The following is a 57,452-nucleotide window of genomic DNA, read 5'->3' as shown; positions in this document are numbered from 1 at the left end:
CCGGCGAGGTGGCGCAACTGGTCCGCATTGCCGCCGCCCACCGGCTCGCCGTGTATCCGCTCAGCACCGGCAAGAACTGGGGCTATGGCGACGCCTGCGCGGTCGGCGCCGGCCAGGTCATCCTCGATCTGTCGCGCATGAACCGCATCGTCCATGTCGACGCCGAACTGGCGTATGCCGTCATCGAACCCGGCGTGACCCAGCGCCAGCTGTCGGACTTCCTGCGCGACAACGGCTACCCGCTGTGGGCCGACTGTACCGGCGCTGGCCCGGATACCAGCTACGTCGGCAACATCATGGAGCGCGGCTTCGGCCATTCTCCTTACGGCAACCGGCTGCAGCACGTGGCCGGCATGCAGGTGGTGCTGGCCAGCGGCGAACTGCTCGACACCGGCTTCGGCCACTACCGCCAGGCGCGCGCCACCCATCTGTTCCCGTACGGCGTCGGGCCCTTCCTCGACGGCCTGTTCACGCAGTCGAACATGGGCATCGTCACGCGCCTGGGCATCTGGCTGATGCCCCAGGCCGCCTGCGTGAACCATTTCCTGTGCAGCGTGCCGGCCCATGGCGACATCGCCGCCGTGGTCGACGCCCTGCGTCCGCTGCGCCTGGACGGCACCTTGCGCAGCATCCTGCATATCGGGAACGACTTGCGGGTGCTGTCGGGCGGGCGGGTGTTTCCGCGCGGCGAGGGGGCGCCAGCGCCGGCTTCGCGGCTGGCGCCCGAGATGCGTACCCGGCTGTGCGCCGGCCTGGGCGCCTGGACGGTCTCCGGCGCCCTGTATGGCAGCAGGGCGCAAGTGGCGCTGGCGCGTGCGGCGGTGAAGCGCGCCTTGCGCGGCACCCGGGGCAAAGCGCGCTTCGTCAGCGAGCGTAGCTTGAAATGGGGGACACTGGCGGGCCGGCTGCTGGGCAACACCGGAGCCGGGCGGCGCCTGCGCACGAATGTGGCGCTGGGCGAATCGCTGTTCGAGATGAACCGGGGTATGCCGAACGGGCGCTTCCTGGCCGGCGCTTACTGGCGCCGGCGCGGCGGGCTGCCGGAAGGCTTTCCGGAAGGCGCCGATCCGGCACGCGACGGCTGCGGCCTGCTGTGGGTGTCGCCGGTGCTGCCGCTGCGCGGCGAAGACATGCTGGCGGTGTACGCCCTGGCCGAAGCCCAGTTCGAGCGCCACGGCTTCGATTTGTTCGCCACCTTCAGCATGATCAACGAGCGCACCCTGGGCGGCGTCCTGACCGTGGCCTACGACCGCGACGATCCCGAGGAAACGGCGCGCGCCCGGGCCTGCCACGACGCGGTGTTCGCGCAGATGCTCGAGGCCGGCTACATTCCCTACCGCGCCGGAAACCACTCGATGGCGGCGCTGGACCCGGATGGCGACAGTTACTGGCGCACGGTGGCGGCGCTGAAGGCGGCGCTCGATCCCCAGGGTATCCTGGCGCCCGGGAGGTACGAGCCGGGCTTGGCGGCGCGGCAGGGAACGCCCTGACGGCAAGCCTCGTCAGAAACCGGTCTTGCGCGCCGACAGGGTACGCATCACGCCACGGAAGTCGACCGTGTTCAGCGACACCGGCCGGCGCCAGATGCGGCCGACGTATTCCATCACGCGCTCGGCCTGCTGGAGGTCGAGCCCGCGCCCGTCGTGCTGGAAATCGTGGCGCAGCTCCAGGCTGCCGTCGGGCTTCAGCAGCGTGACCGCCACCGAGGGTGCGCCATTGTTGTACTTCGGCGCCAGGATCGCCTCGCGGATGGCGTGGATGTCGCGGTTGGCGATCCGTGTTTCGCCATCCGTGCGTGTCTCGTGCACGAACAAATCGAGTTCGCGCGCCAGGTCCGCGTCGAGGTAGTTGCGGACGAAGCCGAAATCGTCTTCCTCGCGCATGATGCGGCGCGCCGCGTCCAGGCCCTCGCGTTCGATGATGTGCTCCCACATCGCGAAGCCGAGGTGGTAGGGGTTCAGCGCCAGCGCCAGCTGCTGCCCGCCGGCATACGGGCGCACCACGTCCGAGTGCGACTTCAGCGCGGCCAGGTAGAGTTCGTGCGGCAGGAAGCCGGCTTCGCGCAGCAGGCGCGCATGCCAGTACGAGGCCCAGCCCTCGTTCATGATCTGGCAGGCGAAGATCGGGTGAAAGTAATAGGCCTCCTCGCGCACTGCCAGGAAGATGTCGCGTTCCCATTCCTCGAGTTCGGCGCCGTACTGGGCGATGAACCACAGCAGGTCGTGCTCGGGATGCGGCGGCAGGGGTGCGCGCTGGCGCCGCGTGTCGGGTGCGGGCGGCTCGCCCTCGCCCGGCAGGCGGGTGTAGCGGTCGCGGAAGGCGCGGTCCGGCGAACCGGAGGCCGGCGCCTTTAAATACTCCGGGTAGCGCAGCCGGTGCAGCGGCTGGCCGATGTCGATGTGGGCCTCGAGCGCCAGCGCTGCATCGAGCACGGCCTCGACCCGCTCCTGGCCATGCTCGGCCAGCGCCGCCTCCAGCCGGTGCGCGCGCGCCGCGCTCTGCTCCAGGATGTGGCCGCCGGCCATGCCCATGAAGCGCTGGAACAGCGCGTTGTTCCTGGCAAAGTCGGCATGCCCCAGCACGTGGGCCGTGACCAGGGTGTTCTCGGCCAGCGAATTATGTTCGAGCATGAAGGCGCGGCAGGGGTCGCCCGGGAACATCACCTCGAAGATGCGCGAATGCCCCATGTGCTGGCGCACCAGCTGGTGGATGTAGCGCACTCCGAACGACCAGTGGCGCATCCGCACCGGCAAGCCGTAGACCGCGATCTCCAGCATGAAGCGGTTCGGCACCATGTCGAAGTGCACGGGGTCGAATTCCAGGCCATGCTCGATCGCCAGCTGCTCGAGGCGGGCGGCGTAATCGGCCAGGCGGTCGCCGTGCAGGGCATCGCCGTGCAGGGCATCGCCGTGCAGGGGATCGCCGGACATGGGCTCATCGGGCAAGGGCGCACTCATGCCTGCACCTGCCGCGGGTTGGCCCGGTCCGCGCCGCGCGCCTCGATCGTCTCGCCAAAGAAACGGCGCAGGGTGCGCCAGACGTCGTCGGCATTCGACAGCATGCTGGCGCCGACCGCCAGGCCGCGCGCCTCGAGGTCGGTGAACAGGCGGCGCATCTCGGTATCGAGCGAACGGGTGACGCCGGGCAGGGTCTCGACGAAGCCCATGTAGTTGAGCATGCCGGCCAGTTCCTTCAGGCTGTGGTGAGTGGCGGCGCGGTCTTCGGTGAAGTTTTCGCCGTCGGAAGCGTAGAACAGGTAGAGGTTGGTCTGCCCGGCCAGCCGCTCGCGCCGGATGATGTCGAGCACCAGCCGGAAGCCGCTCGAGGCGATCGTGCCGCCGATGCCGCTCACCTGGAAGAAGTCGCCTTCGTTGAACTCCCAGGCCTGCGTGGTGTGGGCGACGAAGCGCGCCGCCACCTTGGAGTAGCGCCGGCGCAGGCCCTGCAGGGCAAAGAAGAAAAAGGACTTGGCCAGCTTGCGTTCGAGCTGGGTCATGCTGGCCGAGACGTCGATGACGAAGAAGATCAGCGCCGCCGTGGCGGGCCGTGGCCGGCTGACCAGCTGGCGAAAGCGCAGGTCCTCGTTCGTGAAGGGCAGCGGATCGTCCTGCACCGCGCGGCGCTTGATCGCTTCCTTCAGGGTGCGGCGCCGGTCCAGGCGCGAGCGCGCGCCGCGCCGGTCCCAGCCTTCGCGCACCAGTTCGGTGTCGGGAATGGCCGGGCTGGCCGCCGGCTTCAGGTCGGGCAGGTGCAGGTCTTCCCACAGCCAGTCCATGATCTCGTCGATCGAGAACTCGAGCAGCAGCGCCACTTCGCCGTCCTCGTTGCCGCCGCTGCCGTCGTCGCCGTCGTCATCGTCCTCGGCATGGCGCAGGATGTCGCCGGGTTCGCCGCGGCCCTGGCCGGCGCCGGTCTCGACCCGGCCTTCGGCCAGGCGGAAGCGCGCGTGTTCGAGCAGGCGCACCGGCACCTGCACGCTGCGCTGTTCCGGTCCGGTGATGAGGTCGGGGCCGGCGATCAGCTCGGGCAGGTGCTGGCGCACCGCTTCGCGCACCTTGTCGTTGTGGCGCAGCCAGTCGCGCGCCCCGCGCGAGAACAGCTCGTACCATTCGGTGCTGATGGTGAGCGCCACGGTCCGCTCCTCATTCCTGGGCCAGCAGCGTGGTGACGTAGTTCAGCGCTTCGCGCGCACTGTGCGCGTCGTAGCCGTACTCGTCGACCAGGCGTTTCTCGACGGCCGAGATCTTGGTGCGCACCTCGTCGTCGGGCCGCTTGCTCGAACTGACCAGGCGCAGCACATCGCGGCGCTGTTCGAACAGATACTGCTGGACCGCGTCGTTGAGCTGGATGTGGCTGTCGAGCCCGAACTTCGCCCCGCGCTTGTAGGCGCCCATGGCCTTGCGCACGACTTCCTGGCGGAAAGACTGCTTGCCCGACTCGGAAATGTGGATCTTTTCCTCGACCGCGCGCAGGAAACGCTCGTCGGGTCGCCGCTCCTCGTTGGTGATCGGGTCCTTGACGGTACGGTTGTCGAGCATGGCTTCCACCTCGTCGAGGTACTTGCTGAGCAGCTCGAGCGCTTCGCCCTCGAAGGAGACGAACAGCGCCTTGTGCACGTCCTGCTTCACCCAGCGGTTATAGAAGTCCTTGCGCGTCAGGACCAGGTAGTCGACCCACTTGCGCTTCTTGCGCGCCTCGATGCGGGCGTCGTTTTCGATGGCATCTTTCAGGGCCAGCAAGACGTCCATGGTCGACAGGCTCTTCTGGTTCGAACCGATGATGGCGTTCGACAGCGCGTTGATCACGAAGCGCGGCGAGACCCCGGCCAGGCCTTCGTCGGGCGCCTTTTCCTTTTCTTTGACACGGCGGATGTCGGCCCGGTTCACGCCATCGACTTCCTCGTCGGCATGGATGCGCACTTTCCTGACCAGCTCGGCCTCCTTGTCGTCGCCGTCCTGGATGCGCGACAGGATGGCGAACACGGCCGCCGCGTGCAGCACGTGCGGGTCGAGGTGGACGTCGCGGAAGGCCGGCGCCGCCGACGAGATCAGCTTGAGGTAGATGCGCGCTTCCTCGCGGTAGTTCAGGGTGTAGGGCACCTGGATGATCACCATGCGGTCGAGCAGGGCCTCGTTTTCGCTTTCCTGCAAAAACTTGCGAAATTCGGCGAGATTGGTGTGGGCCAGGATGGTCTCGTCGAGGTAGATCAGGGGAAAGCGCGCTACCTTGACGTTCTTTTCCTGGGTCAGCGTGAGCAGCAGGTAGAGGAACTCGCGCTTGACCTTCAGGATCTCGATCATTTCCAGCACGCCGCGGCTGGCCGCATACACGGCGCCGGACCAGGACCAGGCGTGCGGATCGCCTTCGTCGCCGTACTGCGCCACCTTCGACAAATCCACCGAGCCGACCAGGTCGGCCAGGTCAGCCGTGGTGGGGTCGTGCGGCGCATAGGTGCCGATGCCGCTGCGGCCGGCTTCGGAGACGAACACGCGCTCCACCGGCATGCGCATGAAGTCGCCGTCGAACTGATCTTCCAGCCGGGCCCGGCAATGCGGGCAGATGTCGCCGGTGATGTCGATGCCGTAGGTGTTGCGGCAGGCGGCGCGCATGGTGTGCGGCACCAGGTGCAGCGGCGACTCGCGCACCGGGCAGCCGGCAATCGCATACAGGGCGCCGTCGTCGGTGCGGCTGTACTCTTCCAGGCCGCGCTTGAGCAGGATGACCAGGGTCGACTTGCCCCCGGAAGGCGGACCGAGCAGGAGCAGCAGGCGCCGGCCGACTTCCGAACCGGCCGCCGCCGCCTTGAAATAGTCGACCACCCGCGCCAGGGCTTCGTCGATGCCGAACAGGTCGTCGGCAAAAAGGCTGCAGCGCAAGGTTCCGCCAGCATCGTCGAGGCAGGTGGCGCGCATCATGTCCCAGATGTACTGGTGCGAACTGCGCGCGACACGTTCTGGCGCGGCGGGCAGGATGGTGGCCAGGAAGTCGCCGAAGGTGCCGGCCCAGTGCCCGGCACGGTGCTGGCGGGCGAACAGGTCCAGGCTGTGTAGGAAGCCGTCGCGTCCGCCGGCATGCGCTGGGTCCTGCGCGGAGTCCTGCACCGAATCCTGCATGGCGTCCTGCATACCACACGCGTTGTCGCCCGGCTGCGTCACGTTTCCTCCGTCGGCTGAGGTGGATGCGGCCCGGCCGGCCGCGCGAAGCCACAGTATCGGTGCGCGCGGGGGGAGGTGGCTGAGGCGTATCAATGTGCGCGACCGAACCTCGCGGGCCCTGGCAGGCCTAATAACAAGGCACGGATGAGGAGATCGGCGGCGCATTGGGATGCCCATGCCGGGACCGCGCCGGCGCTCGTCTTGCGTTCGCCGCCGCACCGATGACGCCGGCGGGCACAGGCTAGGATGGTGCTTCAGACAACTTAGAAGGGTATGCCATGTCCACAACGAACGCTTCCGTCCAGGCCGCTGCACTGGCGGACAAGATTCGCTCGATGCGCTTTGCCATGTTTACGACCGTCGACGAACACGGCCACCTGATCAGCCATCCGATGACCAACCAGGATACCGACGCCGAGGGCGGGCTCTGGTTCTACACATCGATCCATACGCCGCTGTGGCAGAACATCGCGATGCAGCCCGAGGTCAACGTCAGCTTCGCCCAGCCCGACGACAGCCTGTACGTGTCGATCAGCGGCACCGCCGAGCGCGTGGTCGACCGCGAGCGCATCCGTGCGCTGTGGAACCCGATGGTCCAGGCCTGGTTCCCGCACGGCCCCGACGACGAGCACGTGGTGCTGGTGCGCGTGGCGCCGCACAGCGCCGAGTACTGGGATTCGAACGACAGCAAGATGGTGCGCCTGTTCCAGATGGCCAAGGCGGCCGTGACCGGCACCACGCCGGATGTCGATCCCGGCGAGCACGGCACCATCAGGCTGGATAACTGAAGCCGGCGCCGGACACGCCGCGCCGGCAGCCGGCTAGCGGTTCGTCGCGCCGGCCGGTGGCGCCAGATCGTCGGACGACTGGTTGGCGCCGCTTTCCGGCGAGCCGATCCCGGTGCCCGTACCGCCGGCCTGGGCGGAGCGGGTATCGAGGGCGCCACGGGCGCCGCTGTGCATGCTGGTCTCGCCGGGCTCGGCTGGGTTCGGCGGCACGCCGGGCGCGATGCCGGGTGCCGCTGCGGGCGCCACTGCGGGCGCCGCTGTAGACACGCCCCCCGGCTGCGGCGCGGCCTCAGCCTGCTGGCCATCCACCGCAGGCTCCTCGCCGTTGCCCTGGCTTGCGGTCAATTGCTCGCCGCCGCTACCGCCGGTTTCCTGCTGCGTCTCATGGCTCGGCGTCGCCCCCTCCTGGCCACTGGTCACACCACCCACGCCAATGGCGGCGCTGTCCGCAGTACCATCCTGGCCCGGCCCATTCGTCGTTCCTGCATTCATCTTCGTCCTCCGCATCCTGGTTGCATGATGGCCGATTATGCCAAGCGCAGCGGGAGGCGCCATCGGCATCCCGGCGGCGCATCTGTAGGACAGGACCCAAGCGTCAGCGGTAGCGCTTGTAGACGCCCGTCGTTCCATCCTTTTTCACCAGCAGCACCTCGTACGGATCGCTGTGCGCGCCTTCCATGCCTGGCGAACCCATCGGCATGCCCGGCACCGCCAGGCCGGCCGCCTGCGGGCGGGTGGCCAGCATGCGCTTGATGTCGGACGCCGGCACATGTCCCTCAATGGCGTAAGCTTGCACTTTGGCGCTATGGCAGGAGCCATGCTCGTCGGCGATGCCGAACTTCGCGCGGTAGTCGCCCGGATTCGCCACATCCTGGGCCTTGACGCTGAATCCGTTCGCTTCCAGATGCTTGATCCACTGCTTGCAGCAGCCGCAGGTAGCGGTCTTGTAGACCTCGACAACGGGCTGGGCAGCCGATGCCGCGAGCGGCTGGGCCAACAGGAGCGGCAGCAGGAATGACAGGGCGGTTCGGGACGGCATGGGGTTCTCCAGTTGGAACGGAAAGCGGCATCCTACACCAGGGCTCCGGCAAGCCGCCATGCCCGCATTCGTAGTATCTTTACGGAAACGTATCCAACGCGGCGCAGTGCTCACCTGGAGATCCCAGCATGACCTCGCATCCTCCCGCCGGCGGCCCGGCCGCCACCGGCATCTTCCAAGAATCAAGCATCCCGGAAACCACCCCGGCGGCACCAATCGACGCCATCGTCATCGGCGCCGGCTTCGGCGGCATCTGCATGGGCCGCGCCCTGCTGCGTGCCGGGGTCGAACGTTTCCTCATTCTCGAGCGGACCGACGACATCGGCGGCGTCTGGCGCGACAACCGCTATCCCGGCGCTGCCTGCGACGTGCCGTCGCACCTGTATTCGTTCTCCTTCGCACCGAACCCGGACTGGCCGCGCACCTTTGCCACCCAGGCCGAAATCCTGGCCTATTTGCGCGACTGCAGCGTCGGTTTCGGCCTGGCGCCACATCTGCGGCTCAAGCGACAGGTCAGCCGCGCCCGCTACGATGAAGCCAGCGCCACCTGGGAAGTGATGCTCGAGGACGGGGCCAGCCTGCACACCCGCATGCTGGTCAGCGCCATCGGCCTGCTGGGCCGACCGGCGCTGCCGCAGATCGACGGCATGCACAGCTTTGCCGGGGCCGCCTTCCACTCGTCGCGCTGGAACCATGCCGTGCCGCTGGCCGGCAAGCGGGTGGCGGTGATCGGCACCGGGGCCTCGGCCACCCAGTTCATCCCGTCCCTTGCCGGCCAGGTGAGGGAGCTGGTGGTGTTCCAGCGCTCGCCGGCCTGGCTCAAGCCGCGCGGCGACCGCGCCTACCCGGACTGGCGCAGGCGCCTGTTCCGGCATCTGCCGCTGGCGATGGGCCTGCACCGCGCCCTGATCTACGCAAAATACGAGTCGCGCGCGCTGGCCTTTACCCGCTTCAAGGGCATGATGGAATGGGCTGTCGGCCAGCCGTTCCGGCGCATGCTGGCGCGCGACGTGGCCGACCCGGTGCTGCGGGCGCGCCTCACACCAGGCTATCCGATCGGCTGCAAGCGGGTCCTGCTCTCGGACGACTACCTGGCCAGCCTGGCCCATCCGGAGGTGCGCCTGGTCACCGAGCCGATCCGCCGCATCGTTCCGCGCCGCGTGGAAACGGCTTCGGCCACGGTCGAGGTCGAGCCGGCGGTGCACCGGCGCTTCAACACCCGGCTGCAGCGGCATCTCGCCAGGACGGTCTGGAACGGCTGCCACAGCTGGTACCTCGACCGCCATGGCCGCAACACCACCAACTGGCCCGGCTTCAGTTTCACTTACCGCTGGCTGGCGCGGCATGCGAGCCTGTCTGCCTACCGCTTTGCCTCGCCCGTGGCCGCCGCGCCCTTGCTCACCGAATCCGGCAGCCTGCGCATTGCCGCGCCGCCCGGCCTGGCCGAACGCCTGCAGGCCGGCTTCCAGCGCCTGTTCCTGCGTACCTGCTTCCGGCCGTTGATCGGTCCGCCCGCCGGCCCGCGCCTGCAACGGGCCCTGGTCGCCTGCCTCGCGCCGCTGATGCCGGGCGTAGGCGGGGTCCGGCGGGTGCGCCGCACGCTGGGTGGCGTGCCCGCCGAGGCCGTCATCCCGAAGGCGCCGGCGCATGGGCAAGGCCCCAGCGGCGCCATCCTCTACCTGCACGGCGGCGCCTTTTGCCTCGGCAATCCCGCCTCCCACCGCAGCATCACCACGCGCCTGGCAAGCGACGCAGGCATCACCGTGTGGGCGCCGGACTACCGCCTGGCGCCCGAACACCCTTGTCCCGCGGCGCTCGACGACGCGCTGGCCTGCTACCAGGGCTTGCTCGACAGCGGCATTCCCGCGCACCGGATCGTGCTGGCCGGCGATTCGGCCGGCGGCGGGCTGGCGCTGGCGCTGGCCCTGAGCCTGCGCGACAAGGGACTGGCCTTGCCGGCCGGGCTGGCGCTGGTCTCCCCATTGACCGATCCGTCCCTGTCCAGCCCCTCGGTGACGGCCAACGCCCGCATCGACCCCATGGTGCGCCGTTCCTGGGTAGCGCAGGGCGTCGCCTGGTACGCTTGCCCGCTGGACGCCTGCGTCCATGCGCCGCTGAGCATGAACCTGGCAGGCCTGCCGCCGATACTGGTCCAGGTCGGGGAGCAGGAAATCCTGCGCGACGATGCCTTCCGCCTGGCTGCGCATGCGCGTGCATGCGGCGTACCATGCCAGCTGGAGGAATACGCGGGACGCTGGCATGTATTCCACTTGCAGGCCTTTTACCTGCGTTCGGCCGCGCACGCGATCGGGCGCCTGGCGGCCTTTGCCCGCGTCCGCGTGGCCGAGACGCAGGTCAAGTAATAAAGGGAAATCGATGGCCTTTTCCATTGCCGCTGGCGCCGTCCTGCTGCTGCACCTCGCCTTCGTGCTCTTCGTCGTGTTCGGCGCGCTGTTCCTGTACGGCTGGATAGTCCTGCGCCCGCTATGGCACAAGCGCGGTCGCACGTGAACCCAAGGTAACGTGCGGATGCTCGACGGGCAGGGTGCTATGCTCGTCCGCAGTGTAGCCGGCCCGCTGCCCGGGCCATGTCGCAAGCAATGTTGGGAGAGATTCATGACGATGACGGTAGGCGATTTCCTTTTGCAACGACTCGACGAATGGGGTGTGAACCGCATCTACGGCTACCCCGGCGACGGCATCAACGGCATCCTGGCCGCCATGCGGCGCCAGGACCGCATCGACTTCGTCCAGACCCGCCACGAGGAAATGGCCGCCTTCATGGCCTGCGCCCACGCCAAGTACACGGACGAGGTCGGCGTCTGCATGGCCACCTCGGGCCCGGGCGCGATCCACCTGCTGAATGGCCTGTATGACGCCAAGCTCGACCACCAGCCGGTGGTCGCCATCGTCGGCCAGCAAAAGCGTGCCTCGCTCGGCGGCCACTTCCAGCAGGAAGTCGACCTGGTCACCCTGTTCAAGGACGTGGCCGGCGCCTTCGTGCAGATGGCCACCACTGCCGGGCAGATCCGCCACCTGGTCGACCGCGCCTTCCGCATTGCACGCACCGAGCGCTGCGTCACCTGCATCATCATCCCGTCGGATTTGCAGGACGAAGACGCCGTTACCCAGCCGCCGCGCGAGCACGGCAGCATTGTCACGGGGATCGGCAGCATGGCGCGCGCCGGGGTGCCGCCGCAAACGGCATTGCAGCAGGCGGCCGATATCCTGAACGCCGGCAAGAAGGTGGCCATCCTGGCCGGCGCCGGCGCCCATGGGGCGGGCGACGAACTGGTCGAGGTGGCGCAGCTGCTGGGGGCGGGCATCGCCAAGGCCCTGCTCGGCAAGATGGTCGTGCCCGACGAGCTGCCGTTCGTGACCGGCTCGATCGGCATCATCGGTACCCAGGCCAGTTTCGACATGATGAACGAATGCGATACCTTGCTGATGGTCGGCTCGAGCTTCCCGTATTCGGAATTCCTGCCCGAGGAAGGCCAGGCGCGCGGCGTGCAGATCGACATCGACGGCAAGATGCTCAGCTTGCGCTACCCGATGGAGAGCAACCTGATCGGCGACGCCAAGGCCAGTTTGCAGGCCCTGGTCCCGCTCCTGCAGCGCAAGGGAGACCGCAGCTGGCAGGAGCGCATCGAGGAGAATGTGCGCAAGAGCTGGCAGCTGCTGGAACAAAAGGCGATGCTGGAAACACCCGAGCTGAACCCCCAGCGCGCCTTCTGGGAGCTGTCGCAGCGCCTGCCCGACGACGCCATCCTGGCCGGCGACTCGGGTTCCTCGACCTCGTGGTATGCGCTGGACATCCGCGCCCGCAAGGGGATGCTGGGGTCGCTGTCGGGCGGGCTGGCCACGATGGGCTCGGCGGTGCCGTATGCATTCGCCGCCAAGATGGCCTATCCCGAACGCCTGGTGGTGGCGCTGGTGGGCGACGGCGCCATGCAGATGAACGGCATGAACGGCCTGATCACGATTGCCCGCACCTGGCAGGAGTGGCGCGACCCGCGCCTGATCGTGCTGGTGCTGAACAACCGCGACCTGAACTTCGTCACCTGGGAGCAGCGCGGCATGGCGGGCGAGCCGAAGTTCGAGACTTCGCAGCAACTACCCGACGTGGCCTATGCCGACTATGCACGCCTGCTCGGGCTCGACGGCGCGCGCGTGGAACGTCCGGACCAGCTCGGCCCGGCCCTGGATGCGGCGTTTTCCGCCAATAAGCCCTTCGTGCTCGACATCGTCAGCGAGGCGAATATCCCGCCTTTGCCACCCCACATTACCCGTTCCCAGGCAAGGCAATACTACGAGGCCATCGAAAAAGGCGAGCCGGAAGCCGATGCCGTTCGCCGCGCGCTTGCTCAACAGGGGTTGACGGAGCAATAATGCGGATGTGCTGGCTTATTGTTATCGCTTTTCGCCGATGCGTGTAAAGACGCGACGCTGAACATGTGAACCGACTGGCGCCTGGCGGCTATGCAGGCGCTTTCCCCCGTTCCGATGATGACCGTATCCCGTGCTCCCGCGCATGCTGTTGCATGCACGGGCGGCCAGGGTGCGCATGCGTACAACACGAGTTGGCAAACGACAGCAGGTCTGCAGGGAAGCGAAGAGGGCACGCCAGCCACGGCGGCTGCCTTCCGGAAGGAGACGACAATGCATAACAGGAGAACACGTAGTGAGTATTTTTAGGACGAAGAACCTCGATACCATGGTGGCGGACGCCCGCACCCCAGGCGGGCTGAAGAAGGTCCTCGGACCGATGGACCTGATCCTGATGGGTATCGGGGCAATTGTCGGCACGGGCATCTTTGTGCTGACCGGTACCGGCGCAGTCACGGCCGGCCCGGCGCTGAGCCTTTCCTTCATCATCGCCGCGATCGCCTGCGGCTTTGCCGCGCTCTGTTATGCCGAGTTCGCTTCCAGCGTGCCGGTGGCCGGCTCGATCTACACCTATTCCTATGTGACCCTGGGCGAGATCGTCGCCTGGATGATCGGCTGGGACCTGCTGCTCGAATACGGCCTGGCGACTTCGACCGTTGCGGTCGGCTGGTCGGGTTATTTCCAGTCGCTGCTGAAAGGCATCGGCATCGTGCTGCCGGAAGCCTTGCGCGCCGCCCCCGGAGCGATTCCCGGCGTGAACACCCTGTTCAACCTGCCGGCCTTCCTGATCATGCTGGTCCTGACCTTCATGCTCTCGCTCGGCGTGCGCGAATCGGCGCGCGTGAACAACATCATGGTGCTGATCAAGACCGGCGTCGTGCTGCTGTTCATCTTCGTTGGCGTCAGCTACGTGAAGCCGGACAACTGGCAGCCCTTCATGCCGTTCGGCATGGGTAGCGTGATGAGCGCCGCCGCACTGGTGTTCTTCGCCTTCATCGGCTTCGACGCGGTGACCTCGGCGGCGGAAGAAGTCAAGAACCCGGCCAAGGATTTGCCGATCGGTATCATCGGTTCGCTGGTCATCTGCACCATCCTGTACGTGGTGGTCGCCGCCATCATGACCGGCATCGTCCCCTACATGAACTTCAAGGGCGTCGATCACCCGGTCTCGCTGGCGCTGCAGTACGCCGGCCAGGACTGGGTTGCCGGCTTCGTCGACCTGGCCGCCATCCTCGGCATGAGCACCGTGATCCTGGTCATGGCCTACGGCCAGACCCGCATCCTGTACGCCATGTCGCGCGATGGCCTGCTGCCGAAGAAACTGTCGGAAGTGCACCCGAAATACGGCACCCCGTACTTCGCCACCTGGATGGTCGGCATCATCTTCGGCCTGATCGCCGCCGTCGTGCCGCTGGGCGTGCTGGCCGAACTGGTCAACATCGGCACCCTGGCCGCTTTCTCGCTGGTGTCGCTGGCCGTCATCATCCTGCGCAAGAAGCGTCCGGACCTGCACCGCGCCTTCCGCTGCCCGGGCGTGCCTGTCGTGCCGGCCCTGGCCATCATCTTCTGCGTGGCCCTGATGTCCTTCCTCAGCTGGCATACCTGGGTGGCGTTTGCCGTCTGGCTGCTGCTGGGCCTGATCGTTTACTTCGGCTACGCCCGCCAGCGTTCGCTGCTGAACAACACCAAGGCTTGATCACCCCAGGCTGAAACGAAAACGGCGCCCGTCAATAAAGACGGGCGCCGTTTTACTTTGTAAACTCCGATGAACGATTCGGACGCGCTCAGGCCGCAGCGGCAATCTCGCCCAGCTCGGCCAGCGTGGCCGTACTGACGCCGGCCTCGCGCATTTGCGCGATCGCGCGTTCGCCATCCTGCGGCTGGACGTTCACGGCGCGCATCGCTTCGGGCAGGATCACGGTGTCGAAACCTTCGGTGCGGGCGTCGAGCGCCGTGTTCAGCACGCAGTAGTCGGTGGCCAGGCCGCACACGAACACGCGGGTCACGCCGTGCTGGCGCAGGTGGTCGGCCAGCGCGGTGCCGTTGAAGGCGGAATAGGCGTCGGCGTCGGCGCTGTCGGCTTTCGAGATGATCACCGTGTCGGCCGGCAGCGCCAGTTCGTCGGAAAACGCCGCGCCGCGGGTCTCGGCCACGCAGTGCGGAGGCCAGGGGCCACCGCGTTCGGCAAACGAAATATGGTTTTCCGGATGCCAGTCGCGCGAGGCATACACCGGCAGGCCGAGCGCGGCAAACCTGGCCATCGCCTCGTTGACCGGCGCCAGCACCTGGTCGCCCTCGGGCACGCCCAGGCTGCCGCCGGGCAGGAAATCGTATTGCATGTCGATGACGAGCAAGGCGTCGCTGTCTTGCAGACGGATCGGATTCATAAAAGCAGGCCTCCTGTTAAATACACATCAAGCGCACAGGGTAGCACGGCAGGCAAGGGGCTGTGCCTGCCGTTGGCTGAATGTTATACTGTATATGAATACAGTATTTCTGAGCCTCACCATGACAAAGTTCGCCCCCATCGACCTCGGCCCCGCCCACCTTGACACCGACACCGACGCGCCGGCAAGCGGCCCCAGCGGCCGGCTCGGCGTCAAGATGTTCCGGGTTGCGGACGACCCGATCACCGAAGCGCAAACCGACATCGAGATCGCGCGCGAGTTCATCGCCAATGGCGAGCTCACCCCGGCTTCGATCGCCAATTCCCAGAAAGAGTTGTTCCGCTTCCTCACCTGGTGCCGCGAAGAAGCGAAAAAGACCCTGTCCCAGCTGAACGTGGCCGACCTGAACGCCTACAAGGATTTCCTGCGCAACCCGCCGCCGGACTGGATCTCGACCACCAAATGGCCGCGCCGCGACCCGCGCTACCGTCCGTTCACCGGGCCGCTGTCCGACCCGAGCCGGCGCCAGGCCATGATCGCAGTCAAGGGCCTGCTCGCCTTTGCCGAGCAAACCGGCTACCTGCGCCGCAATCCCGGCGCCCTGGTGCGCAACGTACGCACGCCGATCGCCAGCCGCATCACACGCTACCTCACGCCGCAAGCCATCGCGCTGGCCCTGGACACGGTCACTAACCGCCTGGCCGATTCGCCGGCCGCCGAGCGCAGGCGCGAGCGCGACCGTTTCCTGCTGGTCGCGTTCGCCCATACCGGGGCGCGCCTGAACGAGATCGTCAGCGCCAACATGGGCGCCATCTATGCCGAAGGCGCGGGGCGCTGGTGGATCGACGTACTCGGCAAGGGCAACAAGCCGCGCCGCCTGCCGGTGCCCGACGACATGCTGGCCGCCTTCCGGCGCTACCGCGAAGCCTATGGCTTGCCGCCGCAGACGGCGCGCGTCGACCGCACGCCCCTGGTGCTGTCGAGCCGCAGCCGCGAAATCACGCGCCTGAGCGACGAAGCGGCGTCGGAGGCACTGAAAGGCATCTTTGCCGAAGCCGCCGCGCGCGCCGCCCGCGACGGCGACAGCGACACCGCCGCCACCTTGCGTCATGCCTCCGCGCACTGGCTGCGCCACAGCATGCTGACCAACCACGCCAACAACGGCGTGCAACTCAAAACCCTGCAGGACACCGCCGGCCACGCCAACATTGCCACCACCGCGGCCTACCTGCACAAGACCGACAACGAGCGCCACGACGAGATCATTGCTTCGGTCACCGGCAGCGGACGCGGCTGACAGGCCCGGCCGCACCATCGGCGTCATACCGCAAGCCAATCTGGGCCCGGATCTCGTCCAGCACGCCCATCCCGGCCAGCGTCTCCGCGTGGGTCATCAGGGAATGCTCCGGCAACCCTGCGCGCAGGGCATCGCCGGCGGCCATCGCCTCGTGCACATAGCCGTTGCCCAAAAAAGGCGTGGCGACGCGGCGCGTGCTGCCGTCGGCTGCCGTAACGCTGATCGCGCGCGCCATGTGGAACATGCTCTCCATCCGGATGCTGCCGAGTTCGCCTGAGATGCTGAGCTCGCACGGCGTGCGGGCGCGCAGCGAGCAGTTCGAGACCGACATGGTTCCGCCCCGGTGCAGCATCGTGAATCCGGTGCCGAGGTCGACGCCGGTTGGCCCCATGCTAGCCTGCGCGCGCACGCTTTCTACCGGCCCCAGCAGCGCCATGGCGATCGACAGCGGGTAGATGCCGAGGTCGAGCAGCGCGCCGCCGCCCAGCTCGCGCCGGTTGACCCGGTGTGCAGGGTCGCGCGTGGCGGCAAAGCCGAAATCGGCCTGCACCAGGGCGACTTCGCCAATCTCTCCCGCGTCGACAATGCGCCGCACCTCGGCCAGGGCCGGCATGAAGCGCGTCCACATCGCTTCCATCAGGAACAGTCCACGGCTACGCGCCAGGGCGACAACGGCCTCGGCCTCGCGCAGGTTCATGGCGAATGGCTTCTCGCACAGCACCGGCTTGCCGGCTTCGAGCGCAAGCAGGGCATTCTGCGCATGCACCGTGTGCGGCGTGGCCACGTACACGATGTCGACCTCGGGCATGGTCACCAGCGCTTCGTAGGACTGGCAGGCCGCTATGCCGGAGTCGCCTGCGAATCCGCCCGCGAACTCGTCTGCAAATGCGTGGGCGGATGCGAAGGTCCGCGAGCCGACCGCCACCAGCCGTGCATCCGGCGTGTCGCGCAATGCCTGGGCAAAGGCGCGCGCGATGCCGCCCGTGCCCAGGATGCCCCAACGTATGGTCCTTGCCATGTCCTCTCCGTGTCGAAGTCCTACAGTGCGCCGTTCACGCGGAGATAGTCCTGCAAGGCGCGCACCACCAGCGCATGGTCCTCGCCGCCGTCCGCCTTGACCCGGGCATGCATGTAGCAGGAGCTGTGCCCGGTGCGGTTCACGAGGTTGCTCTTGCGCCGGATCCAGTCCGCATGGTCGGGCGCCGTGCCGTCCATGCCGTGGGCAAACAGCAGCATGCCGTTGCGCCGGATCTCGACCGCTACCGCCTTGCCGTCGGCGCGCGCCAGTTCTACCAGCTTCAACCCGATGTCGAGCGCCGCCGCGCTGCCAAAGCTGTCGAACTGCAATTGGTCTTCCTGGCGCTGCAGCTGCGCCAGGCTGTAGTCGGTCGAATTCATGGACGGGTCTCCAGGTTTCACATCATCTCAGGGTGGACAGGGCGCCGAGCACGTACACCAGTGGCGCGTTCCAGTTGATCGCCACTTCGTTGCTGGCATAGCTGCAGGCATGGTCGAGGTAAGACAGGGCCGGCAAGCTGCCCGGATACGGCAGGCATTCGGCCCGGTCCTGCTGCAGCGGGTTCGGCCCGCCCGCCACGAAGCCCGGCACCGGCGCCGCCACCGCATCGCCCAGCGAGGGGCGGTGGTGCGGGTGTTGCGGCGTGCGCGCTCCGAAACCGGTGACAAACGACAGGCCGAGCGGATTGCGGCCGAGCACGAAGTCGAGATTCGACTGGGCGGCGTCGAGGTAGTCGCGCTTGCCGTTCAGGCGGTAGGCCTGGAGCAGCATCATGGCCTGGTTCAGCACCACCGCATTGCTGCCCCAGACGAAATCGGCGCCCTTCATGGCCACCCGGTAGCCGGAGGCACGCCACTCGGCGGCCAGGCGCGCCGCCAGGCCATCGACGCGGCTGGCGATCAGTGCGCGGTCGGCGCTTGGGCCCAGGCGCTCCCGGTGATGGGCCAGCGACATCCAGGCCAGGCCGCGCACGTCGTCCCAGGCCGGCACCGTGGCCGACACGGTTTCCGGCGCCAGCGCCGTGTAATAGCTGTCCTCCCCGGTGGTGATGTAGAGCTCGGCGGCCGCCCAGGCGAACTCGTCGTCCAGGCGGGCGTCGCCGTATTCCCCGGTCAGCACGTCGGGCGGATTCTTGAACGGCAGCGCCGGATGCTTCTGGGCCCAGGCCCAGGCGCGTTCGGCCGCCGCCAGGGTGCGCGCCGCCAGGCCCGGCCAGCGCTGCTCATGGCCCGCCAGTACGCGGCTGGCCGTGGCCATGGTCGCCGCAAAGCCGAGCGCCGCCGCCGTGCTTTTCGCCACCACGTAGCGCGGCTCGCGCATCGCCTGGTGCGGCAGCACCATGGCGTCGAAGCGCAGGTTGGTCAGCTTGTGGTAGACGCCGCCATCTTCCGGGTCCTGCATGGCCAGCATCCAGTCCAGGTTCCACATGGCCTCGTCGAGAATGTCGGGCACGGCGTCGCCGGATTCGGGGATATCGGTGTCCAGCCGCGCGAACCATTGCGGGAAGTGTTCATACGCAGCCAGCAAGGTATAGGTGGAAATGGCCGAACTGGCGATGTATTTGTTGTAGTCGCCGGCGTCGTACCAGCCGCGCGCAGCGGCGATGGCGGTGCCCGCCGGGCGCGTGCTGGAGGCCGCCGATGCGTGCACCAGCACCCAATCGTCGGGATGGCCGGCCGGGCGCGCATAGGGTCCGGCATGGCGCGCCGCCAGGGCGGTGCCGCTGCGGTTGAAGTAAAACGCCTTCAGCGCGGCGCCGTCGAGCGCGCGGTAGGCTTCGGCGCCGACCGTGAATACGTCGGATTCCGGCTGGCCGGCCACGCGCAGGCGGTAGCGGCCGGGCGTGCGCAGGGCGGAGAAATCGGCGACCCGCACCGTGTCGTTCGCCGGCGCCCAGCTTGTGGGGCGGCCGAGCTGGCCTTGCAGGACAACCCGCGCGTTGTCGGCGGACACCACGTCAAACGAGGCGCCGGCGCCAGGCGCGGCCGGGACCAGGGCCAGCTTGCTGGCCTGGGGCAAATAGCCGATCTGGTTGAGCTTGATGCGCGGCGCCGGGCCGGCCGCGGCGGCGCTGCCGGCCAGCAGCAAGCCCAGGGTCGAGCCCAAGCCCAAGCCCAAGCTCAGGCGAAAGCGCATGGACAGCGCCCTCATGCCGGCACCGCCTTGCCGACCGCTTGGCCGTTCCCCGCGGCGCCCGGCGCTCCCATCCCGTCGTCGTGGTAGAACGGCGCGAACCAGGTCGCCAGGAAGGAGGGGATGGTCGCCACCATCACGAACACGAAGTAATGCACATAGCCCAGCCACTCCTGCAGGTGGCCGCTAACGACGCCCGTCACCAGCCCGCACAGTCCCATTACGCCGGTACCGAAGGCGTAGTGGGTGGTCGTGTACTTGCCCGGCGCCAGCTGCTGCATCAGATAGATCATGAAGCCGACCGCGCCGAAGCCGAAGAAGAATTTCTCGATCACGACGCCGGCCGTGATCACGAGCAGCGAGCTGGGCAGATAAATGCTCATCAGCAGGAAGGTCAGGTTCGGAATGTTCACCGCGCAGCAGAGCACGAACAGGGTCGCCTTCAGCCCGCGCCGCGCCACATACCAGCCCCCTAACAGCGAGCCGACCAGCACCGCAGCCAGGCCATACGTGCCGTAGACCAAGCCCAGCATTTCGTTGGACAGCCCAAGTCCGCCCTTGCTCATCGGGTCGACCATGAAGAAGGGACCGATCTTTTCCAAAAAGCCTATGCTCAGGCGGAACAGGAAGGCAAAGGCCAGCATGCGCCAGATGCCGCGCTTCTGGAACAGGGTGACAAAGGCGTCGAACAGGATGCGCCCGGCATCGCGCACGTTGGCCGGGGTGTCGGCGGCGCGCGCGCCGTCGGGCATGCTACGCGCATGCCAGGCGGCCATGGCCAGCACCACGCCACCGACGAGCAGGAAGATCAGGCGCCAGGCCTCGATCCACTCCGGGCCGAAGCGCGCCGGGTCGTGCCCGAACACGTGGGTATGCAGGTAGCCGCTCAGGTAGACCATGCCGCCGGCAGCCACGATCGGCCCGACGTTCCACGACAGGCTCTGCAGCCCGCAATACAGCGACTGGGTACGGGTGTCGAGCGAGGTCACGTAGACGCCGTCGCTGGCAATGTCCTGGGTCGCGCCGATGAACGACAGCGCAAAGAACAGCGCCATCAGCAGCGTCATGTAGCCGGGCAGCGCCATTGCCAGCGCCACGCCGGCGAACCCGGCGCCGATCAGCGCCTGGGCCCAGAGCACAAAGAATTTCTTGGTGCGGTACATCTCGACGAAGGGCGCGAACAGCGGCTTGATGGTGTAAGCCAGGATCAGCAGGCTCGAATACTGGGCGGCCTTGCCGTTGTCCATGCCCAGGTTCTTGAACATGATGGCGGTGACGCTGGTCAGCATCACGTAGCCCAGGGCCATGGTGAAATAGCCGCTCGGCACCCAGAGCAGCGGCGAACGGGGGCGCTCAGCAATGGACATGTGCGCGCTCCTCTTGCGGGGCCGCTGCCGCTGCAGTCACCGGCGCCGGCGCCTGCGCCGCTTCCTCGCCCAAGTGGCCGGCCAGCATGCGCGCCGCGCCCAGCAATGCCGGGCAGGGCGCCGTGATCAGGAAGGTCGGGATCGCCGCCGTAAACGCGCTGAAGCGGCCCTTGCTCTCGAAGCGGGCGCGAAACGGCGATTGCGCGAACCAGGCGCCCAGGCGCGGCACCACGCCGCCGCCAATATAGATGCCGCCGCGCGCACCGAGGGTGACTGCCAGGTTCGCCGCCACCGTGCCCAGCATGCCCGCGAAGCACTCGAGCGTCTCCAGGCACAGGGCATCGCCCCCATCCAGCGCGCGCGCCACAATCTCGGAAGGGTCCAGGGTCTCGAACACCAGCCCCTGCTGCGCCGCCAGGGCTTCGCGCACCAGCACCAGGCCCGGCCCGGACACCAGGCGCTCGGCCGACACGTGTGCATAGCGCTGCCAGCAATGGCGCAGCACCGCCAGCTCGCGCTCGTCTGCGGGAGAAAACGCCACGTGGCCGCCTTCGCTGTGCAGCGGCGTCCAGCCGCCGCCCGGCGCCGGCACCAGGCCCGACACCCCCAAGCCGGTGCCGGCGCCGACCAGCCCGATGGCGCAGCCGGCCCGCGGCGCGCCACCGCCGATCTGCACCAGGTCTTCTTGCGGCAAGACCGGCAACGACATGGCCAGCGCCGTAAAATCGTTCACCACCAGCATGGTCGACAGCCCGAGCTCGCGCGCCGCGCGCGCCGTCGAGAAGGCCCAGCCGTGGTTGGTCATGCGCACGGCGTCGCCGTCGACCGGATTGGCGATGGCGATCGCCGCGTGCCGCACCCGGATGCCGGCGCCGGCCAGGTAGGCCGCCGCGGCGTCCTCGAAGCGCGGATAGTCGGCACAGGCCAGGGTGCGCACGGCGCCGATCTGGCCGGGCGCGCGTTCCAGCGCAAAGCGCGCATTGGTGCCGCCGATGTCGGCCAGCAGGCGCGGGCCATCCAGGTGAAAGGGGGTGTGCGGGGCGGGATGCATGGAAGTCTCCTCGGTTCAGCGCGCGCCGTGCGCCAGGAAATCGCGGTACCAGCGCGCGCTGTCCTTCAGCGTGCGGCGCTGGGTCTGGTAGTCGACATGGACGATGCCGAAGCGCTTGGCGTAGCCCGAATTCCACTCGAAGTTGTCCAGCAAGCTCCACAGGAAATAACCGCGCACGTCGACGCCTTCGCACATGGCGCGGTGCAGGGCTGCCAGGTGGGCCTGGACGAAGGCGATGCGCTCGGGGTCGCGCACGCTGCCGTTTTCGACCGCATCGGCGCGCGCCATGCCGTTTTCAGTGATGTAGAGCGGCGGCAGCGGGTACTCGGCCTTCAGCTTCAGCAAGAGTTCCGGCAAGCCTTCCGGATAGATCTCCCAATCCATGTCCGTGGTGCCCAGCGGGGCGGGAGCGGGGCGGGGCGGATCCTCGGCGCTGCACCAGGCGCGGAAGTAGTAATTACAGCCGAGGAAGTCGAGCGGCTGGGCGATGATGTCGAAGTCGCCCGCCTGCACCTGGGGCGCATCTGCGCCGTAACCCTGCAGGGCCAGTTCCGGGTAGCGCTTCTTGAAGATCGGATCCATGAACCATTGCACCGAGCGCGCGTACTCCCATTCGGCCAGGGCGCGGTCTGCCTCGGAATCGGTGGCCGGGTCGGCCGTCCACTGGTTGAGCACGATGCCCAGGCGCGCCGAGCCGGGGGCGGCGCGCATCGCCTGCATCGCCAGGCCGTGCGAGACCAGCAGGTGGTGCGACACCTGCACGCTCTGCTTCAGGTCGGCCACGCCCGGCGCGAACTGGGCATTGCCGTAGCCGAGATTGGCCGTGCACCAGGGCTCGTTGTGGGTGGCGATTGCCGCGATGCGGTCGCCGAAGCGGCGCTTGACCTCGTAGGCATAGTCGGCGAAGCGGTGCGCGGTGTCGCGGTTCAGCCAGCCGCCTTCGTCCTGCAGAGCCTGGGGCAAGTCCCAGTGGTACAGCGTCATGTGGGCGTCGATGCGCTTTTCGGCGAGCGCGTCGAGCAGGCGGTCGTAGAAGCCGAAGCCGGCCTCGTTCCAGGCGCCCTTGCCGCAGGGCTGCACGCGCGGCCAGGCCATCGAGAAACGGTAGGCATCCACATTCAGGTCGGACAGCAGGTCCACGTCTTCGCGGTAGCGGTGGTAATGGTCGCAGGCGACCTTGCCGTCGCTGCCGTCCTTGATGGCGCCGGGGCGGGTGCAGAAGCTGTCCCAGATCGACGGCCCCTTGCCGTCGGCGCTGGACGCGCCCTCGATCTGGAAGGCGCTGGTGGCGGTGCCCCAGACGAAGTCGCCCGGGAACTGTCGGGCAGATACTGAAATCGGTTTCATGCGCTTACTCTTCGTTATGCTCTTCGGTTTGCTTGAAGTGTGCGCCGCCCTGGCCGGTGAGCGGCCAAGGCGGTGCGGCGGTACGGGAATGCCGGCCTTGCCTAGAAATCGAAGCCGGTATTCAGGCCGATCGTGCGCGGTGGCTTGTACTGGGCCAGCCAGGGGCCGAAGCCGTTGAAGGCGCTGGTCTTGATGCGCTTGTCGTTGACGTTGCGGACCCAGGCGTCGATCCACCAGCCGCGGCCATTCTGGTAGCGCAGGCCGACGTCGGCCGTAGTGTAGGCGTCCTGGCGGTCTTCCGGCCCCAGGTTGAACACGCTCAGCTCGGCATCGGTCTCGTAGTGGGCCGTGATGCGCGGCGACAGGGTGCCGTCGCTGCCGATATGGAAGTTGTGCTGGTACTGCACCGTGGTCGAGAAGCGCGGCGCGTGCGGCATCTTGTTGCCGGTGACGTCGACGCAGGTTTCGATCGTGGTGTCGACCGTGCAGCGCGGCAGCGCGTAGTCGTTGGAACCGGCCACCAGGCGCCCGAGCTTGGCGTCGAGCAGGGCCAGCGTGACCTGCAGGCGCCCGTTGTCGCCGATGCGCGCCGCGATCTCGCTTTCGAATCCCTTGACCTTGGCGCCTTCGGCATTCTCGATCGCCAGGCCGCGGCCGCCGTCCGAGAAGTTCACCGGCGAATTGAACTGGAAGTCCTTGAAGTCCGAATAGAACAGCGCGTTGTTGATGCGCAGGCCGCCGTTCAGGAAAGTGCTCTTGGTGCCGATCTCATAGTTGGTCAGCGTTTCCGGCTGGTAGGGCAGCCCGCGGTCCTGCACGCCGCCCGACTTGTAGCCGGTGGCCACGCTGGCGTAGACCATGTTGTTGCGGTCGATGTCGAGGTTCGCACGCAGCAGGCCGGTGACCTTGCTGCCCTTGAACACGCCGTCGTTGCCCGGCACGCCGGCGACGAAACCCTGGCCCGGCACGCTGGGGTCGATCGACGGGTTCAGCGGAATCACCGCCAGGCCGGGGCCACCGACCCAGTTGAAGGCGCGGCCGCCCACGTTCTCGCGGCGGTCGTGGGTGTAGCGCACGCCGGCGGTCAGGTGCAGGGCGGGGTTGACGTTCCACGTGGCCTGGCCGAAGGCGGCCTTCGATTCCACCGTCTCCTCGGGCTGGATGAAGGAACCCTGCCAGTTCACGGTGCCGTCCTGGGTGCCGGCAAATGCCGGGATGTCGAAGCGGATGTCGTTCTTCTCGGCCGCGTAATACAGGCCAGCCTGCCAGTCGACGGTCTTGCTGCCGAGCGATTGCAGCTCCAGTTCGTGGCTGTGGCTGCGGTAGTTCGAGTCGACCGTCGTGTGCTCCTGCCAGACGCCGCCCGAGCGGATGCTGGTCGGCAGCACCGAGCCGCCGTCCTGGTCGAAGCGCATCGAACCGCGGTATTTCGAGAAGCCGGCAATGTAGTGGAAGGCGAGGTCGGGGTTCAGGTCCCAGCTGACGCGGCTGCGGATGTTGTGGCTGTCGCGGTCGATCCAGGGCGCGCTGTCGCTCAGCGTCGACCAGTGCTTCTGGCCCGGGCGCGGGTTCTGCATCAGGTTCGCGCTCGGCGTGCCGCGGTCGGCGAAGTTTTCGTAGGCGATGTTCCAGCGCAGGTCGGGATTGATCTGCCACAGCAGGCTGACGCGGGCGGCGGTCTGGTTCTGGGCGCTGTATTTCTGGTTGCCGACCACGTAGTTGTTCGGGTTGATCGGGCGGAAGGCGGCCAGGTTGCCGCCCGCCGCAACGAAGGCGGCCTGCTGGTCGGCCAGCGGCACGCCCGGGAATTTCTGGTAATCGACATAGCCGTCGTGCTGCTCGTGCACGATCGCGAAGCGCAGGGCTGCGTTATCGGACAGCGGCACGTTGAAGGCGCCGCGCGCCCCGTAGCGCTTGTAGTCGCCGATGCCGCCTTCGACATAGCCGGAGCGGCTGTTCAGGGTCGGCTTCACGGTCTGGATGTTCACCGCGCCGACCGTCGAGTTGCGGCCCCACAGGGTACCTTGCGGACCACGCAGCACCTCGATGCCCTCGACGTCGAACAGCAGGGCGGTCGCGCCCTCGGCACGTGGCGAATACACGTTGTCGACGAACGAGGCGACTTCCGGGTCGGCGTACTGGGTCTTGGCGCTGTCGTTGCCGATGCCGCGCAGGGTCATGGTGGTGACGCCGTGGTCGCCCTGGGCGGTAGCCTGGAAGCCCGGCACCAGGGCCACCACGTCGAGCATGGTCTGGACGTGGTTGTCGGCAAGGGTGGCGGCGGAGAGCGCGGTGACGGCGACCGGGGTCTTTTGCAGCGAGGTATTGCGCTTGGTTGCCGTGATGCGCACTTCGGGAATGACGTTGCTGTCGGCCGCGGTGGCGTTGGCAGCAGCCTGGGCCGGCACCGCGGCGGCGGCGTTTGCCTCCGGTGTCTGGTTGGCGGGAGCGGTCTGGGCGTGGGCGCTGGCGATACCGGCCAGCAGGGTCAGGATGGCGAGCTGGATCTGGGCGTTGGCGTGCCGCCCGCGTTGCGGTGCAAGGGTTTCCATGGTTGTCTCCAAATTGGAATTATTGATTTGCGCGTCTGCCGGCAGCTTTTATAAGAAATCGATTTCATCCGCCGTGAAAACGATTTCATGCTACATTTGGAGTTATTCGAAAGTCAAACAAAATTTGCAACAGTGTTGCGAGCCGTGTTTTCGCGGCTCGGACAGGGGTAGCATGAAAGCGTTTCATGGACGCGGCCAGCCGGCCGTATGCAAGAGCTGGCCGCCAACAGGCGTTGTAAAAAGGAAAAAAACCCGCGTGTTACACTTCAGTCAACCAGCCGGCGACGGCGCCACGATGCCTACACGATGAAGAACGACGACAGCAGTACCGCTACCCTGTACGAAGTCGCGAGTGCCGCAGGCGTGTCGCCGGCGACGGTGTCGCGCTTCCTGAACGGCACGGCCAAGGTGTCCGACGACAAGCGCAAGACCATCGAGCGCGTCATCGAGGAACTGAACTACAAGCCGAACCGCCTCGCTCAAAGTCTGAAAATGGGCAGCACGCGCACCATCGGCGTCCTGACCCAGTCGCTCGAGAGCGGCTACTTCAGCCAGGCCATGATCGGCATCGAGGATGCGGTCAAGGCGTCGGGCTATGCGCTTCTCATCATGAGCGGCCACTGGCACGCCGACGAGGAAGCCGAACGCGTCGAGCTCCTGATCGGGCGCCGCGTGGACGGCGTCGCCATCCTCACCGGCAAGCTCAGCGACGAGCAGATAGTCGGCTATTCCCAGCGCGTGCCGATCGTCGCCTTCGGCCGCCAGCTCGAAGGCGAGCGCCTGATGAGCCTACGCCTCGACAACTACCAGGGCGCCTGCGACGCGGTCGAGCACCTGGTAGAGCAGGGGCACCGCCGCATTGCCTTCATCACCGGCCCCGAGGACCACGAGGATGCGCGCGCGCGCCTGGCCGGCTACCTCGACACCCTGGCGCGCCACAAGATCGCGGCCGATCCGGCGCTGGTCGTGCCGGGCGATTTCCAGGAATCGGGCGGGCTGCTGGCCGTGAACCAGTTGCTGGCCGCGAAGCAGAGCTTTACGGCAATCTTTGCCAGTAATGACCTGAGCGCCTATGGGGCGAGGCTGGCTCTGTACCGGCGCAGCATCAGGGTGCCGGACGACATCTCGATCGTCGGTTTCGACGACCTGCACAGCTCGATGTACACGACGCCGCCCCTGACCACGGTGCGGCAGCCGCTGTATGAAGTGGGGAAGGGCATCGGGCGCATGATGCTCGCGATGCTGGGGCAGAAGCAGGTGGAAGTCGAGGCGCCGCAGCTGGGCTTGATGGTGAGGGAGTCGGTGCGCAGGATTGCGTAGGGCGGAGCGGGAGGTGGGTGCTGGGACGTGTAGGTCCTGGTCTGACGGTTTGCGCTTTGCGAGTGGGAGCGAAGCATCGCCTTGTGTAGCGGAGCGTTGACGGAGTACTGCGTCAGCGTGAACGAGCACCGTGTTAGGGAATGCTGTTTCGACACGGATTTCAGCTTCGCACCCCGGGGTCTGACTCTGCGTTAGGTCGGCACTGACTTCTTGCCGGCGTCGCGCTGACTACCGACCAACAGTTTTGAATTTCGTTCGAACGCACGCGAAAAGCGCGTATTTAGCACCCGATATGCAACTCGACATTACGCAAAATATTGTCGAGTTTGTTTCGTTTGCCGTTGTGGTCTGGCAGGCGAGGTAGTTTTCTGGACGTTCTCGCTCGTACTGATACGAGGCTATCGCCCACCCATGGATAATCACGGTTTCACTTGGCCGACCGGAAATCAATGTACAACGATGCCATTCACGATGTGCTTTATACACTCCATAAGGTACATCCCATTTCTGATGAGGCGCTCAGTAATGATTTTGAACGGAGATGCAAGCGTATCAGCGCCTGCTTGCGATGGGTCCTTGCGGCCTGTTTTGTAGCGATACTACTGATGTCTGCCTGGCCGCTTTTGCCATGGGCAGCACCGATTTTCCCGTTCAAGGCTGTGAACTGTCTCATGCTATTACTCGTCTTTAGCGGTGCATCCTATATTGTTGTCGATGCATGGCCCATGGCCAGAGACTTGAGCCGATTTGATACCCATGCCTACCAGCAGCGACAGCTTGTCGCCGCCCACGACCTCGCCAACGCCGCGACACTGGCACACTTCACGCTGCCAGGACTGACATTGACCGAAAAATGGCTCGGACTGAGGATAGAACGTTCCCGACTAAGGCTCGGTATCTTGCTCGGAGGTTCGGACAAGTTCGCGGTCCTTGCCGTAATCTCCGGCGCTTGGGCCATCTGGCACAATCTTCCCTCCGGTAGCAGCTTGATCGAACAGTCCTTGTACTGGTCGCTGGGAGCATTCATTGGCGCTTCGGGATTTGGCGGCATTCTGGCAAACGCGTCGATAGCACGCATGGCCTATCAACGGGACATCCTGTCGCTGGCTATCTGCCAGCACTCGCAGGTGGCAGGCGCTTCGTTGTAAGAATAATGGCCGATAATTCCGGAAGCGAACCCCGGCAAATCCCGCTGGAATGATCCAGGCTCGAGTCGGCCCCGTCAGGTAAAGGGGCTGTGGCGAACAGCTGCGGACTAGTCCTACACTGGGGTAGAGACGTCCATTTGGTCCAGTATCGACAGCGTATTTAACATAATATAGATTATGCGCACACCGTATCTACGTTATCGTCCTTGGAGGGTTCGATCCTCCGCCCTGAGAACCCGCCAGGTTTTGCCTTGTTTCGGTTAGCACAGGTGCCATGGCATGCTCGCGCTTCGGTTTGGCTGGGCGCTATCAAGTCTTGATCGACCCTACTTTTGCGGACTCGCCTGCTCGACCTCGTTCGAGCTTGCCTGGCAAACGGTCGCCGCCGGCTGCGCCCGGATGGAATGACGCTCCGCTTGTTCGCACCGACGTTCGTTCGTGCGCCTGTCGACTCCACCGTGTCGCGTCCCGATCAGCTGCAACGACACGTTGCGCGTTGCCTGAGGAGGATTGCGCACAGCATGTCTTCGCTCGTGAGCCAAAGCATCTACGCACCCATGGACTCCGAGGCGTCTGGTCACTCGTCTTTCGGGCCTGGCCAAGTGCGCCCGGCGGGGTCGGTCTCGCTGTCATAGCCTGGTTCACATGTCGGCGAACCTGCTTTAACTGTCCGTCGAGGCCGGCCTTCGCTGCGGCAAATACGCCATGTCGCATAGCCTCGTACCGACGTACGACATCTTCCCATCACGAACGCAAACTTTCCGCTTTTTCAGCCGTCGGGCAGCCCGGGATACTGCTGTCACTTGCTCCTCGACGCCGCGCCAATGATGGCCGGCCACCGCCCGGGCACCGTCCTCCTACCCGGCGCGGCGCCCTCGCCTTCATTCGCATCGCGCGCGCCGGCTGCCCATGCCCGTCATGAGCAGACGAAGGCTGATCCAATCTCGCACGGGCATTCGTTGCCGGGATACTGCTCGATTCGTAGTCCCAGCATGCATCACTGGCGCCCGCCAGCATCTACCCCCCCCATCACTCAAATTCATCAATTCAAGCTAGAACTGAGCACCAGAAATATCCTGCAAGCACCTAACAAAGCAAGAATCGTCAATTCGTTGTTTTTTGGCGAAGAAGAACACAACCGTGTTTACTTCGCGGGTTGTGTGGTTTTTAATGAGAATTGCCACTTAGCAATTGAAAAAATGATGACTGAACTAACAACGAAGAACGTACTTGATATTAACTACCACCGCGCCGACCGCCTGATGATGGGCATCCTGTGGGGCCTGTTCGGCATCGCGTTGGTATTGTCGTCCATGCACAACACGCTGCGCTGGGCGCTGTTGATCGGCTTGCCCGGCGCCGCCATACCCAGCATTCTCCTGCTGCTCGGCGGTGGCAGCCGGGTCGCGCGTGCATCGGTCGGCGTTGCCTTCATGGTGTTCTGCGGCCTGCACATCCACCAGGCGCTCGGGCGTACCGAAGCCCACTTCGGTATCTTCGTACTGCTCGCCTTCCTGCTTTGTTACCGCGACTGGGCGATCATCGTCGTGGCGGCTGCGACCGTCGCCCTGCACCACCTGAGCTTCAATTATCTGCAGGCGCTTGGTTTTCCAACCTATTGCCTGACCCAGTCCGGCCTGCCGACCGTGCTCGTCCACGCGGCCTATGTCGTCGCCGAAGCGAGCGTGCTCTGCTATCTTGCCCTGGTCCTGAAGCGCGAGGCGGTCCAGGCGGCGGAACTGCACATTGCCGTGCGCGCCATGACGGCGGAGCCAGGGAAGATCGACCTGCGCGCAGACCAGCTGCCGCAAACGACCGACAGTGCCAAGGCCCTCGCCAGGGTGGTCGCCCGGATTCGCCACGCCATGGAGAACGTCAAGCATAGCGCGGGTGAAACCGCAGCGGCATCGACGCTGATCGCAACCGGAAGCGTCGCCTTGTCCGACGAGACGACCCAGCAAAGCAAGGCTATTCATCAAGCCATGCGGTCGATGTCGGACCTGACGCTCACCATCGAGCAAAATGCCGAACACGCGCACAAGGCCGATACCCTGGCGAGCGAAGCCGCCGTTGTCGCTGCCCGGGGCGGCGAGGTCGTGCACCAGGTGGTGACGACGATGAATGCCATCGATACCGCGTCACGCAAGATCGTCGAGATCACGAGCGTGATCGACGGGATCGCCTTCCAGACCAATCTGCTGGCGCTGAATGCCGCGGTCGAAGCCGCCCGGGCCGGAGAACAGGGTCGCGGCTTTGCGGTCGTGGCAGGCGAAGTCCGCAGCCTCGCGCAGCGCGCAGCCGGTGCGGCCAAGGAAATCAAGGCGCTGATCGAGGATTCGGTCAGGCAGGTCCAGGCCGGCGGCGAGCTGGTGCACCAGGCCGGTACCACGATCGGCGCCGTCGTCACCAGCGTGCAGGAAGTATCCGGCATCATTGCCGACATCAGTACCGCAAGCACTGCCCAGGCCATCGAGGTATCGAGCATCGGACGGGCCATCGAGCAGATGGAAGGCGCGAGCCGCAACAGCGCGCAACGCGTCGGCAAGGCGGCCGATGCCGCCATCGGGCTGCAGTCGCAGGCCGATGAACTGGCCCGTGCGGTGGACATCTTCCGCGTGGAGTCTTCCGTCCCAGCCGATCGTCACAGTCCAGGCACGACGCGGTTGCGCCAGGATCCGCCGGCGCGGGATCCACGTTTCCAGATCGCGGCATAGGCGCCGGCACCCCCCGGGACATCACGGCCGCAGCGGCACGCTCCTGCAAGCTCATTTCGCGCGCCGCTTCACCGCGTAGCCGTACTGCAGCGGCCAGTCCGGCTCTTCCTCGAACGCGTGCTGCGCCTTCAGCGCCCAGTACGGTTCGCGCAGCAGTTCGCGCCCCAGCAAGACCAGGTCGGCATCGCCGCCGGTAACGATGTCGTCGGCCTCTTTCGGGTCCGTGATCAATCCGACGGTGCCGGTCGCGATGCCGGCGTCGTCCCGGATGCGGCGGCTGCATGGCACCTGGTAGCGCTTGGCCACGGGAATGCGCGCGGTTGGCAGGTTGCCGCCGGTGGACACGTCGACGAGATCGACGCCCAGGTCCTTCAGGCGCCGGCACAGTTCCACCGACTGCTCGATGTCCCAGCCGCCGGCCGCCCAGTCGGTGGCGGAGATGCGCACGAACAGCGGCAGCCCGGCGGGAACGACGGCGCGCACGCGCTCGGTCACGCGCAGCACGAAACGCATCCGGTTCTCCAGGCTGCCGCCGTAGCTGTCGGCGCGCTGGTTACTGTGCGGCGACAGGAACTGGTGCAGCAGGTAGCCGTGGGCGGCGTGGATCTCGATCACCTTGAAGCCGGCCGCCAGGGCGCGCCGCGCGGCCGATTCGAAGGCGTCGACAATGCGGTCGATGCCGGCTTCGTCGAGGGCGATCGGGATCGGGTCGTCCGGATGGAAGGGTATCGGACTGGGCGCCACCACCGGCCAGCCGCCCTCGTCGAGCGTGGTCAGCGTGGCGCCGCCCGTCCAGGGTGCGGCGGTGCTCGCCTTGCGGCCGGCGTGCGCGAGCTGGATGCCGGCCACGGCGCCCTGGCTGTGCACGAAGCGGGCGATGCGCGCCAGGGGTTCGGCGTGCTCGTCGCTCCAGATGCCCAGGTCGCCCGGGGTGATGCGGCCGTCCGGGGTGACGCCGGTGGCCTCGACGATTACCAGCCCGGTGCCGCCCACGGCCCGGCTGCCCAGGTGCACCAGGTGCCAGTCGTTGGCCATGCCGTCCTCGGCCGAATACTGACACATCGGCGCCATCGCAATGCGGTTGCGCAGGGTGAGGCTGCGCAGGGTCAGTGGACTGAGCAGGTCGACTTCCGGCACTTCCTGGTCGTGGGCGGCGCCGGCCATTGCGCCGTGTGCGCCCGGCTGCGGCGCCTGGGCGACCTGTCCCGGGCCTTGGGTGTGATGAGAGTTCATGACTGGCCTTTGCGTGAGAACGTGCATTCAGGTGGACGGCGGGTGCGGGCACGCGTTTGGCGCGGGCGACCGATCCCCCGGCGCCGGCAGCATGTTTTTGGCTGCGGCGCCGGGGCTCGCCGTTGAAGGCATTGCTGCGCTAGGTACCCGGATGCAGGATCACCTTGGTCCAGCCGTGGTCGCGCGCGTCGAAGTGCTGGTAGGCGTCCGGCGCCTGCTCCAGTTTCAGCTCGTGCGACACGATGAACGACGGCTTGGCGCGGCCGGCGTGGATCAGGTCGCGCAGCTGCCGGTTGTAGGCCTTGACGGGGCACTGGCCGGTCGCATGCCAGCCGGTCGGGAAGATGTCGGCGCACATCACGTAGTCCGACTGTTTTTCTTCCGCGTCCGGCGGCAGTTTCAGGCACATGAAGTCGGCCCAGGGTACGCGCAGGAATTCGGCCTGGTCGCCCTGCCAGGGGCCCATGTCGGCAAAGCCGAAGGCGCCGCCGGCCACGCCGGGTTCGTTGGCCTTCAGGCAGTAGTTGGTCAAACCACGCTCGCAGTTCTTTGCAGTGGCCGCAGCTGATATTGAAGGGCATGCAGACCCAGTCGCCGGGCTTGAGACGCTCGACTGCGGGGCCGACTTCCATCACCACGCCAAGGTTTTCGTGGCCAAAGACGCGGCCCTGCTCGAAATCGGTCCGGCCCTCGTACATGTGCAGGTCGGACCCGCAGATGTTGGTGCTGGTGATCTTGATGAGGGCGTCGGTGGGGCGTTCGATCTTCGGGTCTGGCACGTCTTCGACGGCGACCTGGTTGGGACCTCGATACACAACAGCTTTCATGGTCAACTCCTGGAGCTGCTTGAAACGAACGTCCCCTTCCCCGGGTATCGCAGGACGCGGCAATCCGTTTCGGCAGTTGTTGGTAAAACCCGCGGACAACCGCGGGACCGTCTGCCCGCCGCGCAAGCCTCGACAACCGCAGGGGAAGGCACAGGTTAGGCACGGGTTCGGTTAACCGCAAGCGGCGATTCGTTTGGTTTGCGCAAGCTTCGGCGGCATCCCATCCATTCGGCCGGACAGGCCCGCACGCGCGCGCCCGAGGCGCGGACATCGATGCCATGCGGCGGCAGAGTGGCTTTTTCTCCACCGCGAAAATACTTCGCGAATCGCGCTTGTGGGCTGGTGTTCGAGCATGTAGCCTTGCCCGTTCCATTTCCCTGATCCGCCGGTCACGGCGAGTCTCCTGCCCATCCGGGCCCGCGCAGCAACGCTGCTGCTTTCGCAAAGGAAGTGCCATGCGCATCACATGCGGCTCACTCGCAGTCCTCGTTGCAATCGCAGGTTTGTCGTTCGGGACGACGTTCGCACAGACGCAAGCCCAGCCGGCCTCGCAGCCGGCGCAGCGAAGCGCGACGACGCTGCAGCAGGCGGCGCAGTTCGACCATCAGGTCACCGGCGTGACCGTCAGCGAAAAGGGCAGGATCTTCGTCAACTTCCCACGCTGGACGGAAGACGCACCGCTGTCGGTGGCGGAAGTCCTGCCCGATGGGCGACTGCGTCCTTATCCCGACGCGCAATGGAACGCCTGGCGCAACACGCGCCGCGACGAGCTCTCGCCGGCCGAGCACTGGGTCTGCGTGCAGAGCGTGGTGGCCGACGGTCGCGGCAGCGTCTGGGTGGTCGACCCCGCGGCGCCGGCGGTGGACGGCCTGGTTCCGGGCGGGCCGAAGCTGGTGCGCATCGATCTCGCCAGCGACCGCGTGGCCCAGGTGATCCGCTTCGGCCAGGATGTCGCGATCCCGGGCTCTTACCTGAACGACGTCCGTTTCTCGCAGGACGGCAAGTATGCATTCGTCACCGACGCCGGGCAGCGCGGCGCCCTGGTCGTGGTGGAACTCGCCAGCGGCAAGGCGCGCCGGGTACTCGACGGCCATCCCTCGACCCAGCCCGAAAAAGGCGTGGTGGTACGCACCGACGGCAAGCCGCTGCGCTATCCCGACGGACGGCCGGTGCTGTTCGCCGCGGACAGCATCGCCCTCTCGTCCGATGGCGCCTGGCTGTACTGGAAACCGCTCACCGGCACGACCCTGTACCGCATCCAGACCGCCGCGCTGATCGGCCGCGGCCTGGCCGGCGAAGACGTCGCCGCCCAGGTCCAGTCCTACGGCAAGGTCGGGCCCACGGACGGGCTCTGGATCGGCCGAGGAACCGAGACCCTGTATCTCAGTTCCATCGAAGACAACGCCGTCAAGGCGCGCGACCTGGCCGCGGGTCCGGACGGCCGGATCCGCACGGTGGTGCAGGACCCGCGCCTGCGCTGGCCCGACACCTTCAGCCAGGGCCCCGACGGCAGCCTGTACGTGACAAGTTCGCGTATCCAGGACTCGGCCTTTTTCAACCGGGACGCGCCGCTGGCTCTTCCCACGCAGCTGTGGCGCCTGCCTCGGCCACCCGACTGAGATCCGCAGGTCGGATCGTTACCAAGGGAGGATCGATCATGGCAGGTACTACCGATACACAACGGGACGGCAAGGCGCGGCAAGGCGGATCCCGCACCGCCGCGGCCGCCGGGCCGATGCAGCATCTCGGCTGGGTCCCGGTCGCGCTGGGCGCGGCCGCCATCGTGGCCGGACTCGGCGGCCGCCGCAAGGGCGCCACGGCGCTTGCACTCGGCGCCGTGGCCGGCGCCGGCGCGCTCGACGCGGTGCGCAGCATGCAGGCGGCCCGCGAAGGCCCGGCCGGGGAACCGGAAGTGGAACGTTCGATCACGATCGGCAAGGGCGCGGACGAGCTGCGCACCTCCTGGCTCGACCCGCGCACGCTGCCGCAGATCATGGGCGGCTTCGCGACGGTGCGCGGCACCGGTGGCGGGCGCATGCACTGGAAGGTGGACGGCCCCCTCGGCCACGCCCACGAATGGGAAACCGAGACCGTCGAGCAGCCGGGTGGCGGCGCCGGCTGGCGCTCCATGCCGGGCGCGGCCATCCGCAACGAAGGGCAGATCCGCTTCCAGCCCGCCCCTGCCGGGCGCGGCACCGTGGCCACCCTGCGGGTGCGCTTCGAGCCGCCGGCCGGCGCGCTCGGCGCGGGACTGCTGCAGCTGTTCGGCGCCACCCCGCTGAAGGTGCTGGCCGAAGGCGTGCTGCGCCGCTTCAAGAACCTGGTCGAGACAGGCGAGATCCCCACGACCGCACGCCAGCCTGCGGCGCGCGCCGACACCCATTGAGGAGAACGGACATGAGAGCACTGTACTGGAACGGCGTGAACGACCTGCGTGTCGGCACGGTGAAGGACCCGGAAATCGTGAACCCGCACGACGCCATCCTGCGCGTCAGCCTGTCGACGACCTGCGGCTCGGACCTGCACTTCATCGACGGCTACATCCCGAGCATGAAGGCCGGCGACGTGATCGGCCACGAGTTCATGGGGGTGATCGAGGAAGTCGGGCCCGCCGTCAAGCGCGTGAAAAAGGGCGACCGCGTCGTCGTTCCTTCGTTCATCGTGTGCGGCGAATGCTGGTATTGCCAGCAGTCGCTGTACTCCTTGTGCGACAACACCCACCCCAAGCCCGAGCTGCAGGAACCCCTGCTGGGCGGCTATCCCACCGCCGGCATCTACGGCTACACCCACGCCTTCGGCGGCTATGCGGGCGCGCACGCGCAATACGTGCGCGTGCCGTTCGCCGACAACGACTGCTTCAAGGTGCCCGACGGCGTGGCCGACGAGACCGCGCTGTTTCTCTCCGATGCCGCGCCGACCGGCTACATGGGCGCCGATTTCTGCGACATCCAGCCTGGCGACACGGTGGCGGTCTGGGGCTGCGGCGGCGTCGGCCTCATGGCCCAGCAGAGTGCGCGCCTGATGGGCGCCGAACGCGTGATCGGGATCGACCGCTTCCCCGAGCGCCTGCAGATGGCGCGCCAGCACGCCGGTTCCGAAACCATCGACTACACGCAGGTCGACAGCGTGCTGGACGTGCTCAAGGAAATGACCGGCAGGCGCGGGCCGGATGCCTGCATCGACGCGGTCGGGATGGAGGCGCACGGCACCGGGCCGCAATACGCCTACGACCTGGTGAAGCAGGCCCTGCGCCTGGAGACCGACCGCGGCCAGGCCCTGCGCGAAGCGATCATGGCCTGCCGCAAGGGTGGCACCTTGTCGGTGCTCGGCGTCTACGGACTGATCGACAAGTTCCCGATGGGCGCCATCATGAACAAGGGCATGACGATGCGCACCGCCCAGCAGCACGGGCAAGCCTACATGGAGCGGCTGCTCGCACATGCGCAGAAAGGCGAACTGAACCCGGCCTACCTCGCTACGCACCGTTTCTCGCTCGAGGATGGCCCGCGCGGCTACGACATGTTCAAGCACAAGACGGACGGGTGCGTACGCGCGGTGTTCGCTCCCTAGCAAGTGGGCGCCTGCCAAGTCGATTCCCCTCGCAGGCGCCCTTTCGCTGTTGCCTCTCGTTCCTCGTTTCCCTTCCCGCTCGATCCAGCCAACGGCCCCTTCCTGGATGCTTGTTGATGTGTTGTTGGCGTGTTCGGAGTCCATAGCGTGTGTGTTTCCGGTTCGCTTGGCGGCCTGAATTGGTTAGTTACTTTTTTTATAAGCTGACGGCATCGCCATGCCTTCCCTTGCACCGTGCCCGCCATCCGGGTCAGAACCAGGATTCCCTGACCGTGATGACGTCATCCGCCTGCACGGCATCTTCCAGCTTCGCCTCGCTCGTGCGGGACGCCCCGGTCGCGTCGCGGCGCGTGATGCGAAGCCCGCGCTGGGTGCCGCGCTGCGTCAGGCCGCCGCTGGCGGCAATCGCCTGCTGCACGGTCATCGCGCGCTCGACGCGTAACGGTCCCGGCCGCTGCACCTCGCCCATGACGTAGGCGCGCGGCGCGCGCTCGACGAAGATGATGTCGCCGCCGCTGACTTCGTAATCGCGGTTCAACTCGCCCTTGCGCACGATGTCGACGACGTCGATCGTCTCGCGCGTCGCGACCCCGTTTCGATTGCGCACCAGGCCCACCATGTCGCCACCTTCGGGGCCGACCCCGCCGGCCACGGCCAGCATGTCGAGCACCGTGCGCGGCCCGTCGACCGGATAGCGCCCGGGACGATTCACCTGGCCCAGCACCGACACCTGCTGGCTGGCGAAGCTCGTCACCAACAGGTTGACCTGCGCAATCTTGAGCACCCCATTCTTCTGGAGCAAACCGCCGATCTTCTGCTCCGCCTGTTGCGTCGTCAGTCCGCCAACCTGCACCTCGCCCACCAGCGGGAACGTCATCGTCCCGCTATCGGAAATGCGCGTTTCGATCGCCAGATCGGGATTGCCGTACACCGATGCCTTGACCACGTCGCCCGGGCCGAGCACCAGGACCGCTGCACCCGCCGCGCAGGCCTGCAAGCCCAGGACGGCTGCGATCACCAAGCCAATGATGTGTTTCATGTTCGCTCCTTACCGGTCGTTGAAAGGCATTCGAAGGCGTGGTTCCATTGCTCCCAAGCTCAGAACTGCGCGCTGGCCGACACACTCATGCTGTTCGACCGGATGGCGGCGCTGCGCAAGACTTCCGCCCCGCTGCGCGCCTCGTGCGCGAGCGTGGCTTTCACCTGCAAGCTCGGCTTTGGCGACCAGGTCGCGGCCAGGCTCCGTGTACGGATGGCGTCGCGGCTGCTTTCCAGGCCGAGCGAGCCCGTGCGCACCGCGTAATGACGGCGAATGTAAGCCGCGCCGGCGTCGATCCTGATCTTGGCGCTTGCATCCCAGCGGGCGCCGACGCTGGCGCCATCGTTCAATGTGTAGCTCACTTCCGGGCTCTCGAACGGCGCGAAATCGCGCCAGACCGCGGCGCTGTAGCTCACCTTGCCACGTGGCTGGTAGCTTGCGTCGATCCTGCCCATCGGGCCGCTCGCCCTGCCGGAACCGTAGGATGGCTGCTCGCGCCGCGTGTAGCCGACGAGCGCATCGACGCTTGTCGCGCCGCCGGCCCGCCACAGCACGCGTGCCTTCAGTTCGTCCTGCGTGAAGTCGCCGGACGCGGCCGGACCGCCGGTGCGCGGGTACGGGTAGCGGCCCTCGAGCCGGCGCGCCACCAGGCCCAGGGTGCTGCCGCTGGCAGGCAGGTAATCGACACCGATCTCGGCGGCGTCTTCGGTCCGGTCGTTGAAGCGCTGCGCGGACAGTTCATAGCGGTAGGTATCGCGCCGCACGCCGGCGCGTGCTTGCCAGGACGGATGGAAGCGCCATGCGCCTTCGGCGAATCGGGCGCGGCGGTGCCGCAGGTTGCGCTGGTCGCTCTGCATGTCGGTGTAGGATGCGAGCACCTGCTCCTGCAGCATGCCGGTCTTGCCCGCGAGCCGGTTGCCAAGCTGCCAGAACCAGGTTGCCTGCAGATCCTTGCCGTTGTAGTCGAGTTGCCGGAAGCGATCGAAGTTGTACCGGGACAGCTTGGCCACGAGCGATAGGCGCTGTCGGCCGTAGGTCTGGTCGAACAGCAGGCCCGCCTCGCGCTGCCACCACCGGTCGGAGCGCGGACCAGGGAAGGCTGCGCTGCCTTCGGGCGCGCGCAGCAGGTTGTCGTCGTAGCCGAAGCCCGTGCCGCCGTACAGTTGCAAGCCATCATTGGGAGCGGCCCTGGAAGGCAGGGCGAGCAGGCAGGCAGCCAGCAAGGCAAGAGGCCGCATGCAGGAACCGGACATCGGGGATGAAGCGTTCGTGCACGTCGGCGGCATCATCGGATTCGCTTTCAGCTCGACGCCTCATCGGGTGCATGGTGCGCATGGCCCATGCATCGCCGCAATTGCACGCCTCGATCGCTTGTACGTCGATTTACAAGCAGCCGGCGCCATCACCCTGTCGCTGCAGGCAACACCCCTGCCCTCTACCATCGCGCCCGCGGTATCGGCCGGGACTACGCTTCAGCATGGTACACCCATTCCGTGTGCATATTGGCCATTCATTTGCGCGGCGTTGTGACTGGCGCGCCCAGCGCGCTGGAAAAGCATCATGGCCAACACGATTTCCACATAAACCTCAGGATTTATTTATCAATAGTTTGAGGAATATCAAACAACCGTAAGCGGCCCCGTCAGTCGAATCCCGTTAGCCGTAAGCTCTGACGACATCCTTCATGCATGTTACATAACGGCGGCGATATGAATAACACTGATCAGGTCAGGCGCAAGTTCCTTTATGGAATGCTGGGCACGCTGGCTGCGCCGGGGCTGGGCATTCCAGCGTTTGCAGAATCAGGTTTGCGCATGCGGACCGAATGGCAGCAATTCAAGCTTGGTCCGCAATACAACGCCTTCCTGAACGCCATGACGGCGCTGCGCAAGAATACCAAGGCAAGCAGTGCGGGCTCGCTCAAGTATTGGACGAATGTCCATATTAATTATTGTCCTCACGGAACGCCGTATTTCCTCTCATGGCACCGGGGTTATCTCTACCATTTCGAACGCCAGCTGCGAACGCTCTCGGGCGACCCGAGCCTGAATCTGCCGTATTGGGACTATTATTCCCATCCCACCATTCCGGCGGAATTCACCGATCCTGCTCCGAGTAATCCCCTGTACCTGGCGCGCACGGGCAGCGACGTGTACAACGCGCTTTCCTTATGGCCGTTCGCGCCGGAGGTATTCAACTTCGAACGCGGCACGGCGAATGGCTTCGAGGAGCGGATCGAGACCATCCCGCACAATCCCGTCCATGACCTGATCGGCGGCATCATGAGCACGATGCAGTCCCCGCTCGATCCCATCTTTTTCCTGCACCACGCCAACATCGACCGCCTGACGCATGCCTGGGCGCTCCCGGATGGCAAGGGAATCCCGTATTCCGCCAATCCCTATTCGTCGACCAACAGCAGCGCCTATTGGGCTGGCGAGAATGTCTACGCATCCAAGCTGAAACTGGCACGCTACCTGACGCTCGATCCCAACTGGCTCGGTTATGACTATGCCAACGTCACCGTACCGGGCGCACTGCCGTCCCAAGCGTCCGGCACGGCCCGGGCTGCCACCCGGCGCCAGCAGACGACCCGGCGTCCCCCGGACAAGCCGTTCGAGCGCACGCCGGGGCGCACGATTTCCACGACACGGCGCTCTTTGGGGGGCGCGGCGCGGCTGGGTTTCGACGAAGCCTCGTTTTCGATCCCGCTCACCTTCGGCAGGAAGGATGCGCTCGAACTGGCGGCGCTGGTCGCCAGGCTGCGCGCCGGCAGGCCACGCGATGACGCGCGCGCGCCGGCATCGGCCAAGCTGGTAATCGACCGCCCCACCCTGTCCGGGGCCGGCAGCGCCGGCGGTTATTTCTACGCCCTGTACCTGGATATGCCGCCGGCGCTCGATTCCCGGTTTGCCGACCACCCGACTTTCCTCGGCACGATGGGCGCGTTCCAGGTCGCAAGTGCGTCGCACCATGGTCCGGCCAGGCAGGAATTCGATCTCGCCGCCGTCATGCTCGGGCACGATAGCGACGACTTTTCCCGGCTCTCGCTGTCATGGGTGCGGGTCGATGGCGACCGGCCTCCACGTGGCCAGACGATCAGCGTGGCGGAAGCCCGGGTGGAATTGTCGTACGAAGCCGAGCCGGCCGAAACGCCGCGCATGCAAGGACGTCCTGGCTGGTATGCCTGACGGTTGACTCATTGGAACCGCCGCTGTTCCCCGGGCGATTATGAAAAGCAGAACGGAAGAGGATCGCGAACTGGTCCAGCTGGCGCAGACCGGGGACAGTCATGCTTTCGGGATGCTCATGCGGCGTTACACCCCTTCCCTCAGCCGATTCCTGCGGCGCTTCATGCGCGACTCCGACGATGTCGAGGACGTGATCCAGGAAACATTTATCCGGGCCTACATGGCGATCAACCGTTTCCGCAGCGATTCCACATTTGCAACATGGATCGTTCGTATCGGAATCAACGCAGCCAAGGATGGCCTGGCGCTGCGGCAGCGCCAGGGTCCGCAACTGGCCAGCCTGGGCGACGAGGATGACGACAGCAAGACCCTGGTCGAGGCGCGGGCGGACCTGGACACGCCGGAGTCCAGGCTGGAAACGAAGGAAGCGATGGCCCTGCTCGAGGCCGCCCTGGCAACGCTCCCGGAAGAACAGCGCATGTCCTTCGAGCTGCGCGAGATCGAGGGACTGACCTATGAAGAGATTGCCTGGCAAATGCATTGTCCCGTGGGAACTGTGCGCAGCCGTATCCATCGTGCGCGGGACTCGCTCACCTCGGCACTGCGGTTGCATTGAAGCAGGTGGCCCAAGGCGGACAAGGCCGAAAAAAAAGCCATGGGCACCGAAGTGCGCCATGGCTGGGGATGAAACCGCTGGTTTATGACCGGCGCATCAAGGCGCGATGCCGACCGAATGGTTCAGGTTGTTGAAGCCGGTTGCCGCTTCCCAGGTATTGGTATTCGCCATCTGGATCGAATACTCCGGACGGTTGCGCAGCGAGGCCTGTGGATCGGGCAGGTTCAGCAGCAGCGCATAGGTACCGCGCGGCATGGTCGATGGCAGGGTCACGGTCTGGTTGATCGTGGCCGTCTGGTTGGCCATCCAGCGGCGCGGGTCCGCCGCCAGTTTCACAGGGAACAGCGCGCCGGTGGCGGTATTGCGGAACACGAGTTCCACGTTACGGCTGTTGTACGGCGCGGCCCAGCCCTGGTTCTGGATCGACAGGTTGACCGAGAAGCTGCCGCCCGGCGTGGCCGTGCCCGAGTACGTACCCGAGGTCATGACGAAGCGGTAGCCCAGCTTCTGGTCGACCTTGGCGAAGCAACCCTGGTTTCGCCAGTTGTTCAGCACCGACACGTTGTAATCCAGGTTCAGGTAGGACCAGTGGAATTTCTCCATTTCGCTCAGGCTGCACCGCGCACCGGCCGGGCTTGTCCTGTATGCGGGAAAGGCGATCAACGACCGCGGCGACATCCTGGCCGATTCGAATGCGGGACTCGTGCTCTTGCGTCCTGGCATGCAGGGCTCGGCCGCGCCCGTGCTGGGGCCAATCGTCGCGGCCAGCGACGCGCTCGCGCCCGGCGTGCCCGGCGATCTCACAGTCGCCTTTACCGATACCAACGCGTCCGAGACCCATACGGCCTCGGCCAGCATCGACGACGCCTGCCCATCGGCGCCGCCGGTCGTGCGCGAGGTGCGCGGCAACGGCGAAGTCAATCTCCGCCATACCTTTTGCCAGGCAGGCAGCTTTACGGTCAGGGTGAAAGTGACGGACCGGGCCGGCAACGCGACCGAGGTGCACCGGATGCTGTCGGTCGGCGATGGGTCCGCATCGGCATCGGCGTCATCGGCGAGGGCGCTGCGCACGCTGGCGCAATAGGCGGCGATGTCCCTGGCGGTATCGCTGTCACCTGCCTAGTTCGTCGAACAAGGTCGTGATGACCGGACGCAGTTGCTCGCTGCCGGTCGCGGTCAGGTGGGCGTCGTCGAAATAATAAGGCCGGCCGTTTTCTCCCAGCATCTGGCAGACCGGCCGGCAAAACACCTGGTCGGTGCGATACACCCGGAATCCCGGCCCGGCCAGGTTCGCCACCGCATCTTCGAATGCACGCTGGCGCTGGCTGTACCCCGAGGACGAGACGACAGGAAGCGGCACGCCGTCCGTGATGTTGTTGATTAACATTTTAGGAACACTCTGCTGCCAAACCGGGATTGGCAACAGATAGGCAACCCTGATCCGATGCGGCGCCAGGGCGGCGACCAGCCGTCCTATCGTTTGCGCGCTGACGGCCCCGGGCGAAAAGTGCAGGACCACGGCCTCGACCCGTTTGTCGCGCGCTTCGCGCACCACATCCTCGACCCCGACCCGCCCGCCGGCCATGAGCGGGGTATTCTGCACGATGAAACGCACGGCGATGCCGCGCGACCGCGCCACCGACAGGAACGTTCCCTTGATCGCGTCCGCATGGCTGTTCCCCACCAGAAGCACCGCAGGCGCCGAGGCCGCCAGCTCCGGCGTCAGGTTGCACGAGACATCGCCCCGATGCAGCAGCGAATACATCTCGCCGCAGCGGAACGCATCGCGGTCGAACCAGGCCTCATAGATCAGGCGTTCCCGCGCCGGAAACAGATACGACTGGGTCTGGAGGGCCAGCGGGATCGCCGCCACGGTGAGGACCGCCGCCGCAAGCGAGAACCGGATGCCCCGTGCGCGCTGCCGGAACGGCTGCTCGACACCGGCAAACAGCAGCGCGCTGCAGGCAGCGATCATACCAAGCAGGCACAGCGCAGACACCGGATCGGGCGCGGTCAAGAGCGTGCCGCTGAACGGCTGGTACAGGAACAGGACGATGACGGGAAAGTGCGCCAGGTAGACCGAATACGACCAGGTTCCCAGGCGTGCCAGCGCATGCGACACGGGATGTGCCTGGGCCCAGCGCGGCAAGCCGAATGCGAGCAGCGTGCCGCATGCCAGGCTGACGATCAAGGCGTGCAGGCCGGGGTGGCCCGCAACGAAGCCGAGGGCGTTTCCATCGAGAGCGAGCAGCGGCACCGTCACCAGCACCGCAAGCGCCGTCGACGACGCGATCGTCTTGCCCCTGCCCGCCGTTTGCCATCGCCCGCCCAGCCAGGTCGCCACGCCAAACCCGAGCAGGAACTCCCACAGGCGAAAAGGCAGCAGGAAGAAGGCGCTGCTGGGCGACACACCGACGGCCAGGAAACAGCCGCCTGCCGACAGCAGCGCGATCAGGGCGTAGCCAGGCCGGTATCGCCGGCACAGGCCCGCGACCAGCGGCACCAGGAGATAGAACTGGATTTCGAGGCTGAGCGACCAGAGGTGGAGCAGCGGTTTGAATGCACTCTTGTCGAAATACGAGTTCTCCATCCAGAAGCCGACATTCGACAGGAAGGCGGCGCCAAACAGGGCTTGATGCGCGACCTGGAAAAAGTCGTTCGGCGTCGTGACGAAGGCCGCGCCCAGCAAGGTGACGAAGATCGTCGCGCAATATGCCGGCAACAAGCGGGCGGCGCGCTTGAGGAAGAATTCGCGCTTCCTGGCCGGGTCGTACATCACCGCCATCAGATACCCGCTGATCACGAAAAAGATATCCACGCCGAGAAAGCCGCTGTGAAAGCCCGGCGCCTGGAGGTGAAACAGGACCACGAACAGCACCGCCAGTCCGCGCAGCACCTGGATATCCTCGCGATATTCCATGATTTGCCGCCCCTCTATGATGGCAAGGCCGGGCATGGCTTGCGCTCGGGGCAAGGGCAGGCAAACAGGGCCTCCCACATGGCGGCGATCTTCGGCATCGAAAAGCGCTCGCGCACCTGCGTCGCCCCTGCAGCGAACGTGTGGCGCAGGGCATCGTCGCCCATCAGGCGCCCGAGCGCCGCGCCGAACAGGGCGGCGTCGCCGGCCGGCACCAGCAAGCCGTCGACGCCATGGCGGATGATGTCCCGCGGACCCGTATCGCAGTCAAAACTGACCGCAGGCAAGCCATAGGCCATCGCTTCCACCAGCGTGTTGGGGAAGCCCTCGAAATCCGAACTCATGCCATACAGCGCGGCCTGGCTGTACCACTCCCCCGGGTTGCCGACGCGGCCGGGCAGGAACACCCTGCGTTCCAGGCCGGCGGCGCGCACCTGCGCCTCCAGGGCCGCGCGCTCCGGGCCTTCTCCGAGAATGACGAGGTCCCAGTGCGGATGGCGCGATGCAAGCAGGCCGAAGGCGCCGACCAGGGCAGCGAAATTCTTCTCCGCGCTGAGACGGCCCACGCCCAGCAGGATGTGCCGGTCCGGGGCGCAGCAGCGGCGCGGATCGAGACGCGGTGCGTGCGCAGGCAAGGGCCAGGTGACCGCGTTCGGGATGACCACGATTTTGCGTGCCCCGGTGTGGAGCGTCAGCCAGTGCGCGCATTCCTGGGTCAGCGCCACCACCGCGGACAGGCGCCCGTATGCCTGGCGGCGCATCGTTTCCCACAGGATGCCCATCGGCGCCTTGGGCGGGAAGTTGTGTTCGGACCCGAAGGTGCATAGCCCGGGCAGCCCCCATGCCGCCGCGGCCAGGACCACGTTCGCCGTGTGCATGGCGGACAGCGCGACCTCGGGCCGTAGGGCAAGCAGCACGCGGCGCAGGGCCCGTACGCGCCGCGCCGTGCGTACGATTCCCGCCAGCAGGTTCGGGCGCGTGTCCGCCAGGTCCAGGGACACGCGTTCGACAGCGGGGTCGAGCCTGTAGAAGTCGCTCGTGCGCGGCGCCACCGTCACGATCGTGAGCGCCCACCCGATCGACGCCCAGTAATTGGCGAGATTGGCGACGACGCGCTCGGCGCCGCCATTTTCGAGCGAATGAATATAGATCAGCAGGCGCATGGCGGGCTGACGGACGGTGCGGCGGCAAGCCGGAATCCGGCGGGCATCGTGGCGGCCGGCCCGGCCAGGTTGCGGTCGAGGTACACGCTGCCGCTTGCCGTCGACACCGAGGGATTGGCGACCATCCGGCCCGAACTCCCTGCCGCTACTGCGCCGTGCAGGCGAATCCGGTCCCACTGGCGTGCCGTCCGCGGCTGCACGCCATGGTCGTCGTGGTCGAACAGGTACATGGCCGCCAGCGACTGCCTGCTGAGGATATTCACGGTCGCATCGATGTCGCGCATGGCGCCCTCGGCTTGCGGCCCCTGGTGATAGAAATGCACGTAGCTGCCATGGATGCAGTCGCCCGAGACGTCGATCCGCACGCGCACCTGCTCGACATCGCCCAGGCGCGCCCCCGCGCACACCAGGGCGACGAAACCATTGCTTCCGGGCCAAGCCCGCGTGGCCGAGGCCCTGACCACGACATCGGCCTGCCGCGCCGCATAGGCGATGAAGGCACGGCGCACGTTATGGCAGTCGAGTTCGACGCTGACGGGTCCGGCAATGTTGTTGGCGCCCACCCCATAATAGGCATGCCTGAGTTCGCCCTGCACGTGTATGTCGGACAGCAAATGGCGGCCGGCGGCATCGTTATTCGATGCCAGCATGCCCAGCACGTGCTCGGCCCGGCAATCGACCAGGCGCATGCCGCTGCTGGGCCGGTCGGCCTGGATTCCCACGCAATACATGCCCTGCCAGTCGATCCAGGGGAAGAAGCCGTGGTCGACGAAGCTCGCGCCGGCCAGGGTCACGTTGTCGAAGTTATGGAAGTAGAACATGTGCGGCACGACCGGCTTGACCGTGGTCGCCACGAACACGGCCCCGTATGCGGAAATCACGACGTCGCGCAGGTCGCGGCAGAGCAGGATATCGTCGGCGCCGTCGAGCATGCCGACATCGTAGGTGCCGGGCGGTACCAGCAGCGTTCCCCCTCCCGCCGCCATCAGTGCTGCAAGCCCCCGCCGGAACGCCTCGGCCAGCATCGAGCGGCCGACGCCCGGCCGCCCGGAAAAGTCGGCCAGGCTGACGGTGGCGCCCGTTGGCGGGGCGGCCAGGTGGCGCGGCTGCCAGGCCGGCGCCACCACGACGCGGGCCTGCCGCTCCGGCGTCGCCAGCGCAAGCGCGCCCGCGGCCAGGCCGCGCGCGAGGAACAGGCGCCGCCCGGCGCCGCTCTGCGGATTCCCAGCCATCGTCGACGCCTCCTTCGTCTCCGTGCACTGTCGCGTGNGGCGGCCCCCCCCACGACGCGGGCCTGCCGCTCCGGCGTCGCCAGCGCAAGCGCGCCCGCGGCCAGGCCGCGCGCGAGGAACAGGCGCCGCCCGGCGCCGCTCTGCGGATTCCCAGCCATCGTCGACGCCTCCTTCGTCTCCGTGCACTGTCGCGTGCGGTGTGCTTACATCTTCCAGGTGTCCGCCTGGTTGCGGCATGCGTGAAACAGCCTGAACGCACGATCCGCGAACCAGGTCCCCTTGCGCGCATGCAGCCGCAGCTTCAGGCGCCGCACCGCGCCGTGCGCGCACGTCGCAGCCACGGTGTCCAGGTTCGCCAGCAGGGCCCGGCGCGAACGGTAGATGTGCAGCTGGTCCATGTCGAGCCGCTCGCCCAGCATCCTCTCCTTGAAGCCGAACTCCCCGCCGCCGAGGTAGAACTTGCGCCCACCGCGCCGTATGCTCTCGCAGATCGTGTGGTAGACGCACAGCGCGCCCAGGCCGTGGCGCTCGTAGGCCGGGTCGTGCGCCGTGATCTCCCCGAACAGGCAGCTGCCGACGCGGTAGTTCAGCGAGCCGGCGCACACGCGGCCGTCGATCAGCAGCAGCGCGACGAACCCGCAGGTCCGCGCGAGCGCCATCATGCGCCCGACATCGTGCCTGAGCCGCACGCCACGCGCGCCAATGCGCTGCTCGCTGAGCCGGGCAAGATGGCGGACCGCCTCCTCGTCGATCTCGCCATTGACGAGATATTTGATCGTGAACGTAGGAAAGTGTCTGGCGACACCGTTGAGACGGGACCGCAACCTGGCGCGTGTCGATTTTCCCAGCGCCGCCAGGTAGTCGTCCGGCGTGGCCGGCAGCGGTATCACCCAGGTTTCCTTGGCATTGTGCCGTTGCACCGGGAAACCGATCGCGGCCGGGGCCGTGCGCACGGCGTTGAAGCGGATCACTTCGATCGCAGGCAGGTGTTCGAAGACATAGCGCGCAAAACGTGCCAGGACCGCAGGCGCGATCTCGATCATCTCGTTCAGCACCACCAGCCGCTGCCGCTCGCAATGGAACAGCAGGATCTCCGGCGCCCGGCCGGCGCTGCGGTCGATGTAGCAGCTGGCATTCCCGAGCGTGCGCCAGACGCGGAAGAACGGCAGCGAGGAATGCAGGGTCTCGTAGCTGGCGGCGAGTTCGTGCTCGACGAATGCGGGAACCTGGTGCAGGTAGCAGGTCGCGCCGGCGCCGTTCATTGCAGGCTCCCGGGTGGCGTGGCGTCGACGAAGCCGCAACGGCGCATGCCCTGCCGGCATGCCGCGCTGAGCCGTCCCGAATAATAGACGGCAGCATCGGCGCTGGTCCGGTCGAGCGTGGCGAGGATGCGCTCGACGAAGCGCTGGACCAGGTCGTCGCTTGCCTCCGCGCCGTGCGCCTGCAGGTCGAACAGGACCGTCGCGCCGGGTTCCACGCGCTGCGCCGGCGGCGGGCATGCGCCTTCCGCGCGGCGTGCGTGGGCCCAGCAATGGAGCACCAGCTTGTCGCATGGGGCGTAGCAGAACAGGTCGCAACGCTGCTCCAGGCGCCGCATCGCCATGCCGATGAACATGCCGCGCGTGACCGGGGCCGCGGCATCGTCGTACTTGAAGACGTCTTCCAGGCTGTTGCGCGACACCGCCAGCGTGCTGGTGCTGGTGCTGGCGCCGGGGTCCGGGGCGCAGGGGACGCCGGGGGCCAGGCGCCAGAATGCACGGCCTGTGCGCGCTGCCTGGCGCGGATGGCCGGGGGCCACGCGCCGCGCCAGGACCCGCAGTCTTTCCAGCACCGCCACCACGTCGGCCTTGCGCCGCCCGCTCATGTGCAGCAAGGCTTTTCCCGTTCGCCTGGCCCCGGCCGCGGCCCGCGCCTGCACGCGCTGCGCGAGACTGGCGGCCATGGTCAGCTCGAAGACCTCGTCGTGATCGGAGGCAAAGTGTTCCTTGTACGGGTCGCCGCCAGGCGTCAGGTCAAGCAGGCCGATCCGGTCCGCCGCCAGCTGGCTGCCAAGCAGCACGAGCAGCAGCTGGCCCGGGGAATGCGCCGCGAGTGCCGGCGCATGGGCGCTGATGCCCAGGTGGACCGTGCGCTCCTTGCTCAGCAGGCCGATATGGGCCGCCGCCAGCGCCGCGCCCACGGTCAGCACCGTCGTGTGCAGCATGCCGCGGCGCTGCAATTCGAGGTAGAAGCGTTTTTTCAGCGGATCGCTGAGGAAGGGCGTCTGCCGGTGCAGCGCCGCCTGGCGGAAATCGTACTGCAGGCAGATGTCGTCGAACAGGCGCCCGAACTGCGCCGCGCCGGTGACGCGCTCGAAGGCGAGCGGGCCCAGCCGGCTCAGGCGGTTGGCGTTCTGGCGATGCGTCTTCTTGCGCCTGAGCGTTTCCATGGCGGCCGGGTCGATGCGCAAGACCGGGCGCGCATGCGCGTGCAGCACGCAGTACTTGCGCTCGCCGGCGCCCGCTTGCAGGAAGCCGAGCGGAATACCGGGCGGCAGGTATTTCAGGCTCGTCCGCGCCTGCGGCAGCGCGGCGCGGAGGCAGGCGAAGGCCTCGTGCGCGAAGCGGTCGGCGTGGGCCGCGCCGGCAATCCAGCCCTGGTATTCGGCCTGGCCGGCGCCGGCGCCGGTGAGGCGCCTGCCGTCCGCGCTCCAGGCCAGCGTGAACAGGCCGCGCAGCGTACCGTCGGCGGCTGCGTCGACCAGGACCAGGGGCGCGTGGCGCTCGCGGTAGATGGCGTACCAGGGCAGGACGAAATCGGGGTGCTGGCAGCCGGTCGCCCACGGACAGCGTGCATGCAGCGACTTCCAAAGCGCGACGAACGCCTCGGAACCGATATGCGCCAGGGCCGGCTCGCCGCTCAGGATCTGGACGCCCATGGCTACTCCTGCAGGGTGGGCGCCGCGACCGCGGGCAGCAGCGCCCTGCCCCCCGGCGCCGAATGGCTCGCCGCCTCTTCGATCTGGCGGATGGCCGCGAGGTACTTGTCGATGACGATGTCTTCGTCGAATTCGCGTACGACCTTGGCACGCCCGCTTGCGCCCATGCAGGTGCGCTGTTCCGGTGTCAGCTGCGCCATGCGGATCATCTTGTCGGCGAGGTCGGCGCCACTCTTGACGCGGCACAGGAAGCCGTTGCAGTTGTCGTCGACGATATCCTTGCACCCGACGACGTCGGTCGCAATGATCGGCCGCGCCGACGCCGCCGCCTCCAGCAGCGAATGCGGTACGCCCTCGCGGTACGAAGGCAGGACCACGCAGTCGGCCTGGCCGAGATAGGGCCGGACGTCGTCGGCCCGGTCCAGGTAGCGTACCAGCCCTTGCGCTTCCCATTCCCGGATCTGGCCGAGGCGGATGGCGTTCGGATTGTCGCTGTCGACACCCCCGAGCAGCTGGAATTGGCTGGCAGGAATGTGCCGGCGCACGATCCGTGCCGCTTCGACGTATTCCTCGACTCCCTTGTCCTTGAGCATGCGCGCAATGAGCAGGAAGCGAAAACCGGCCGGCGCAGGCGCGGCCATGGGTAGCGGCTGGAAATGGCGCAGGTCGATCCCCGATCCCGGCAACAGTTCCGACACGCTTTCCCTGGCCATTTTCGCGTCGAGGAAGAGCTGGCGGTCGTCGCGGTTCTGGAAGAACACGCGGCTGGAACGCCGCAGCGAAAAGCGGTACAGCCCCTTGACGAGCTCGGTAAGCATCGCTCCGTGCAGGAAGGTCGCGCCCAGGCCGCCGATATTGTTGATGACGGGGATCGCCAGCCCGCTCGCCGCAATCGACCCGTAGACATTCGGCTTGATCGTGAAGCCGAGGTAGGCGAGCGGCCGCACCGAATGCAGCACGCGCCGGTATTTCACCAGCAGCGCCAGGTCGCGGCTCGGGCTGGTGCCGTGCTGGTCCATGTGCAGCTGCTTGAAATGGCAGCCCAGCGCGGCGAGGCGCGGCGCGTACTCGTCGTCGTGGGCCAGGACCAGCACCTCGTAGCCCTGGCGCACGAACGACTTGACGAGGCCGGCACGGAAGTTACAGATGTTCCACGCCGTATTCACGGAAATGACGATTTTCTTGTTCATGAGACCGCTCCAGTCAGCTGCGCCGCCATGTCCGGGGCCGGCTGCGCACGCGGGCCCGCGCGGCGCTGCGCGAGCCAGGCCTGGAACATCAGCACGTTCCACAACGGGTATTGCCAGTTGCGCTGGCCCGACAGATGCTCGGTCCAGCAGCGCCTGACCAGCCCGGGTTCCAGGAAACCTTCATCCTCCAGCCGCGGCTGCGCGAGCAGGGCTTCTCCCCATTCGCGCAAGGGGCCGCGCAGCCAGTCGCCGACCGGGATCCCGAAGCCCATCTTCGGCCGCTCGATCAGCGCCGGCGGAACGTACCGGTACAGCACCTGGCGCAGGACCCATTTCGTGACGCCGTCGCGCAGCTTGTACGACTGCGGCAGGCGCCAGGCGAACTCGACTACCCGGTGGTCGAGGAGCGGGACCCGGGTTTCCAGCGATACGCCCATGGCTGCCCGGTCCACCTTGACCAGGATGTCGTCCGGCAGGTAGGTCAGCAGGTCGAGCGCCATCATCCGCTGCAGGCCGCCGAGCGCGTCCAGGCCCGGCGCATTCCCGTTCAGGGCCGTGGGCGGCTCGCTCCCGCCGCGCACCAGCGCTTCAGGATGCTCCCAGTGCGACACCAGGCCGAGGTAGAGCGCATCGAGCGACGCGCTGGTCATCACCTGGGCCCCCTTGTGCAGCTTGTCTCCCGTGTTCTGGAAGCGCATCGCCCGCGGCAGGCCCGGTCCCAGTACCCGCGCGGCCCGGTTCCAGGCGTCGACCGAGACGCCCGTGATGCCCCTGGCGGCGAGCCGGCGCAGCGGCAGCGGCGCCGCGCTGATCTTCTGCCACAGGGCGTCGACGAACTGGTAGCGGTTGTAGCCGCAGAACAGTTCGTCGCCGGCGTCGCCCGACAGCGCAACCGTCACGTGCCGCCGGGCCAGGCGCGACACCAGCATGGTGGGAAGCTGCGAGGAATCCGAGAACGGCTCGTCGTAGCTGTCCTGCAGCGCGGGAACGACGTCGCGCGCCTGCGCGGCGGTGACGTAGAGTTCGGTGTGGTCGGTCCCGAGGTGCCTGGCCACCGCCTTGGCGTGGTGGGCCTCGTTGAAGTCGCTCTCGAAAAAGCCGATGGAGAAGGTCTTCACCGGGCGCGGCGATTGCGCCTGCATCAGGGCGGTCACGGTGGACGAGTCGACGCCGCCCGACAGGAAGGCGCCGAGCGGCACGTCGGCCACCATCTGGGCGCCGACTGCATCGCGCAGCAGCACGTCGAGCGCCTCCACCGCCTGCTGCGGCGAGCCGCGAAACGGCCGGTCCACGCCGTCGGCCATCTGCCCGGCTGCGCTCCAGTAGGCCGACAGCGCGTGCTCGCGAAAGGGCGCAGCCAGGGTCAGGAGGCAGCCCGGGGGCAGCTTGAAGACATTGGTGTAGATCGAATACGGGGCCGGTATGTAACCGTGGCGCATCTGCAGGCAGAGCGCGCCGCGGTCGACGACATCCTCGAATGCGGGATGGGCACGCAGGGCTTTCAGCTCCGACCCGAACAGGAAGGCGCGCGCCCTGCCCTGCCCCTGCCAGCCGTAGTACAGGGGCTTTTCGCCGATGCGGTCGCGCGCCAGCGTCAGCGTCGTGGCCTGCCGGTCCCAGACGGCGAGCGCGAACATGCCGATCGCGCGCTCGACGGTGGCGGCGACGCCCCATTCCTCGAAGCCGGCCAGCAGCGTCTCGGTATCGGAGCCGCCGCGCCAGGGCAGGCGCTGCCGGTCCCCACCGAGTTCCCTGCGCAGCTGCAGGTGGTTGTAGATCTCGCCGTTGAACACCATCACGTAGCGGCCGCCGGGCGACTGCATCGGCTGGTGCCCGGCGGCCGACACGTCGACGATGGCCAGGCGCCGGTGGCCCAGCGCGACGCCGTGTTCCGGGTCGCACCAGTGGCCGGCATCGTCGGGTCCGCGGTGGGCGAGCGTGACGCTCATGCGCGCCACCAGCCGCGCCAGTTCCTCCCGTGGGTGGAACGCATCTGCCTTCAAGAAACCGGTGAGTCCGCACATGGGAGCCTCCCTTCATTCAAGACGCTGTCGTAGATCGACTCGAAGCGCGCGCGCACGCAGCGCATGCTGTAGCTGGCACGGATGCGTTCGCGCGCCTGCTGCCCGAGTTCGAACAGGTAGCCCGGGCCGCGCGCGACCAGGCCGGACACGCCGCGCGCCAGCGCCTCGGGGTCGGCCTTGCGCACCACCACGCCGGTATCGGCGAGGAGCACGGCGACGTCGCCCACGTCGGTCGCGACGCAGGGCAGGCCCATCGCCATGGCTTCGCCGACCACGTTCGGGAATGCCTCGGTGCGCGACGACAGGCAGAAGATGTCCATCCCCGCCAGGCAGACGGCGGCGTCGTCGCGTTCGCCCAGCAGCACGAAGCGGTCGGCGTAGCCGGTATGCCGGATCCAGCGGGCCAGGACACCGTTGGCGTCGTCCAGGCCGCGGCCGACCATCAGGAAGCGCAGGCGCTCGTCGTTCGCCGCCAGCTGGCCGGCCGCCTTCACGAAATTGCCGTGGTCCTTGTCCAGGTTGAACCTGCCGAGCGTGCCGACCACGATGTGCTGGGCGCGGAACCCGCAGCGCCGGCGCAGCGCGTCGCGCTCGGCCTCGCTCGCCGTCAGCGCCCCGAGGTCGAAGCCGTTGGCGACCACGGTCATGCGCCGGGTGTCGTAGCCGACCCGCGCATGCGAGCGCAGCGCCGCGTCGGCCACGCAGACATTCCCGGCTGACCTGGTTGCGCGGGAAGACGATGCTGCGGAAGCAGGCGCCCATCTCGGCCGCCAGGTTGCCCGCGCGCGCCAGGTCGTCGACGAAGCCCTCGGGTGTCGCTCCCTTGTCCCTGCAATAGAAATGGCTGTAGGTATGGGTCGCCAGTTCCTGCCCGTCGGTCGCGAGGATGCGCTCGACCAGGGGCCTGGCGAAGAACAGCGTCGGGTGCTGCCTGACCAGCGCATCCTCGAGGTCGGCGCACGCTCCGGGCGCCGCTGCAGTCCGGGTGCCGGGGCGGCGCCGCGTGCGCCACTCGCGGTAGTCGCGGCACATGATGGCGCCCACGGTGGCCCAGGTCGCGCGCACGCCATGGGCGCGGAAGCGCGCCAGCATCCGCGGGATGGCCTGCCATTCGCCCTGCACGTTGCGGCCATAGCCTGCGATGCTCTGCGTGTCTTCGACGCCCCAGAACATTTCGAAATCCAGCGAAATCACGAATTTGCCGTGGCTCATGGCCGCGCCCCTTCCAGGACGCGTTCGCCTGCACCGGCTGCCCGGCAGGCCTCGCGCCCCCACTTTGCCCTTCGGTACGGCGCGCGTGCCTGGCGCGCCCGGCCGGGCGCCGTCCACGCCGCGCGCGTGGAGACCAGCGCGCAGGTCGCCAGCCAATAGGTGTTTGCGTCGAGCATCTGGTGCGTGAACATCGACATCCAGGCGAACACGAAGACCATCGCCAGCTGCAGGCCGCGCTCGGCAAAAAAGCGTCCGCGCCACAGGATGACCAGCAGCCAGAGCCACAGCCCGATCCCGAACAGGCCGTATTCCGCCGCCAGCATCAGCAGCTGGTTATGGGTGCCGCCGCGGTGCCACCAGAACAGCGTGCTTCCCGCCCCCGCGCCGAACACGGGGTTGTGCAGGAAGAGTTCCCAGCCCGCCTTGATGACGCCGGCGCGCTCTTCCGAGCTGTCGTCGTCGAAACTGAAGCTCGAGAAAAAGTCCAGCCGCGACAGGATATTCCCCGCTGCGCCCTCGAACTCGCTGCGCGACTGCAGGTAGCTCTCGAAACTGCCTAGGCCAAGCACGAGCGCCGCCACCGCGCAGGCCGCGGTCACGGCCATCGAGCGCGGCAGCGCCCTGCAGACGATCATGATCGCCAGGACCGCGCCCCAGGCCATGATCGACGAGCGCGAAAACGTGACCAGGACCGCTGCGCCGGCAAGCAGCAGGAGTGGCCCGCGATAGCGCAGGCCGGTCACGGCGCAGGCGAGCAGGCACACGTGCAGCAGCGCCTCGCCCGCCTTGGTCGGATTGATGAACATCGCCGCCGCGCGCCCGAGGACCGCGCCTTCGATGTCGGGCGGGTAGAACAGGCCCGGGTTGGCGAAATCGAGCAGGACCGCGCACGGCAGCAGCACCGCCAGGACCGCTGCCGCATACAGGTAGGTCCTGGCGGGCGTGACGAAGACGACGAAGCCGAGCATGAGCGCGACCAGGATGTACTGGATCCGGGTCAGCACCAGCGCCGCACGCAGGCTGTCTCCCTGGTTCACGAGGTAGCCGGCGCCGGCGTCCGCGCCCGCCGGCCAGGCGGCGAGATGCACCAGGTTGAGCACGACCAGCGCACCGGCCCAGAGGGCGAACGGCGACAGCAGGTAAGCAACGAGCGCGCCGCGCCGCGCCCACAGGACCGGCGCCATCAGCAGGACCAGCAGGAAGTACACATACTTGGGCGGCAGGGATGCATCCTGGGTGTACAGGTAGATCGCCGCGTTGCCGTGGATTGCGCACAAGGCCAGGCCAAGCACTGCGCACTGGTAGAGCAGCAGGCCGCTCGACCGCTCCGGGCGCACCCTTGCGGCCGGAGCCGACCGGGTCCGGAAGACATGCACCAGGGACGGCTTGCCGCTCATGACAGGAATTCCCCCCTGTCGTTCACGCCGGCCGGGCGCCTGGGCGCGGCGCCTGCTTCCTCGAGCCGGCTGAACAGCGCCTCCCACATGCCCGCGACCCGCTCGATGCTGAAGCGCTCGCGCGCATCGGCCGCCTGCGCCGCGAAGTGTTGCCTGAGCACGCAATTCCCCATCAAGGCATCGAGCGCCTGCTCGAGTGCGTCCGGGTTGCCCGGTGCGACCAGCAAGCCGTCGACCCCGTGACGGACGATGTCGCGTGGCCCGGTATCGCAGTCGACGCTGACCACCGGCATGCCATGGCACAGCGCTTCCGCCAGCGCATTCGGAAACCCTTCGGAGTGCGACGCCAGTACGAACAGGTCGCAGCGCTCATGCCATTGGCCGACGTTGCCGGCGATACCGGGCAGGTGGACCCGGCCCGCGAGTCCCCATGCCGTGCGCGCCGCCTGGAGCGCCGGGCGCTCCGGGCCGTCGCCGAGGATCACGAGATCCCAGTCCGGGTGCCGGCCGCTGAGCCGGGCGAACACGGCCAGCAGGCCGCCGAAGTTCTTCACCGGGTCCAGGCGCCCGACCGCCAGCAGCACCCGGCGCGCCGGCGCGACCACTGCGTTCGGCACGATCCAGGGCGCGGCGCTCGGCAAGGGCCAGGCAACCGCATTCGGGATCACCGGAACGCTGCGCGCCGAGGTCTGCGTGGCGATCCACCGCCGGCACTCGCCCGTCAACGCGACCACGGCGTCCAGGCGGCCGTACGTGTGCCTGCGCGCGCTGCTCCATGGCCACGCCAGCGGCGCATGCGGCGGATAGCAGCGCTCCGACCCCACCCGCACCAGCCCCGGCATGCCGTGGCCGGCAAGCGCAAGCAGCACGCTCGGGGTGCTCATCATGGCGAGCGCCACCTGCGGCCGCAGGTGCGCGAGCAGGCGGCGCAGGGCCTGGATACGGCGCAGGTTCTGCAGCGCGGCGACCAGGGGCGAGCCGCTGTCGCCCGCCAGGCCGAGCACGCTGCGCCGCACGCCCGGGCGCAGGTCGTAGAAGTCTTCGCTCTGGGGCGCCAGGGTGGCCACCGTCACCTCCCATCCGGCATCGGCCCAATGGTTGGCGAGCGTGGCGACGGTGCGCTCGGCGCCGCCGCCGGCCATGCTATGGGTAAACAGGAGGATGTTCATGCGCGCCCCGTGTCCATGGCGCCCCCGCGCGATGCGCCGGCGCCGGCATCCCCCGTTCCACGCAGGACCAGGGCGTACCAGAAGAACAGGCCGGTCGACGCGTAGACCAGCATGGTGGCGAGCGCAATGCCATTCACGCCGAACGCGGGCACCAGCAGCAGGTTGCCCACGATCTTGGCTGCGCAGCCGATCAGGGCCGAATAGAACACCAGGCGATGGCGCCGCGCGCTCAGTGCATAGCTGACCAGGACCATCGACGCGAAGTAGAAAGGAATCTGGGGCAGCCCGTAGCGCAGCACCTGCGCCACCGCGAGCGTATCGGCTGCGCCGAACTGGCCGCGTTCGTACAGCAGCCGCACCACCCAGGGCGAGGCCGCATAGCTGGCCAGCATCGCCAGCAGGCCAAGCGCGAACAGGATGCCTGTCCAGAGGCGGGCGACGGCGCGCAGGCGCACGCGCTGGCGTTCACGCTCCTGCGCACGCTCTTGCTGCCCCTCTTGCGCATGCACTTGCGCAAAGATCGGAAGGGTCGCGCGCGACACCGCGATTGCCGCCAGCCCCAGGATCAGCGACAGGATCCGGTTCGCATAGCCGAGCATGGCGATCGCACCCGTGCCCAGCCCGGCCGCGTAGAACTGGTCGATCACCACGGTCAGGCTCATCAGCGCCTGGCCGCCGACCATGATGCCGAAACCCTGGCAGAACCAGCGCCACTGCGGCGACGATAGCCCGAGCCGCGGCGCGCCCTGCAGGCCGCGCCGGCCCGGCGCCGCCATCAGCGACAACAGATGCAGGGCGCTGCCGGCAACCGTTCCCCATACCAGCGCACCGATGCCGCCCCCGGGAAGCGCCATGACCAGGGCCGCAATCGACAACGTGGGGATGCAGTCGAGCAGCGTGTTCAGGTGGCGCCCGGCCGCCAGCATCCAGGCCGACTGCAGCGCGGTCAGCATCCCGAGCGGCAGCAGCAGCACCAGGCCCGGCAGCGCCGCCTCGGCCAGGCCGGCCAGGCGTGGCGGCAGCCCGCTTTGCCCGAGCCGGAACACATTGTGC

At 67.2% G+C, this 57,452-nt stretch carries 46 protein-coding genes and 1 pseudogene (2 of these 47 running past the window's edge); 17 read left to right on the top strand and 30 right to left on the bottom strand.

Going from position 1 to position 57,452, the window contains the following annotated elements; genetic code table 11:
* Positions 1–1,490, top strand: the 3' portion of a protein-coding gene (locus QWL29_RS06965; protein ID WP_305822158.1) for an FAD-binding oxidoreductase. Its footprint begins 184 nt before the window's first position; the window shows 1,490 of its 1,674 coding nt (coding positions 185–1,674); its start codon lies off the left edge, out of view; its stop codon occupies positions 1,488–1,490.
* Between the two features lie 12 nt (positions 1,491–1,502).
* Here the strand turns inward: QWL29_RS06965 and QWL29_RS06960 are convergent, their stop codons facing one another.
* From QWL29_RS06960 to QWL29_RS06950, 3 genes are read right to left on the bottom strand one after another with little or no spacing between them, the layout of a single operon-like run.
* Positions 1,503–2,930 (bottom strand): SpoVR family protein, encoded by a 1,428-nt coding sequence (locus tag QWL29_RS06960; protein ID WP_305822157.1) that lies wholly within the window; start codon positions 2,928–2,930, stop codon positions 1,503–1,505.
* Between the two features lie 23 nt (positions 2,931–2,953).
* Positions 2,954–4,132 (bottom strand): DUF444 family protein, encoded by a 1,179-nt coding sequence (locus QWL29_RS06955; protein WP_305822156.1) that lies wholly within the window; start codon positions 4,130–4,132, stop codon positions 2,954–2,956.
* A gap of 10 nt (positions 4,133–4,142) precedes the next feature.
* On the bottom strand, positions 4,143–6,155 hold the full coding sequence (locus QWL29_RS06950; protein WP_305822155.1) for a serine protein kinase: 2,013 nt from the start codon (positions 6,153–6,155) through the stop codon (positions 4,143–4,145).
* 278 nt (positions 6,156–6,433) lie between these two features.
* Here QWL29_RS06950 and QWL29_RS06945 point away from each other — a divergent pair, with 278 nt between their 5' ends.
* Positions 6,434–6,943 (top strand): pyridoxamine 5'-phosphate oxidase family protein, encoded by a 510-nt coding sequence (locus QWL29_RS06945; protein WP_305822154.1) that lies wholly within the window; start codon positions 6,434–6,436, stop codon positions 6,941–6,943.
* 33 nt (positions 6,944–6,976) lie between these two features.
* Here QWL29_RS06945 and QWL29_RS06940 read toward each other — a convergent pair whose 3' ends face one another.
* Together QWL29_RS06940 and QWL29_RS06935 are read right to left on the bottom strand one after the other, a co-directional pair.
* Positions 6,977–7,435 carry a hypothetical protein gene (locus QWL29_RS06940; RefSeq protein WP_305822153.1) on the bottom strand — a complete coding sequence of 153 codons (459 nt, stop codon included), beginning with the start codon at positions 7,433–7,435 and terminating at the stop codon, positions 6,977–6,979.
* 103 nt (positions 7,436–7,538) lie between these two features.
* Positions 7,539–7,982, bottom strand: coding sequence for a DUF411 domain-containing protein (locus tag QWL29_RS06935; protein WP_305822152.1), 444 nt, complete (start codon positions 7,980–7,982; stop codon positions 7,539–7,541).
* Positions 7,983–8,110: 128 nt separating this feature from the next.
* On the opposite strand from QWL29_RS06935, the gene QWL29_RS06930 reads away from it, so the two are divergent.
* The 4 genes from QWL29_RS06930 to bcaP all read left to right on the top strand — a co-directional run bounded on the left by QWL29_RS06930 (position 8,111) and on the right by bcaP (position 14,064).
* Positions 8,111–10,345 carry a flavin-containing monooxygenase gene (locus QWL29_RS06930; protein ID WP_305822151.1) on the top strand — a complete coding sequence of 745 codons (2,235 nt, stop codon included), beginning with the start codon at positions 8,111–8,113 and terminating at the stop codon, positions 10,343–10,345.
* A 13-nt stretch (positions 10,346–10,358) separates the two neighbouring features.
* Positions 10,359–10,493 (top strand): hypothetical protein, encoded by a 135-nt coding sequence (locus QWL29_RS06925; protein ID WP_305822150.1) that lies wholly within the window; start codon positions 10,359–10,361, stop codon positions 10,491–10,493.
* Positions 10,494–10,598: 105 nt separating this feature from the next.
* A complete protein-coding gene (locus QWL29_RS06920) occupies positions 10,599–12,371 on the top strand; it encodes a thiamine pyrophosphate-requiring protein (protein ID WP_305822149.1) in 1,773 nt (590 codons plus the stop codon).
* Between the two features lie 292 nt (positions 12,372–12,663).
* Entirely contained in the window at positions 12,664–14,064 is a 1,401-nt protein-coding gene (gene bcaP, locus QWL29_RS06915) for a branched-chain amino acid transporter BcaP (protein WP_305822148.1), read from the top strand.
* An 88-nt stretch (positions 14,065–14,152) separates the two neighbouring features.
* Here the strand turns inward: bcaP and QWL29_RS06910 are convergent, their stop codons facing one another.
* On the bottom strand, positions 14,153–14,755 hold the full coding sequence (locus QWL29_RS06910) for a nicotinamidase (protein ID WP_305822147.1): 603 nt from the start codon (positions 14,753–14,755) through the stop codon (positions 14,153–14,155).
* A 121-nt stretch (positions 14,756–14,876) separates the two neighbouring features.
* Here QWL29_RS06910 and QWL29_RS06905 point away from each other — a divergent pair, with 121 nt between their 5' ends.
* Entirely contained in the window at positions 14,877–16,052 is a 1,176-nt protein-coding gene (locus QWL29_RS06905) for a tyrosine-type recombinase/integrase (RefSeq protein WP_305822146.1), read from the top strand.
* Here the strand turns inward: QWL29_RS06905 and QWL29_RS06900 are convergent.
* The 7 genes from QWL29_RS06900 to QWL29_RS06870 all read right to left on the bottom strand — a co-directional run bounded on the left by QWL29_RS06900 (position 16,030) and on the right by QWL29_RS06870 (position 25,520).
* On the bottom strand, positions 16,030–17,070 hold the full coding sequence (locus QWL29_RS06900) for a Gfo/Idh/MocA family protein (protein ID WP_305822145.1): 1,041 nt from the start codon (positions 17,068–17,070) through the stop codon (positions 16,030–16,032). The genes QWL29_RS06905 and QWL29_RS06900 overlap by 23 nt on opposite strands.
* A gap of 20 nt (positions 17,071–17,090) precedes the next feature.
* Positions 17,091–17,450 (bottom strand): heme-binding protein, encoded by a 360-nt coding sequence (locus QWL29_RS06895; protein WP_305822144.1) that lies wholly within the window; start codon positions 17,448–17,450, stop codon positions 17,091–17,093.
* A gap of 22 nt (positions 17,451–17,472) precedes the next feature.
* Positions 17,473–19,221 carry a glycoside hydrolase family 9 protein gene (locus QWL29_RS06890; RefSeq protein ID WP_305822143.1) on the bottom strand — a complete coding sequence of 583 codons (1,749 nt, stop codon included), beginning with the start codon at positions 19,219–19,221 and terminating at the stop codon, positions 17,473–17,475.
* Positions 19,218–20,570 carry an MFS transporter gene (locus tag QWL29_RS06885; protein ID WP_305822142.1) on the bottom strand — a complete coding sequence of 451 codons (1,353 nt, stop codon included), beginning with the start codon at positions 20,568–20,570 and terminating at the stop codon, positions 19,218–19,220. The genes QWL29_RS06890 and QWL29_RS06885 overlap by 4 nt, the downstream gene beginning before the upstream one ends.
* Entirely contained in the window at positions 20,557–21,621 is a 1,065-nt protein-coding gene (locus tag QWL29_RS06880) for a glucokinase (protein WP_305822141.1), read from the bottom strand. Before QWL29_RS06880 ends, QWL29_RS06885 begins: the two co-directional genes overlap by 14 nt.
* 15 nt (positions 21,622–21,636) lie before the next feature.
* The gene (locus QWL29_RS06875; RefSeq protein ID WP_305822140.1) at positions 21,637–22,968 is read right to left on the bottom strand and encodes a GH1 family beta-glucosidase; all 1,332 of its coding nucleotides are present in this window, start codon (positions 22,966–22,968) and stop codon (positions 21,637–21,639) included.
* Between the two features lie 101 nt (positions 22,969–23,069).
* Positions 23,070–25,520: a TonB-dependent receptor gene (locus tag QWL29_RS06870; protein ID WP_305822139.1), complete on the bottom strand. Its 2,451-nt coding sequence runs from the start codon at positions 25,518–25,520 to the stop codon at positions 23,070–23,072.
* A gap of 306 nt (positions 25,521–25,826) precedes the next feature.
* On the opposite strand from QWL29_RS06870, the gene QWL29_RS06865 reads away from it, so the two are divergent.
* The 3 genes from QWL29_RS06865 (at position 25,827) to QWL29_RS06855 (ending at position 30,702) form a co-directional block, all read left to right on the top strand.
* Positions 25,827–26,840: a LacI family DNA-binding transcriptional regulator gene (locus QWL29_RS06865; RefSeq protein ID WP_305822138.1), complete on the top strand. Its 1,014-nt coding sequence runs from the start codon at positions 25,827–25,829 to the stop codon at positions 26,838–26,840.
* A 449-nt stretch (positions 26,841–27,289) separates the two neighbouring features.
* Positions 27,290–27,988 (top strand): hypothetical protein, encoded by a 699-nt coding sequence (locus QWL29_RS06860; RefSeq protein WP_305822137.1) that lies wholly within the window; start codon positions 27,290–27,292, stop codon positions 27,986–27,988.
* Between the two features lie 1,199 nt (positions 27,989–29,187).
* Positions 29,188–30,702, top strand: coding sequence for a methyl-accepting chemotaxis protein (locus tag QWL29_RS06855; RefSeq protein ID WP_305822136.1), 1,515 nt, complete (start codon positions 29,188–29,190; stop codon positions 30,700–30,702).
* Between the two features lie 51 nt (positions 30,703–30,753).
* Here the strand turns inward: QWL29_RS06855 and QWL29_RS06850 are convergent, their stop codons facing one another.
* The 3 genes and pseudogenes from QWL29_RS06850 to QWL29_RS26925 form a co-directional block, all read right to left on the bottom strand.
* Complete coding sequence (locus QWL29_RS06850; RefSeq protein WP_305822212.1) at positions 30,754–31,866, bottom strand: NADH:flavin oxidoreductase/NADH oxidase; 1,113 nt, start codon at positions 31,864–31,866, stop codon at positions 30,754–30,756.
* Between the two features lie 208 nt (positions 31,867–32,074).
* Positions 32,075–32,467, bottom strand: a complete 393-nt coding sequence (locus tag QWL29_RS26930; protein WP_441295503.1) for an MDR/zinc-dependent alcohol dehydrogenase-like family protein — start codon at positions 32,465–32,467, stop codon at positions 32,075–32,077.
* Between the two features lie 67 nt (positions 32,468–32,534).
* Positions 32,535–32,633 (bottom strand): annotated as a pseudogene (locus QWL29_RS26925) (hypothetical protein); the annotation flags it as partial.
* Between the two features lie 584 nt (positions 32,634–33,217).
* Here QWL29_RS26925 and QWL29_RS06840 point away from each other — a divergent pair.
* The 3 genes from QWL29_RS06840 to QWL29_RS06830 are packed head-to-tail and all read left to right on the top strand — an operon-like array spanning position 33,218 to position 36,332.
* Positions 33,218–34,381 carry an L-dopachrome tautomerase-related protein gene (locus QWL29_RS06840; RefSeq protein ID WP_305822135.1) on the top strand — a complete coding sequence of 388 codons (1,164 nt, stop codon included), beginning with the start codon at positions 33,218–33,220 and terminating at the stop codon, positions 34,379–34,381.
* A 38-nt stretch (positions 34,382–34,419) separates the two neighbouring features.
* A complete protein-coding gene (locus tag QWL29_RS06835) occupies positions 34,420–35,148 on the top strand; it encodes an SRPBCC family protein (RefSeq protein ID WP_305822134.1) in 729 nt (242 codons plus the stop codon).
* Positions 35,149–35,159: 11 nt separating this feature from the next.
* Positions 35,160–36,332 (top strand): zinc-dependent alcohol dehydrogenase, encoded by a 1,173-nt coding sequence (locus tag QWL29_RS06830; protein ID WP_305822133.1) that lies wholly within the window; start codon positions 35,160–35,162, stop codon positions 36,330–36,332.
* Between the two features lie 250 nt (positions 36,333–36,582).
* On the opposite strand, the gene epsE is transcribed toward QWL29_RS06830, so the two are convergent.
* Both epsE and epsL read right to left on the bottom strand, forming a co-directional pair.
* On the bottom strand, positions 36,583–37,371 hold the full coding sequence (epsE, locus tag QWL29_RS06825; protein WP_305822132.1) for a polysaccharide export protein EpsE: 789 nt from the start codon (positions 37,369–37,371) through the stop codon (positions 36,583–36,585).
* Between the two features lie 59 nt (positions 37,372–37,430).
* Positions 37,431–38,609, bottom strand: a complete 1,179-nt coding sequence (epsL, locus tag QWL29_RS06820; protein ID WP_305822131.1) for an XrtB/PEP-CTERM-associated polysaccharide biosynthesis outer membrane protein EpsL — start codon at positions 38,607–38,609, stop codon at positions 37,431–37,433.
* On the opposite strand from epsL, the gene QWL29_RS06815 reads away from it, so the two are divergent.
* From QWL29_RS06815 to QWL29_RS06805, 3 genes are all read left to right on the top strand, one after another.
* The gene (locus QWL29_RS06815; protein ID WP_305822130.1) at positions 38,608–38,901 is read left to right on the top strand and encodes a hypothetical protein; all 294 of its coding nucleotides are present in this window, start codon (positions 38,608–38,610) and stop codon (positions 38,899–38,901) included. The genes epsL and QWL29_RS06815 overlap by 2 nt on opposite strands.
* A 158-nt stretch (positions 38,902–39,059) precedes the next feature.
* Positions 39,060–40,562 carry a tyrosinase family protein gene (locus QWL29_RS06810; RefSeq protein ID WP_305822129.1) on the top strand — a complete coding sequence of 501 codons (1,503 nt, stop codon included), beginning with the start codon at positions 39,060–39,062 and terminating at the stop codon, positions 40,560–40,562.
* A gap of 40 nt (positions 40,563–40,602) precedes the next feature.
* The gene (locus QWL29_RS06805) at positions 40,603–41,178 is read left to right on the top strand and encodes a sigma-70 family RNA polymerase sigma factor (protein ID WP_305822128.1); all 576 of its coding nucleotides are present in this window, start codon (positions 40,603–40,605) and stop codon (positions 41,176–41,178) included.
* Positions 41,179–41,274: 96 nt separating this feature from the next.
* Here QWL29_RS06805 and QWL29_RS06800 read toward each other — a convergent pair whose 3' ends face one another.
* Complete coding sequence (locus tag QWL29_RS06800; RefSeq protein ID WP_305822127.1) at positions 41,275–41,856, bottom strand: DUF4832 domain-containing protein; 582 nt, start codon at positions 41,854–41,856, stop codon at positions 41,275–41,277.
* A 25-nt stretch (positions 41,857–41,881) separates the two neighbouring features.
* On the opposite strand from QWL29_RS06800, the gene QWL29_RS06795 reads away from it, so the two are divergent.
* On the top strand, positions 41,882–42,262 hold the full coding sequence (locus QWL29_RS06795; RefSeq protein WP_305822126.1) for a PKD domain-containing protein: 381 nt from the start codon (positions 41,882–41,884) through the stop codon (positions 42,260–42,262).
* 27 nt (positions 42,263–42,289) lie between these two features.
* Here the strand turns inward: QWL29_RS06795 and QWL29_RS06790 are convergent, their stop codons facing one another.
* The 11 genes from QWL29_RS06790 to murJ form a co-directional block, all read right to left on the bottom strand.
* On the bottom strand, positions 42,290–44,134 hold the full coding sequence (locus tag QWL29_RS06790; protein ID WP_305822125.1) for an acyltransferase family protein: 1,845 nt from the start codon (positions 44,132–44,134) through the stop codon (positions 42,290–42,292).
* Positions 44,113–45,258, bottom strand: a complete 1,146-nt coding sequence (locus QWL29_RS06785) for a glycosyltransferase family 4 protein (RefSeq protein WP_305822124.1) — start codon at positions 45,256–45,258, stop codon at positions 44,113–44,115. Before QWL29_RS06785 ends, QWL29_RS06790 begins: the two co-directional genes overlap by 22 nt.
* Positions 45,246–46,490 (bottom strand): hypothetical protein, encoded by a 1,245-nt coding sequence (locus QWL29_RS06780; protein WP_305822123.1) that lies wholly within the window; start codon positions 46,488–46,490, stop codon positions 45,246–45,248. Before QWL29_RS06780 ends, QWL29_RS06785 begins: the two co-directional genes overlap by 13 nt.
* 203 nt (positions 46,491–46,693) lie before the next feature.
* Positions 46,694–47,752: a GNAT family N-acetyltransferase gene (locus tag QWL29_RS06775; protein WP_305822122.1), complete on the bottom strand. Its 1,059-nt coding sequence runs from the start codon at positions 47,750–47,752 to the stop codon at positions 46,694–46,696.
* Entirely contained in the window at positions 47,749–49,407 is a 1,659-nt protein-coding gene (locus tag QWL29_RS06770; RefSeq protein ID WP_305822121.1) for a GNAT family N-acetyltransferase, read from the bottom strand. The genes QWL29_RS06775 and QWL29_RS06770 overlap by 4 nt, the downstream gene beginning before the upstream one ends.
* Positions 49,408–49,409: 2 nt before the next feature.
* Positions 49,410–50,597: a glycosyltransferase family 4 protein gene (locus QWL29_RS06765; protein WP_305822120.1), complete on the bottom strand. Its 1,188-nt coding sequence runs from the start codon at positions 50,595–50,597 to the stop codon at positions 49,410–49,412.
* A complete protein-coding gene (gene asnB / locus QWL29_RS06760; protein WP_305822119.1) occupies positions 50,594–52,621 on the bottom strand; it encodes an asparagine synthase (glutamine-hydrolyzing) in 2,028 nt (675 codons plus the stop codon). The genes QWL29_RS06765 and asnB overlap by 4 nt, the downstream gene beginning before the upstream one ends.
* Positions 52,597–53,322, bottom strand: a complete 726-nt coding sequence (locus QWL29_RS06755) for a glycosyltransferase (RefSeq protein WP_305822118.1) — start codon at positions 53,320–53,322, stop codon at positions 52,597–52,599. The genes asnB and QWL29_RS06755 overlap by 25 nt, the downstream gene beginning before the upstream one ends.
* A gap of 507 nt (positions 53,323–53,829) precedes the next feature.
* A complete protein-coding gene (locus tag QWL29_RS06750; protein ID WP_305822117.1) occupies positions 53,830–55,230 on the bottom strand; it encodes an O-antigen ligase family protein in 1,401 nt (466 codons plus the stop codon).
* Positions 55,227–56,399, bottom strand: coding sequence for a glycosyltransferase family 4 protein (locus QWL29_RS06745; protein ID WP_305822116.1), 1,173 nt, complete (start codon positions 56,397–56,399; stop codon positions 55,227–55,229). Before QWL29_RS06745 ends, QWL29_RS06750 begins: the two co-directional genes overlap by 4 nt.
* On the bottom strand, positions 56,396–57,452 hold the 3' portion of the coding sequence (gene murJ / locus QWL29_RS06740; protein WP_305822115.1) for a murein biosynthesis integral membrane protein MurJ. 392 nt of this gene lie beyond the right edge of the window; only the last 1,057 of its 1,449 coding nucleotides appear in the window; the start codon falls outside the window, past its right edge; its stop codon occupies positions 56,396–56,398. The genes QWL29_RS06745 and murJ overlap by 4 nt, the downstream gene beginning before the upstream one ends.

The organism is Massilia brevitalea, assembly GCF_030711405.1.
In the GTDB taxonomy this organism is placed as follows: Bacteria; Pseudomonadota; Gammaproteobacteria; order Burkholderiales; family Burkholderiaceae_D; genus Telluria; species Telluria brevitalea.
Note: the sequence above shows the minus strand (reverse complement) of the source record. Positions and strands in the feature narration are given on the sequence as shown.

What these genes read in the sequence shown, in the direction of transcription:
- QWL29_RS06960 (WP_305822157.1), bottom strand. Translation starts at nt 2,930, where the DNA reads ATGTCCGGCGATCCCCTGCACGGCGATGCCCTGCACGGCGATGCCCTG.
- QWL29_RS06945 (WP_305822154.1), top strand. Translation starts at nt 6,434, where the DNA reads ATGTCCACAACGAACGCTTCCGTCCAGGCCGCTGCACTGGCGGACAAG.
- QWL29_RS06940 (WP_305822153.1), bottom strand. Translation starts at nt 7,435, where the DNA reads ATGAATGCAGGAACGACGAATGGGCCGGGCCAGGATGGTACTGCGGAC.
- QWL29_RS06935 (WP_305822152.1), bottom strand. Translation starts at nt 7,982, where the DNA reads ATGCCGTCCCGAACCGCCCTGTCATTCCTGCTGCCGCTCCTGTTGGCC.
- QWL29_RS06930 (WP_305822151.1), top strand. Translation starts at nt 8,111, where the DNA reads ATGACCTCGCATCCTCCCGCCGGCGGCCCGGCCGCCACCGGCATCTTC.
- QWL29_RS06925 (WP_305822150.1), top strand. Translation starts at nt 10,359, where the DNA reads ATGGCCTTTTCCATTGCCGCTGGCGCCGTCCTGCTGCTGCACCTCGCC.
- QWL29_RS06920 (WP_305822149.1), top strand. Translation starts at nt 10,599, where the DNA reads ATGACGATGACGGTAGGCGATTTCCTTTTGCAACGACTCGACGAATGG.
- QWL29_RS06910 (WP_305822147.1), bottom strand. Translation starts at nt 14,755, where the DNA reads ATGAATCCGATCCGTCTGCAAGACAGCGACGCCTTGCTCGTCATCGAC.
- QWL29_RS06905 (WP_305822146.1), top strand. Translation starts at nt 14,877, where the DNA reads ATGACAAAGTTCGCCCCCATCGACCTCGGCCCCGCCCACCTTGACACC.
- QWL29_RS06900 (WP_305822145.1), bottom strand. Translation starts at nt 17,070, where the DNA reads ATGGCAAGGACCATACGTTGGGGCATCCTGGGCACGGGCGGCATCGCG.
- QWL29_RS06895 (WP_305822144.1), bottom strand. Translation starts at nt 17,450, where the DNA reads ATGAATTCGACCGACTACAGCCTGGCGCAGCTGCAGCGCCAGGAAGAC.
- QWL29_RS06890 (WP_305822143.1), bottom strand. Translation starts at nt 19,221, where the DNA reads ATGAGGGCGCTGTCCATGCGCTTTCGCCTGAGCTTGGGCTTGGGCTTG.
- QWL29_RS06885 (WP_305822142.1), bottom strand. Translation starts at nt 20,570, where the DNA reads ATGTCCATTGCTGAGCGCCCCCGTTCGCCGCTGCTCTGGGTGCCGAGC.
- QWL29_RS06880 (WP_305822141.1), bottom strand. Translation starts at nt 21,621, where the DNA reads ATGCATCCCGCCCCGCACACCCCCTTTCACCTGGATGGCCCGCGCCTG.
- QWL29_RS06875 (WP_305822140.1), bottom strand. Translation starts at nt 22,968, where the DNA reads ATGAAACCGATTTCAGTATCTGCCCGACAGTTCCCGGGCGACTTCGTC.
- QWL29_RS06870 (WP_305822139.1), bottom strand. Translation starts at nt 25,520, where the DNA reads ATGGAAACCCTTGCACCGCAACGCGGGCGGCACGCCAACGCCCAGATC.
- QWL29_RS06865 (WP_305822138.1), top strand. Translation starts at nt 25,827, where the DNA reads ATGAAGAACGACGACAGCAGTACCGCTACCCTGTACGAAGTCGCGAGT.
- QWL29_RS06860 (WP_305822137.1), top strand. Translation starts at nt 27,290, where the DNA reads ATGTACAACGATGCCATTCACGATGTGCTTTATACACTCCATAAGGTA.
- QWL29_RS06855 (WP_305822136.1), top strand. Translation starts at nt 29,188, where the DNA reads ATGATGACTGAACTAACAACGAAGAACGTACTTGATATTAACTACCAC.
- QWL29_RS06850 (WP_305822212.1), bottom strand. Translation starts at nt 31,866, where the DNA reads ATGGCCGGCGCCGCCCACGACCAGGAAGTGCCGGAAGTCGACCTGCTC.
- QWL29_RS06840 (WP_305822135.1), top strand. Translation starts at nt 33,218, where the DNA reads ATGCGCATCACATGCGGCTCACTCGCAGTCCTCGTTGCAATCGCAGGT.
- QWL29_RS06835 (WP_305822134.1), top strand. Translation starts at nt 34,420, where the DNA reads ATGGCAGGTACTACCGATACACAACGGGACGGCAAGGCGCGGCAAGGC.
- QWL29_RS06830 (WP_305822133.1), top strand. Translation starts at nt 35,160, where the DNA reads ATGAGAGCACTGTACTGGAACGGCGTGAACGACCTGCGTGTCGGCACG.
- epsE (WP_305822132.1), bottom strand. Translation starts at nt 37,371, where the DNA reads ATGAAACACATCATTGGCTTGGTGATCGCAGCCGTCCTGGGCTTGCAG.
- QWL29_RS06815 (WP_305822130.1), top strand. Translation starts at nt 38,608, where the DNA reads ATGCAGGAACCGGACATCGGGGATGAAGCGTTCGTGCACGTCGGCGGC.
- epsL (WP_305822131.1), bottom strand. Translation starts at nt 38,609, where the DNA reads ATGCGGCCTCTTGCCTTGCTGGCTGCCTGCCTGCTCGCCCTGCCTTCC.
- QWL29_RS06810 (WP_305822129.1), top strand. Translation starts at nt 39,060, where the DNA reads ATGTTACATAACGGCGGCGATATGAATAACACTGATCAGGTCAGGCGC.
- QWL29_RS06805 (WP_305822128.1), top strand. Translation starts at nt 40,603, where the DNA reads ATGAAAAGCAGAACGGAAGAGGATCGCGAACTGGTCCAGCTGGCGCAG.
- QWL29_RS06800 (WP_305822127.1), bottom strand. Translation starts at nt 41,856, where the DNA reads ATGTCGCCGCGGTCGTTGATCGCCTTTCCCGCATACAGGACAAGCCCG.
- QWL29_RS06790 (WP_305822125.1), bottom strand. Translation starts at nt 44,134, where the DNA reads ATGCCCGGCCTTGCCATCATAGAGGGGCGGCAAATCATGGAATATCGC.
- QWL29_RS06785 (WP_305822124.1), bottom strand. Translation starts at nt 45,258, where the DNA reads ATGCGCCTGCTGATCTATATTCATTCGCTCGAAAATGGCGGCGCCGAG.
- QWL29_RS06780 (WP_305822123.1), bottom strand. Translation starts at nt 46,490, where the DNA reads ATGGCTGGGAATCCGCAGAGCGGCGCCGGGCGGCGCCTGTTCCTCGCG.
- QWL29_RS06775 (WP_305822122.1), bottom strand. Translation starts at nt 47,752, where the DNA reads ATGAACGGCGCCGGCGCGACCTGCTACCTGCACCAGGTTCCCGCATTC.
- QWL29_RS06770 (WP_305822121.1), bottom strand. Translation starts at nt 49,407, where the DNA reads ATGGGCGTCCAGATCCTGAGCGGCGAGCCGGCCCTGGCGCATATCGGT.
- QWL29_RS06765 (WP_305822120.1), bottom strand. Translation starts at nt 50,597, where the DNA reads ATGAACAAGAAAATCGTCATTTCCGTGAATACGGCGTGGAACATCTGT.
- asnB (WP_305822119.1), bottom strand. Translation starts at nt 52,621, where the DNA reads ATGTGCGGACTCACCGGTTTCTTGAAGGCAGATGCGTTCCACCCACGG.
- QWL29_RS06750 (WP_305822117.1), bottom strand. Translation starts at nt 55,230, where the DNA reads ATGAGCGGCAAGCCGTCCCTGGTGCATGTCTTCCGGACCCGGTCGGCT.
- QWL29_RS06745 (WP_305822116.1), bottom strand. Translation starts at nt 56,399, where the DNA reads ATGAACATCCTCCTGTTTACCCATAGCATGGCCGGCGGCGGCGCCGAG.